We start from the raw sequence: 48876 nt of genomic DNA on the forward strand, positions 1-48876 counted from the left end.
CATCTGTTCAGATGCCTCAAAATCTGCAATAACTCCGTCTTTTAACGGACGAATTGTTTTAATATTTTCATGGGTTTTTCCTTGCATTAAATTGGCTTCTTTACCAATTGCAATGATTTCTCCAGTAATTCTGTTCCTGGCAACAATAGAAGGACTATCAATAACCACTTTACCGTTGTGAATTATTAAAGTATTTGCGGTACCTAAATCTATCGCAATATCTTCCGTCATAAAATCGAAAAAACCCATAAAATATCTTTGTTGTTTATTTTTGATGTAACTCTACAAACTTACTAAATTTCTGAGTGCAAATTACATATTAAAAATTAATGTTTAAAATGTCTTGTTCCTGTCATTACCATAGATATATTGTGTTCATTACAATAGTCTATACTTAGTTGATCTTTAATAGATCCACCAGGTTGAATAACACTTTTTATACCTGCATTATCTGCAATTTCTACACAATCTGGAAAAGGGAAAAACGCATCACTTGCCATTACACATCCATTTAAATCAAATTTAAAAGAATTTGCTTTTTCAATAGCTTGGTTTAATGCATCAACTCTACTAGTTTGTCCTGTTCCTCCAGCTAATAATTGTTTGTTTTTAACAAGTATTATGGTGTTAGATTTTGTGTTTTTACACAATTTAGAAGCAAATAACAAATCATCTAACTCACTTTGAGTTGGTTTATTGTTGGTTACGTACTTTAAATCTGATAATTGATCTGTAATACTATCTTTATCTTGTACTAAAGAACCATTTAAACAAGTTCTTACAGTTGATGTCGGCAATGCAACATCTTTCTGAATTAAGATAATTCTGTTTTTCTTTCCTTTTAAGATAGCTAATGCTTCATCAGAAAAAGAAGGAGCAATTACAACCTCGCAAAATAAAGTATGAATTTTTTCTGCAGTTTCTTTGTCTATTTCTGTATTAGCAATTAATACACCACCAAAAGCAGATACAGGATCTCCTGCTAAAGCATCTGTATACGCTTCACTAATTGTGTCTCTTTGTGCAAAACCACAAGCATTGTTATGTTTTAAAATAGCAAAAGTTGGTGCTTCTCCTTTAAATTCTTGAATTAAATTTACAGCAGCATCTACATCTAATAAATTATTGTAGCTTAATTCTTTTCCGTGAAGTTTATCAAACATTGCTTCTAAGTCTCCAAAGAAATATCCTTTTTGATGAGGGTTTTCTCCGTAACGTAAAACGTTTGCATTTTGTTCACTTGCTTTATAAACTATTTCATCTTCATTAAAATAGTTAAAAATAGCAGTATCGTAATGAGAAGAAATATTAAATGCTTTTGCAGCTAATTTTTTTCTTTCAGCAATTGTAGTTTCTCCATTCCCTTCAGAAAGTGTATTTAAGAAGCCTTCATACTGGTCCATAGAAGAAACAATAACCGTGTCTTTAAAATTCTTTGCAGCAGCTCTAATTAAAGAGATTCCTCCAATATCAATTTTTTCTACAATATCTTGTTCTGGTGCTCCAGAAGCAACTGTTTTTTCAAACGGATATAAATCTACAATTACTAAATCTATTTGCGGAATATTAAATTCTGCCAATTCAGCAACATCGCTTTCATTGTCTTGTCTGTTAAGAATACCTCCAAAAACTTTAGGGTGTAGTGTTTTAACTCTTCCACCAAGAATAGATGGGTAAGAAGTAACCTCGTCTACCGGAATTACATTGATTCCTAAATCTTTAATGAATTTTTCTGTACCACCTGTAGAGTAGATAGTTACATTTAATTCATTTAATTTTTTTACAACTGGTTCTAGACCATCTTTGTGAAATACCGAAATTAATGCGGATTTAATTGTTTTTGAAGTGCTCATTTAGTGTTGTGTTGTTTAAGCGTGCAAATTTAGGTAAAGCAATCTTCTAAGGCAATAAAAGATAGTAACAAAAATAGCAAGTAATTAACAACAAATATTAAATGAAATATTTAGGATAAGAAACACAAGAATCGACTACTCTGCATTTTCTAAAAAATCTCGAAACCAAACAATAAAATGATCTAAAATAGATTCGTTTTTTGTGTTATGGTTAGATGATGAGTTTCTAGAGGTAAATGTAGCAGTCGATTCGTGTTTTCTCATTGTTTTTAAATTTGATAAATATAAATTACATTATATTTATCAAAAATAAGAATAAATTAAATATAAATCAATAAAATTAAAGGATACTTGATAATTCTTTGCAAATATACTCTAAAAGTGCTTCGTCTTTTGCGGAAAATGTATTTGCTGTATGAGAATCTATATCAATCTGGCCGATGTTCTCGCCAGCAACAAAAATTGGTATTACAATTTCAGATTTTACTTTCCATCCACAAGAAATATAATTGTCTTGAGCAGAAACATCTTGTACAACAAAGTTTTCATTGCTAACAGCAACTTGCCCACAAATACCTTTTCCAAACGGAATAATAGTGTGTTCTGTTTCTTCTCCTGTATACTGAGCTAGTTTTAGCTCGTCTTTATCTCCGTTTTTAAAATAAAAACCAACCCAATCATAGTAAGAAATTTCTTTTTCTAAATAATCGCATATAGCTTGTAATTTCTCATCTTTAGATGTGTTAGATGAAATAATTTTGTCGATCTGTTGTTGTAAAATATCTATATTCATTTTGTATATTCGTTCTGTAAATAAGTCGCAAAATTAAATAAAATTTATTGTGAAGAAACATAAAAGCATCATCATTTTTCTAATTAAGTTTTTTGTAACTTATTTTTTATTAGTTACAATTTATAACAGTTACTTACAGCATTCTCAAGAAAAGGAAGGGATTTATAAAACAGCATCCATAACAACACTTGTGGCAGACCAAACGGTAAAAGTGCTTACTTTTTTCGATTATAATGTAGAAGCTATTCAGCATGATAAAGAAGTTTCTGTAAAACTAATCATAGAAGGTAAATATACCGCTAGGGTTATAGAAGGGTGTAATTCTGTTAGTTTAATTATTTTATTTATATCTTTTATTATTGCTTTTTCAGGGTCTTTAAAAGCTACTTTCTTATACTCTCTGTTTGGTAGTTTGTTTATTTATACAATTAATGTATTAAGAATTGCATTTCTAACAGTAATGATTTATAAATATCCAGAAAATCAAGAACTCTTACATGGTTTGGTATTTCCAGCTATTATTTATGGTGCTATTTTTATGCTTTGGGTTATTTGGGTTAATCAATTTTCTAAGTTTAAAAAATGAGTAAATACCTAAAAATAGTATTAATATTCTTGCTTTTTGTGTTGTTAATTGCTGTAAGAGCTTTTCAAACGAATTTGTTTTATGACCCTTTAATCATGTATTTTAAAAATGATTATTTGTACACAGGTATTCAGAATATAGTTGCTTGGAAGCTGGTAATAAATATGTTATTTAGGTATATTATAAATTCTGTAATTTCATTAGGTATAATTTGGGTGTTGTTTGAGCGTAAAGATTATTTAAAATTTGCTAGTTATTTTTTAATGATAGCATTTGTAATTCTTATTATTCTGTTTGTTTTTTTACTAAAGGATAATTTTAAAAGTGGCTATTTGCTGCCGTTTTACATTCGTAGATTTTTAATACATCCACTATTTTTACTAATATTGCTTCCTGCTTTCTATTATCAAAAAATGAGTAATAAGTAATTTAATAACCAATTTGATTTTGTTGTTGTAAATTTGCAAAAGCGATGAAACAGTTTTTTTCTAAAATAGCGTCTTTTCTGTTAGCACTTCTAGTGTTGTTTTCTACGTTTTCTTTTACGATAGAAAAGCATTATTGTGGAGATTCTTTAATAGATATCTCATATATAGGTGCTGCTAATGATTGTAGTTTAGAAATGCAAAAAATTACAGCTAATGAAAACTGTTGTAAAAATGAGGTTCATCAAATTAAAGGGCAAGATCAATTAAGACAAACTCAAGTTGATGATTTTGATTTTTCAAAACAACAATTTCTAGCATCGTTTTATATTTCTTTTAATGATTTATTTCTAGAACAAGATTCTAAAGAGATAAACTACAACAACATTTCACCACCTGGTATTCTTCTAAATTATCAGATTCTTTACCAATCTTTTTTAATTTGATTTTAATTTTTAAATCTATAAATATTGCCTAAAGGCGATAAAAATTAGCTTTATAAATTAAAATTAAAACATACAATGAAAAAATATATACTTAGTAGTTTTCTACTATTTATTCCTGTCATACTCTTTTCTCAAACTACATTTAAAGGGATGATTATGGACAAAAATAATCCTAAAGATAATTTAGGAGTTGCCAATGTAACTGTACATTGGTTAAACACAAACGTAAGTGCAATTACAAACAATAAAGGTTGGTTTATTATAGATTACAAACCTGAATATAAAAAATTAGTCGTTAATTATTTAGGGTATAAAACCGATACTTTAACTATTGAAAACTTAGATCCTATTCATCATTATATTACTCAAGAAGGTAATTTAGATGAAGTTATTATTAAAAGTAAACGAAATGCAATTCAGAAATCTTTTTTGTCTACCGCCAATATGTTTACGGTAAATTCAGAAGAATTATTAAAAGCAGCTTGTTGTAACCTAGCAGAAAGTTTTGAAACCAACCCATCTATAGATGTTAGCTTTTCTGATGCTTTAACAGGTACAAAGCAAATACAAATGTTGGGTTTAACGAGCCCGTATTTGTCAATTACACAAGAAAACATTCCCTCTGTAAGAGGTGCAAGTCAGGTTTTTGGAATGACTTTTACACCAGGTACTTGGGTAGAAAGTATTCAGATTACAAAAGGAGCTGGTTCTGTTGTTAATGGTTACGAGAGTATATCCGGACAAATAAATGCAGAATTGGTAAAACCTTTTTCGGATAATAAATTCTTTGTAAATGCCTATTCTTCTTTAAATGGAAGATTGGAGTTAAATACACATTTTAACCAAAAAGTATCAGACAAATGGTCTACAGGTGTCTATTTACACGGGAATTATAGAGGTGAAAAATTTGATAAAAACAATGATAATTTTTTAGACAGTCCTTTAGCGAGTCAAATAAATGTAATGAACCGTTGGCAATATGTCGATGCAGAAAAAGGTTGGGTAAGTTTTATTAATATACGTTTTTTAAACGATGAAAAACAAACAGGAGAGATTGATTTTAATCCATCTTTAGATAAAGGAACAATTAATACTTGGGGAAGTGAAATAGATACCAAACGTTTTGAGACTTCTGCTAAATTAGGATATGTTTTTCCAGAATTGCCTTTTCAAAGTGTAAGTCTTCAGTTTGCGTATAGCAACCATCAACAAGATTCTTATTTTGGACAAAAAATTTACAATATAGAACATCAAAGTATCTTTTCTAATATTATTTTCAATTCTATAATAGGAGATACTAGAAATAAGTTTAAAACAGGACTTAGTTTTACGCATGATAATTATGAAGAATTGGTAAATATTACCAATTACGATAGAAAAGAAACTTCTGCGGGAGCCTTTTTTGAATATGCGTTCGATAATTTGAATGATTTTAGCTTAACGGCAGGTTTGCGTATAGATACTCATAATTTATTAGGAACTTTTGTAACCCCTAGAATTCATGCAAGATATGTACCTTGGGAAAACAGTGTTTTTAGAGCATCTGCAGGAAGAGGAAAAAGAAGTGCTAATATTTTTGCAGAAAATCAACAATTGTTTGCAAGTTCAAGAGTTATTAATATTGATGATGTTGGCGGTAATATCTACGGATTAAATCCGGAAGTTGCTTGGAATTATGGAGTTTCTTATATGCAAAGATTTAACTTATTCAATAAAAAGGGAGATGTTACTTTCGATTTTTATCAGACAGATTTTACAAACCAAGTAGTGGTAGATTGGGAAAATCCACAAGAAATAGCATTCTATAATTTAAACGGAAAAAGTATCGCAAATAGTTTTCAGGTTGAATTGAATTATAACATTGCACCGTATTTTAATTTTAGAACAGCGTATAAGTATTTTGATATTTCTACGGATTATACTTCGGGGAATTTGCAAAAACCGATTCAACCTAAAAATAGATTTTTTGCAAACCTTTCTTATGAAACACCTGTAAAAGAAAATAATGCACACTGGAAATTTGATGTTACTTTTAATAACATAGGGGAGCAGCGTTTACCAAATACTGCGCCTAACCCAGCACAGTATCAGTTGGCAACATATTCAGATTCTTATCAATTGTTAAATTCACAAATAACTAAAGTGTTTTCAGACAAGTTTGAAGTGTATGTTGGTGCAGAGAACTTGACAAATGTTCAGCAGAAAAATCCTATTTTAGGTAGTGACAATCCTTTTGGGTCCTATTTTGATAGTACCATTGTGTATTCTCCAATTTTTGGAAGAGCATTTTATACAGGATTAAGATTTAAGATTAAATAACCCACGCAGTGGAAATAAGTAACATAATATAAAATTAGAAAAAAGATGAAAAAATTACTATTCGTATTCAGTTTATGTTTGATTGGTTTCTCTACACAATCACAAGAAGTTAAAAAGAATAAAAGTGCAAAAGTATCTATAGAAGTAGATGGTATTTGTGGTATGTGTAAAAAACGTATAGAAACAGCTGCTTTAAAAACAAAAGGTGTAAAGTTTGCAATTTGGAGTGTAGAAACGCATCAGTTAAATGTAATTTTAGACGAACGTAAAACCGATGTTGAAATGATTCAGCAAAGTGTTTTGGCTGTAGGTCATGATATTGTTTTAGATAAAGAAAATACATTAATTGCAACAGATGAAGCGTATGGTTCTGTACATGGTTGTTGTAAGTACAGAGAAGAAGAAATAATTAAAGACCATAATGGAGAATTGAAAAAGCAAAAGAAGAATTAAATTTAAAACCCTTCAGGTTTTTAAAACCTAAAGGGTCTGTTTATGTCAAAAAAATCCGTTAGAAAATTTTCTAACGGATTTTTTTATTTAAGATTTCTCCATAAAGTCGAAATGACAAAAAGTGGAGAAAAAATGTTTATCTATAGCGATTCGCTATTACATCATTCCTGGCATTCCACCACCCATTGGAGGCATTGCAGGAGCATCTTCTTTAATATCTACTAAAGCACACTCTGTAGTTAAGATCATACCAGCAACAGATGCAGCATTTTCTAATGCAACACGCGTTACTTTTTTAGGGTCTATAATTCCAGCTTCTAGCATATCTACATACACATCATTCTTAGCATCATAACCAAAGTCTTTTTTACCTTCTAAAACTTTGTTTAAAACAACAGAACCTTCACCACCAGCATTCTCTACAATAATTCTTAGAGGAGCTTCAATAGCTTTGTTAATAATTTGCACACCAGTAGTTTCGTCTAAATTATCTGTAGTAATTTTTTCTAAAACTCTTTTAGCACGTACTAAAGCAACACCACCACCGGCAACAATACCTTCTTCTACTGCAGCTCTTGTAGCATGTAAAGCATCATCAACTCTATCTTTCTTTTCTTTCATTTCTACTTCAGAAGCAGCACCAACATATAAAACAGCAACACCACCAGCTAATTTAGCCAAACGTTCTTGAAGTTTTTCTTTGTCATAATCAGAAGTTGTAGTTTCAATCTGAGCTTTAATCTGGTTTACTCTTGCTTTAATAGCATCTGCATTACCAGCACCATTTACAATTGTAGTATTGTCTTTATCAATAGTAATACCTTCTGCAGTACCTAAAAGGTCTAAAGTAGCATTTTCTAAAGAGAATCCTCTTTCTTCAGAAATTACAGTTCCACCAGTTAAAATAGCGATGTCTTCTAACATTGCTTTTCTTCTGTCTCCAAAACCTGGCGCTTTTACAGCAGCAATTTTTAAACCACCACGTAATTTATTTACCACTAAAGTAGCTAGCGCTTGTCCGTCTACATCTTCAGCAATAATTAATAAAGGACGTCCAGATTGAGAAACTGGTTCTAAAATTGGAAGAATTTCTTGTAAGTTAGAAATCTTTTTATCGAACAATAAGATATAAGGATTTTCTAAATCTGCAATCATTTTGTCTGCATCTGTAACAAAATAAGGAGATAAATAACCTCTGTCAAACTGCATACCTTCTACAACATCAACATATGTTTCCATACCTTTTGCCTCTTCAACAGTAATAACTCCTTCTTTACCAACCTTGGCAAAAGCAGTAGCTATTAGGTCTCCAATAACAGCATCGTTATTTGCAGAAATTGCGGCAACTTGTTGAATTTTTTCAGAAGAATTACCAACTTTTTTAGCTTGTTTTTCTAAGTCTTCAATAATGGCAGCAACAGCTTTGTCTATTCCACGTTTTAAATCCATTGGGTTTGCACCTGCAGCAACGTTTTTTAAACCTTCTTTTACAATTGCTTGTGCAAGAACAGTAGCAGTTGTTGTACCATCACCAGCTAAATCGTTGGTTTTAGAAGCAACTTCTTTTACCATTTGAGCTCCCATGTTTTCTAGCTCGTTTTCTAACTCAATTTCTTTTGCTACAGAAACTCCATCTTTAGTAACTGTTGGTGCTCCAAAAGATTTAGAAATAATTACGTTTCTTCCTTTTGGTCCTAAAGTTACTTTTACTGCATTTGCTAAAGCATCAACACCACGTTTTAATCCGTCTCTTGCTTCAATATCAAATTTTATATGTTTTGCCATTGTTTTTAATTTTTCTTTTAGCCGTTAGCTAAAATAAGTTACTATGAATTTTATTTTTTGATTTTGCTAAAGGCAAATAGCCAAAAGCAAATAGCGTTTTAAATAATCGCTAAAATATCAGACTCACGCATCATTAAATAATCTTTACCTTCTAACTTTAAATCTGTACCACCGTATTTGCTATATAAAACAGTGTCTCCAATTTTTACAGTTAAAGGCTCGTCTACCTTTCCGTTTCCAACAGCAACAACAGTTCCTTGTTGTGGTTTTTCTTTTGCGTTATCAGGTATAATTAATCCTGACGCTGTTTTTGTTTCTGCTGGAGCAGGCTCTACAAGAACTCTGTCTGCTAAAGGTTTAATGTTTAATCCCATTGTTATATTTTTAGATAATTAATTTATATGTTACTAACAGTAAATTGTCAGAAATTGTGCCATTACACTAAAACTGACAATTTTTCTTTGATTGATTTTATTGTTAAATTTTAGGCGCAAAAAAAATGCCAACGTGTCATTTACGTTGGCATTTTAAATTATCTCTAACGGATAGTTAATTTAAACTATCGTTAGTTATAGGAGTTGTGTTTTCAACAGGTGTAGAAGTTTCAATACCATCTAAAGTATCGTTTAACTGAAAGTTGTTGTCTCCACTTCTTGGAATTGCAAAGTTTGCTAATAAAATTAATGCAAACATAGCAATAGCTAAAGTCCAAGTTGTTCTGTCTAAGAAATTGTTAGTGTTTTGTACACCACCCAAAGATTGTGCTCCACTACCTCCAAAAGAAGAAGTTAATCCTCCACCTTTAGGATTTTGAACCATCACAATTAAGATTAATGCAACGGCTACAATCAAAATTAGAATTAAAAATGCTGTGTAACTCATGATTTATTTTTTTGTAAAATTTGTATTCTTTTAATTTGGTCTGCAAAGAAACCACTTTTTTCTGGATATTTCAAACTTAAAATTCTATAAGCTTGCATTGCATTTTCATACTTTTTCTGTTCTAAATAAACTTTAGCTAATGTTTCTGTCATTAAAGATGAATCTTGGCTGTTTTTAGCAACCGGTACAGCTACTATTTTATCTTTGGCTAAAGGCTTAATTTTAGGATTATTTTCAATAAAAGTATTTATTAAGTTCTCTTTTTCTGTAGGTTTTTCTACAGCGGTTTTTTCTATGAGCTTTTTTTCTTCTCTAACAATAGGCTTTCTAGATGATAGTTGTAGCCATTCTCCAAAAGAGTGATTCTCTGCAGAAGAAAAAGAAATAGGCTTACCAATTTCTAATGTCGTTTCTATTTCAACAATATTTTCTGAAACTATTATTGCTTTCTTTATTGGAGTTTCAATAATTTTAGTAGGAGTTGCAACTGTTTTTTCTGCGGATATTTTTTCAAATATTTGTTGATGAATATTTTCTTTCTGATTATTAAAATTGGTTGTAGTAATATAATTGAACAATAAAGTTCTGTCTGTGGTGTAAGCAGCGGTTACTTTTAATTCGTTATTATATTTAAAACTATCCTGATTTTTCAAACCTTTTAAATACAAAACCCTAGCTGCTTGAAAATACGGATATTCTTCAACAATAGTTTTTAATTCAGCAGTTTCCACTTCCTGAATTTGAGTTTTATTTTTTATTAAATTGATGAAAATATTTGATTTCAAACCTTAGTTATTTTTATCTCTTTTTTACTGAATACTGCAACTGAACACTGTATACTTATAATATTACCATTTTGCAACGGAAGCATTAAAAATATCTTGTGTTAATCTCTCCATAATTTCATCTAATGCAGCTTCTAAAACACCACCTGTAAGTTGTGCATCTGCAGCAAAGTCTGAGTAAAATGAGAATTGTTTTTCAAAATCATCTTTTTCTATCAATTTGTTTACAAAACGAACATTTACTGTTATTGTAAGTCTATTTTGAGCAGCAGTTTGGTCTGCAGTAGCACTCATAGGGGTAATTCTATAACCCGTAATTTCTCCGCTAAAATATAAATCTCCATTAGAGGTTACTGTGGTTAAGTTGGTTTGTCTTGTAAATAAATCTAGCATGTCTTGGGTAAAACGCTGACTTAAAGTTGGCTCTACTAAAGATGCTTGATTCGGAAAAAAATCTATTTGTAAGGTTTTTGCATCACCGGTACTTCCTCCCGTAAAAGAGTATGCACCACAAGCAACAAAAAATAAAGTGCTTAATGAGAATAATGTTATGTAGAGTATTTTTTTCATTGATTTTGTCTGGTCGAGCGCAGTCGAGACCTAAAAGATTTACTTATTAATACCTCTCGACGGCGCTCGAGGGGACAGTTTTTAGAGATTAAACAATTCAACTTTTAAACAATTACACATTCTTTTACAAATCGTATTGTTTAATTTTTCTGTACAAAGTTCTTTCAGATATCCCTAGTTCTTTAGCGGCCAACTTACGTTTATTGCTGTTTTTCTCTAAAGATTTTTTAATCATTTCTACTTCCTTGTCTTGTAAAGATAAAGATTCGTCTTCTTCAATCGTCTCAATAAAATCATAATCTTTTTCTGTAGATGAGTTTTGCGGAATATTCATTACTTCTACATTAGATTTATGAGCATCTTTGTTTTCATACATCTTTTCAATTAATTGATGATGTTCTTCTTGCACTTCCTCTACATTACCACTTTTCATTAAATCGAGCGTCAACTTTTTTAAATCGTTGATGTCATTACGCATATCAAATAAAATTTTGTACATAATATCTCGTTCGGTAGAAAAGTCATTTTCCTTTTTACCACCAATTACAGCAGGTAAATTACCATTGTTATTAGGTAGGTATTGCTGTAGTTTAAGACCGGAAATAACTCTTTCTTCTTCAATAACCGAAATTTGTTCTGCTAAGTTTTTTAACTGACGAATGTTTCCTGGAAAACGATAGTTTAATAACATTTTTACCGCATTATCATCTAAACGAATAGAAGGCATTCTGTATTTCTGTGCAAAATCTGCCGCAAATTTCCGAAACAATAAATGAATATCTTCACTACGTTCTCTTAAAGCAGGTAAATGAATCTCTACAGTACTTAATCTATAATATAAGTCTTCTCTAAATTTTTCATTATGAATAGCAGATTGCATGTTTACGTTGGTTGCCGCTACAATTCTAACATTTGTTTTTATTACTTTAGAAGAACCAACTTTTATAAATTCGCCATTTTCTAATACCCGTAATAAACGTACTTGCGTTGTAAGTGGTAATTCACCAACTTCATCTAAAAAAATAGTACCTCCATCGGCAACTTCAAAATATCCTTTACGGTCTTGCGTTGCTCCGGTAAAAGATCCTTTTTCATGACCAAATAATTCACTGTCTATTGTTCCTTCTGGTATTGCACCACAGTTTACTGCAATGTATTTTGCATGTTTTCTGTGTGATAATTGATGTACAATTCTGGGTATATTTTCTTTACCAACACCACTTTCTCCAGTAACTAAAACAGAAATATCTGTAGGCGCAACTCTAAGAGCTTTTTCTAAAGCTCTATTTAAGTGAATATCATTACCGATAATTCCAAAACGTTGTTTTAATGCTTGTAAGTTTTCCATATAGCCCCTTTTAATTTCCCCGAAGGGGAAAACACTTATTTCTTTTTACTTTTTTAAAGTCAAGAATCTTTTTATTCAAGAAACATTATGTCTTGGTTCTTGTCTCTATCAGTCTTATCTCTCTTTTTTTACCCACAACAGTTTCCTTCCCTTTAGGAAGGATTAAGGATGGCCTGTTTTAATTATTATCAGAATAGCCAACAACAGTTCCTTTTAAGGTGGCAGAAGTACAATCTTCTACCTTTACCATTACAAAATCGCCTAATTTATAATCGCCTTTATCAAAAACAGCTACGGTATTTTGGGTGTTTCTACCTTTCCATTCATTTGGGTTTTTCTTAGAAGTACCTTCAATTAAAAATTCTTCTGTCTTCCCTAAATGTTGTTGCGTTCTGTATAAAGCGTGTTCTTGTTGTAAGTCGATAATTTCTTGTAAACGACGTTTTTTTGTAGCAAAAGGTACATCATCTACCATTTTCTTAGCGGCTAAAGTTCCGGGTCTTTCAGAATAGGTAAACATAAAACCGAAATCGTATTTTACATATTTCATTAAATCTAAAGTATCTTGATGATCTTCTTCTGTTTCTCCACAAAAACCAACAATCATATCTTGACTTAAAGACATTTCCGGAACAATCTTAAAAATATTATCAATTAACTCGATATATTCTTCACGAGTATGTTGTCTGTTCATTGCTTTTAGCATGTTATTACTACCGCTTTGTACAGGTAAATGTAAATATTTACAAATATTTTTGTGTTTTGCTATTGCGTGAATTACATCTAAACTAATATCCTGCGGATTAGAAGTTGCAAAACGAAAACGTGTTTTTGGAAATTCTGTAGCACACATATCTAATAATTGCGCAAAATTTACAGCAGTTGCTTGTGCCATTTCAGATGCTTTGCTAAAGTCTTTCTTTAAGCCTCCACCATACCATAAGAAACTATCTACATTCTGACCTAAAAGTGTAATTTCTTTAAAGTTTCTATCTACCATAGATTGAATTTCTTCAAGAATACTCTTCGGGTCACGGCTTCTTTCTCTTCCTCTTGTAAAAGGAACTACACAGAAAGTACACATATTGTCACAGCCTCTGGTTATAGATACAAATGCAGTAACTCCGTTAGAATTTAAACGCACCGGAGAAATATCACCGTAGGTTTCTTCTTTAGATAAAATTACATTTACGGCATCTCTACCAGCATTTACTTCTTCTAGTAAATTAGGTAAATCTTTATAAGCATCTGGACCAACAACTAAGTCTACAATTTTTTCTTCTTCTAAAAACTTTTCTTTTAAGCGTTCGGCCATACAACCTAAAACACCAACTTTCATGTTTTTGTTTACTTGTTTTACAGCATTATATTTCTGTAATCTTTTACGAACAGTAGTTTCTGCTTTTTCTCTAATAGAGCAGGTGTTTACTAAAACTAAATCTGCTTCTTCAAGAATTTGAGTTGTATTGTAGCCTTCTTTATCTAAAATAGCAGCTACAATTTCACTATCATTCATATTCATTTGACAGCCGTAGCTTTCTATGAATAATTTTTTAGTGTTGTTTTTTTTATTTTCGGTAACAAGGGCTTTCCCTTGTATTTTCTCGTCTATGATTTTTTCTACGTGTTCCATCTTTCAATTTATCATTTAAAGGTGAGCAAAGATACAACCAAATTTAATTTATTGTGACAAATTGGCAGAAAAAATATTGATGCATTTCTGTATTTATTTAGCGAAAATTGGCAAAATAATTTTTTTTTACAAAAAACTAACTACTTTTGCAACCAAAATAGTGCGTTTTTAACGTGTTTTAGCGACAAAAGAGAGATAAATGGCAAAGAATTTAGTAATTGTAGAGTCACCAGCAAAGGCAAAAACCATCGAGAAATTTCTTGGAAAAGATTTTCAAGTAGAATCTAGTTATGGGCATATTGCAGACTTACCATCCAAAGAATTGGGTATTGATGTAGAAGGAGATTTTAGTCCGAAATATATTATTTCTGATGATAAAAAGCCAGTTGTTAAAAAACTAAAAGCTTTAGCAAAGAAAGCAGATATTGTATGGTTAGCAAGTGATGAGGATAGAGAGGGTGAGGCAATTGCTTGGCATTTAAAAGAACAATTAGGTTTAAAGGATGAGAATACAAAACGTATTGTTTTTCATGAAATAACAAAAAATGCCATTTTAAAAGCAGTCGATAATCCAAGAGATATAGACTATAATATGGTAAATGCACAACAAGCACGTAGAGTTTTAGACAGACTTGTTGGGTATGAGTTATCGCCAGTTTTATGGCGTAAAGTTAAAGGAGGTTTGTCTGCAGGTAGAGTACAATCTGTAGCGGTTCGTTTAATTGTAGAAAAAGAAAGAAGCATTCATGAATTTAATGCGGAAACACATTATAAGGTAGTTGCAGAATTTTCTAATGTTGAAGGTAAAACTTTTAAAGCAACGATTCCAAAGAATTTTGATACTAAAAAAACAGCAGAAAATTTCTTAAAATCGTGTGCAAATGCAGATTTTTCGATCGCAGAGTTAACAAAGAAACCTGCAAAGAAATCTCCAGCAGCACCTTTTACAACGTCTACACTACAACAAGAAGCATCTAGAAAATTAGGTTTTCCGGTAGCAAAGACCATGCAAGTTGCACAACGTTTGTATGAAGCCGGTTTAATTACCTATATGAGAACAGATAGTTTAAATTTATCTGTTGATGCAAGAAACGCTGCCGAAGAAGAAATTACTAATTATTACGGAGCAGAATATAGTAAACAACGTGTTTTTAAAACGAAGTCTAAAGGTGCACAAGAGGCGCATGAGGCTATTCGTCCTACCAACATGAAGATGCATGCTATAGATACAGAATATGACCAAACGAGATTGTATGATTTAATTTGGAAAAGAACATTGGCTTCTCAAATGAGTGATGCTCAGTTAGAAAGAACCAATTTTAAGATAGAAAATTCTGAAAATTCAAAAATATTCACTGCAAATGGTGAAATGATAAAGTTTGATGGTTTCTTAAAAGTATACTTAGAAGGAAAAGATGATGATGAAGAAGAACAAGCAGGAATGCTTCCGAATTTAAAAGTTGGTGAAGCATTAGAGTATTCTTTTATAAACGCAACACAGCGTTTTACGAGTCCGCCTTACAGATTTACAGAAGCTTCTTTGGTAAAACAATTAGAAGAGTTAGGTATTGGTAGACCATCTACATACGCGCCAACAATTTCTACAGTACAGAGAAGAGGTTATGTAGAGAAAGGAGAAGATGAAGGTGTAGAAAGAAATTACGAACAAATGATTTTAGTTGATGGAGCTGTAAAAAGTGAAGCATTGACTGAAAAAACGGGTTCTAATAAAAATAAATTAATTCCTACCGATATTGGTAATATTGTGAACGACTTTTTAGTTGCTAACTTTTCTAATGTTTTAGATTTTGGATTTACAGCTAAAGTTGAATCTTCTTTTGATGATATCTCTGAAGGAAATGAAGATTGGATAGAAATGATTAAAGGTTTCTATAGCAAGTTTCACGTTACTGTAGAAGATGTAAAGGAAAATGCAGAAAGAGAAAGTGGAGAACGTATTTTAGGAAAGCATCCAGAAACTGGTAAAACAGTTTTAGTTCGTTTAGGTAAATTTGGACCAATTGCACAAATTGGAGCGCCAGAAGACGAAGAAAAAGTGTTTGCTAGCTTAAATAAAGATCAGAATTTAGGAACCATCACTATGGAAGAAGCTTTAGAGTTATTCTTGCTTCCAAAAACATTGGGTGGTTATGAAGATGAAGAGGTTATTGTTTCTAACGGTCGTTTTGGTCCTTATATTCGTTTCGGAACCATGTTTGTTTCTTTAGATAAAGGAGAAAACCCAATGGAAGTAGATTTGCCAAGAGCGATAGAATTAATTGTTGCAAAACAAAAAGCAGATGCACCAATTTACCATTATGAAGATTTACCTGTGCAAAAGGGAGTTGGTCGTTTTGGACCTTTCTTAAAATGGAATAATATATTTATCAACGTTAATAAAAAATACGATTTTGATAACCTTACAGATGATGATATTGTTGAGTTAATAGAGGTAAAGAAACAAAAAGAGATCGATAAGGTAATACATAATTGGGAAGATGTAGAAATTCGTGTAGAAAAAGCACGTTGGGGACGTTTTAATGTGATAAAAGGTAAGATTAAGATTGAATTACCTAAAACTACAGAAATAGAAAAATTATCTAAAGAGGAAGCTGTTAAGATGATTGAAGCTAAAACTCCAAAGAAAAAAGTAGCGAAGAAAAAAGCTGTTAAGAAAAAGGTAGTAAAGAAGAAAGTAGCTAAAAAGAAATAATATTTTTCATAAATTATATTTGATTTTAAAAATTTGATGAACCAAGACTTTTTAACACCTGTAAAAGAATCGATTGTAAAATCTTTAGAAGAGCAATCTAATTTGTGCTTAGGTAAAACCTTTAGAATACATACTCAAGAAGATGGTTTGCCTGATTTAGAAAACGTGCAAATTGCTATTTTAGGGGTTCAAGAAGATAGAAACTCAGAAAATAATTTTGGTTGTGGAGAAGATTTGCATTTTATCCGAAAAAAATTATACAATTTGTTTCCTGGCAATTGGAACACTCAAATAGCAGATTTAGGAAATGTTTTAAAAGGAAACTCAGTTACAGATACTTATTATGCAGTTTCAGAAATTATTACGGAATTACTTAAGAAAAATATAATTCCTGTAATTATTGGTGGGGGGCAAGATCTTACTTATGTAAATTACAGAGCTTATGATTCTTTAGAACAAACGGTTAATATTGCTGCTGTAGATAGTCGTTTCGATTTAGGTCATTTAGATGATCCGTTAACTTCTCAATCTTATTTGAGTAAAATAATTATGCAAGAACCTAATAACTTGTTTAATTATAGTAATGTAGGTTATCAGACATATTTTAATTCGCAAGATGAAATACAGTTGTTAGATAACTTATTTTTTGATGCTTATAGATTAGGAAATGCAAAAGAATTAAAAAATATTGAACCTGTTTTTAGAAATGCTGATATTGTTTCTATAGATTTGGGTTCTGTAAGACAAAGTGAAGCACCAGCAAACAATAATGCTTCTCCTAATGGGTTTTATGGAGAAGAAATTTGTGCTATTGCTAGGTATGCAGGTCTAAGTGATAAGGTTACATCATTTGGTATTTATGAGTATAATTCTAAGTTAGATAACAACCATCAGACAGCACATTTAATTGCTCAGATGATTTGGTATTTTATTGAGGGTGTTAACTTTAGAGTAAAAGATTACCCTTTTTCTGGTAAAGAAAATTATCAGAAATTTACCGTTTTATTAGATGATGATGACCCATTAACATTTTATAAAAGTAATAAATCTGGAAGATGGTGGATAGAGATAAAAATTTTATCAGATAATAAATACAAAAGACATGCGTTAATACCATGTACATATAATGATTATACTGAAGCCACTAAGCAAAATATTCCTGAAAAATGGTATAAAGCGATGCGGAAATTGGTGTAATAAATAAAGATTAAAAGATTAGAACGTTAAAAAGCAATTTGATTATTGTTTTTTAACAAAAAAAATAATAGGTTTACGGACTTTATAGTAAAGACATTTTTAAATATGAAGAAAGCAGCAATATTTGCACTTTTAATAGTAGTTTTTTACAGTTGTGGCTCTAATGATAGAGGAGAATTGGTCGGAGTTAAATCGAATAAAAAGTGGTTTTCAGAAAAACCATTTGGTATGGCGTTAATTCCTGGAGGTGCTTTTACAATGGGTAAACAAGACGAGGACCTTATTGGTACAATGAATTCACCTACTAAAACAGTTACTTTAAGACCATATTACATGGACGAAACAGAGATAACTAATAACGAATATAAAGAATTTGTTGAGTGGGTTAGAGATTCTGTTGTAAGAACTAGATTAGGGTATCAGCAAGAATTTGCAGGTATGATGGGGACACCAGATCCAAATGGTGAGCTTCCTACTGGAGGTATTAATGATTATGCATTTGCTGTATTAAAAGATACTACAGGAGCTAATGCTTATGAAAAATACATGTATGAAAATTACACGAGTTTAGAGTTAGATTCAGATTCTGTAAGACCCTTAAACTGGGAAAATGATATTATTTGGGAAAAAGAAGATTTTCCGGATGCAGATTACGTAGAGGTTATGGATACTTTATTTGTGGCTAGAGATGAAGCGGTAGATGGTGTTAGAACTTTTAACGTAAAATACTTAAAATATAAATACACTTGGTTCGATAGAGACAATGCTGCAAGACAAGGTGGTAATAGAAAAGACTTTGTAAAACACGAAAAATTAAACATTTATCCAGATACTACTGTTTGGGTAAAAGATTTTAGTTATTCTTATAACGATCCAATGCACCAAGATTACTTTTATCACCAATCTTATGGAGATTATCCTGTTGTTGGGGTAAACTGGGGGCAAGCAACTGCTTTTTGTAACTGGAGAACTAAGAAGAAAAATAATTATTTAAAAAGTAAAAAAAATTCAATTGGTGTTCCTGATTTTAGATTACCAACAGAAGCAGAATGGGAGTATGCTGCTAGAGGAGGTTTAGAATTTGCTACGTATCCTTGGGGTACAGGTAATACTACTACAGATAGAGGTTGTTTCTTAGCAAACTTTAAACCAGTAAGGGGCGATTATGCTGTAGATGGAGCGCTTTATACTATGGAAGCGAAGTCTTTTAATGCAAATGATTACGGTTTGTATAACATGGCTGGTAATGTTTCTGAATGGACAAATACTGCTTACAACCTATCTTCTTATTATATGGCTTCTACAATGAACCCGAATGTTGAGGATAGAAAAAATAAAAGAAAAATAATTCGTGGAGGTTCTTGGAAAGATGTTGCATACTTTTTAGAGGTGAGTTCTAGAGATTATGAATATGCTGATACTGCAAGAAGTTACATCGGTTTTAGAACCGTACAGAATTACATTGGTACAACTAACAAATAATTAAAAAAAAATAAAAAGAAAAGAAATTATGGCACAGTCAAAATCTTACAAAAAAATAATGAATTTCGTTTACGGAATGGGAGCAGCAGTTGTAATTGTTGGAGCATTATTCAAAATTCAGCACATGAGTTTAGGTCCTATTACTGGAGGTATGATGTTAACAATTGGTTTATTAGTAGAGGCTGCCGTTTTTGCTGTTTCAGCTTTTGATACACCAGAAGATGATTTTGATTGGTCTAAAGTATATCCTGAGTTGGGTGATGAGAGTTTTAAAGCTGTAAAAGTAGAAAAAGAAGAAGTTGGTGCTCAAGGTTTATTATCTCAAAAATTAGATACTTTATTACAAGAAGCTAAAATTGATGCTAGATTAATGACAAGCTTAGGTACTAGTATGAAAAACTTTCAAGGAGCTGCAGAAGGTTTATCTGCTGCATCAGAATCTATTTCATCTACTAACAAATACAACGAGCAAATGTCTATGGCTGCTATTCAAATGGAGTCTTTAAACAATTTGTACAAAGTACAAGTAGAAAATGTAAGCAAACAGTCTGCATTAAATGGAGCTGTTGTAGAAAATACAGAAAAATTAAAAGATCAAATGGAGTCTTTAGCAAAAAACCTATCTTCTTTAAACGGAGTTTATGGAAATATGCTTTCTGCAATGTCTAAATAATAATTAGTTAACAAATACAAATATTAATTTAAAAAACTAATTATAATGGCAGGAGGAAAATTGTCCGCAAGGCAGAAAATGATAAACTTAATGTACCTTGTATTTATTGCAATGTTAGCAATGAACATGAGTAAAGAAGTTTTATCTGCTTTTGGTTTTATGAACGAAAAGTTAAGTGAAAATAATGTTTCAACAACCGCAAAAAATAATGAAGCGTATGCTAATTTAGCAACTAAAGCTTCAGAACAAGCTGCAAAATTTGCAACATTAAATCAAGAAGCAATAAAAATTAAAGGCTATTCTGCAGATTTTTATACTTATTTAGAGGAGTTAAAAGCTAAAATGACATCTGATATAGAGGATAAAAATGATTATGAATCTATGGATAAAACCGCTTTTTTAGATGAACATTTCTTTAAAGGTGATAAATTTACAGCAGAAGGTCAAGAGTTTTTAGATAAAATAAATAGCTATAGAACAAGTGTAACTGGCGCCTTAGGAAAAGACAGTAAGTTTGCACCAATTGTTGCCAATAGATTTTCTACAAGTGATGTTACAAATAAAGATGGTAAAACCATCAAATGGTTAGATTATAGATACAAAGGATTTCCTTTAGTAGCTTCTTTAACAAGTTTAACTCAAATGCAAGCAGATATTAAAAACACAGAAAGTGATATTGTATCTGACTTATTAGGAGGTAAAATGGAAGAAGCATTGTCTTTAAATAATTATAAAGGTATTGTTGCTTTAGACAAGAACGCTTATTTTGCTGGAGAAAAAGTTACAGGAAAAATTGTTTTGGGTCGTTATGATGCTACTATGATTCCAGATAATGTTACTTTAAATGGTAAAAACTATAAAAACATTCAATCGGGTCAAGTAATTATAGACATGCCTGCCGGTAATGTAGGTAGTCATGATATTAAAGGTAAAATAGCTTTTACACAAAATGGAGAAGTGGTAGAAGTACCTTTCGAAAGTACGTATTCTGTAATACCACAACCAGGTGATGCTGTTGTTTCTGCAGATAAAATGAATGTTGTGTATAGAGGTTTAAGCAATCCTATTTCTGTTTCATTACCAGGTGTTAGCGATAACAATTTAAGAGTTTCTGCATCAGGAGGTTCTTTATCTGGTGGTAACGGTAAATATATTTTAAAACCAAGCGGTGGCAACACGGCAGTTATTAATGTAAGTGCAACTTTAAGTAATGGTAAATCTGTAAATTCTAAAGCCACCTTTAGAATTAAAGACATACCTGCAGCTATGGGATCTGTAAGAGGACAATACGGAACCGTAAGAATGCCAAAATCTGGTTTAGCTAATGCACCAATTGCAGCAGGATTACCAGATTTCGAATTCGATTTAAGTATTAGAGTTCAAAGTTTTAAAATTAAAGTACCAGGAGAGTTAACTATTATTGTAAATGGTTCTTCTTTAAATGCAGCAGCAAAACAAAAATTGGCTAAAGCAAAAAGAGGAGATCAAATTAATATTTTTGATATTAAGGCAACTGCTAATGGAGTAAACCTTAAACAAGTATTACCTGTTAGTATAGAATTAACAAACTAGAAGTTAAAAAATAAAATATGTTTAAAAATTGTTTACTATTATTTTTCGGTTTGATGATTAGTGGTTCAATAAACGCACAGATAGGTTTATTGAACGCTAAAACAGTAGATCAAATAGGAAAGAAAAATGAAGAACAAATTGCAGCTGACAATGATGCTCCATTATCTTACGGATATGTAGATGATAGAGATATATTATGGTCTAAAGTAGTTTGGGAATTTGTAGATCTAAATCAAAAAATAAATTTACCGTATTATTTTCCAATAGATAACTCAAATGTTTCTTCTAACAGAAGATCTTTATTTGATACTTTAATTAAAGGAATCAAAGAAGGTAATATAGAAGAAGTATATTCAGACTCTTTCTTTACCTCTAAGATTACTCAGAATGAAATAGATTCTAGAATGTCTAGTGTAAGAGAATCAAATGGATATAGCGATACTATTAGACTTCAATCTCAGGATGTAGAAGGGTATATGATGAAAGGAATGTGGTATTTTGATAAACGCCAAGGAGAATTAAAATACAGATTGTTAGCAATAGCACCAATGGGTAAAGATGTACAAACTTTAGGATTGGGATTAGATGGCGGTAATGAAGAGGAATTATATGAGTTATTTTGGGTTTTCTATCCATCTGCAAGAGATGTTTTACATGATGCAAAAGTATTCAATCCAAAAAATGCATCACAACCAATTTCTTTTGATCACATGCTAAATGCAAGACGATTTAGTAGTACTATTGTTAGGGAAGAAAATATTTATGGTGATAGAGCAATATCAGATTACGTTAAAGGTAATTCTTTATTCCAGTTATTAGAAGCTAATAAAATTAAAGAAGGTATTAGAGATAGAGAAATGGATATGTGGAATTACTAAATACCACCATTTTTTTAAAATATTATAACGTTCCAAATCTTTGGGACGTTTTTTTTTGAAGCTATTTCCCGCTATCACTACTCGCTTTTTTTATCTTAAAGAGGAATAAAAAAGAGCTCAAACATACCGTTCAATCGGGGCTATACAATTTAATAAAGTTCAGTAATAATATTATAATTATTACAAATTCACGTATTTTTATCATATGAAAGTAGATTATATAATAGTTGGTTTAGGATTAGCAGGTTTGGCTTTTGCAGAAGAATTAATTGCTGCAAAAAAAACGTTTATCGTTTTTGAAGATGACTCCCAAACTTCATCATTAGTTGCCGGAGGCGTTTACAATCCCGTAATTTTAAAACGTTTTACACCTGTTTGGAATGCAAAAGAGCAATTAGACGTTGCGCTTCCTTTTTATAAAAAGTTAGAAGAAAAACTAAACATAATTATAGATCAAAAATTTGTTATTAAAAAATCTTTTAAATCTGTAGAAGATCAAAATAATTGGTTTGGTGCTTTAGACAAACCTAAGTTAACAGATTATTTAGACCCTAAGTTAGATACCAATTCTTATCACGGAGTTTTAGCCGATTTTAGTTTCGGAAACGTAAACGAAACAGGTAGAATAGACACAGAAAAATTAATAAATGCTTACCGAGCATATTTAGAATCTGAAAACTTAATTCGTTTTGAACAATTTAAACATAACGAATTAAACATTGAACAAGAATCCATTTCTTATAAAGATATTGAAGCTTCTAGAATTGTTTTTTGTGAAGGTTTTGGAGTGGTAGAAAACCCTTATTTTAATTATTTACCAATAAATGAAGCAAAAGGAGAGTTGTTAACTATTCATGCTCCGGAACTAAATATAGATTTTTTATTAAAGTCCACACTTTTTGTAATGCCTTTGGGCAACAATAACTATAAAGTAGGAGCAACGTTTAATTGGACAGACAAAACATCTGATCCTTCTGAAGAAGGAAAAGAAGAGTTGGTAGAAAAATTAAAGAAAGTATTGAATGTTCCTTATACAATTGTTTCTCAATCTGCAGGAATAAGACCAACGGTTTCTGGTAGAAGACCTTTGGTGGGTATGCATCCAGATTATGCACAATTAATTGTTTTAAATGGATTAGGAACGCGTGGAGTAATGATTGCACCAACGGTTGCTAAAAACCTGTTTAATCATATTTATAATGCTGAATCTTTAGATGAAGAAATAGATATTGTTCGTTTTAAGCATTTGAAGGATAAAAAGTAGTTGTAATTTATTTAGGAGCATAAAACTATCAAATTTTAAATTGTATGAACATTTCTATTTTATAAGTAATAATAAGATGACAGTAAAAAAACTTGTTGAAACTCAAATTTCTGAAATAATAAACTCTCAAAAATTTAAGAACAAGTTGATTTTTTTAAATCATAATTATTCAAATCAAAAGCAAGAATTACTGATTAGAAATATATTACTAGAAGAATTAAATGAATATTTTAATTCTAATAATTTTACAGATTTAAAGGCTTTTGCGGAAATTAGAGTTGGCAAAGTACGTATTGATTTAACTGTTATTGATATAAAAAACATTGATAACCCTGTTCGTATTGAATTAAAATATCAATTCACTAATGATTTTAAGCAATTTTTAAATTACAAAGGAGTTATTTATAATGATTTTGAAAATCGAAAAAGTGATATGTTTATTCTAATTATTTCAAACTGGAAAAAAGAAGATAAAAAGGTGTTTGATAACAAATGGAAAATCTCTCCTGACTTATCAAAGTATATAACAAGCTCTGACAATTGGAAAGTTAATATAGAAAGTATACTGAAATCTTTTAAACAAGCAGAATTAGAAATTTTTAATAAATTAACAATCAATAAACCTTATCGAACAGAATATTATTTTTATAATTTAAAACGTAAATAAAAAATATTTAAACACTTATTATTCAGTTTGCACTATGCGCTAAGGATAGAGCCTTTCGACAAGCTCAAGACAAGCTATATGTTTGAGCTCTTTTTGTTTTTACAAAAAAGCGAGTAGCGAAAGCCTGTTAAAGCGCCCAAAAAAGGTTTATGATTCTTTTTTTTTGAACTTTTTATCAAAATGGACAAACATATTTATCCAAATTATTCTAGATAAGCGCAAGTTTAAAGGTGCTAATATTAACAATGCTATTACGATTGCTGCAAAACATTGTAATAGACTTAAACCAAAAATTAAACTACTTATTACAAATATAGCAACAGAAAGTGCCACTGTTAAACCATAGTTAACATACATAGCTCCGTAAAAGAAGGAAGGTTCCATCATGTATTTTAAATTACAATTCGGACAGTTGTCATGTAATTTGGTTACTTTATTGGGGTTAAAAGTAAATTTATGAGCAAAGAATTCGCCTTCTTGACATCTAGGACATTTGGCTTTAAAAATACTATATAACTTGGTACCCTTTTTCAACATAATAGACCTTAAATTTGTATACTTTTGCAAATATAGAGTTTTAAACTTTTTTTAAGTAACAATTATTACATTAGATGCTAAACGTACACAACTTATCGGTTTCTTTTATGGGAACGGATTTATTTTCAGGAATTACTTTCAAATTAAATAAAGGAGATAGAATTGGTCTTATCGGAAAAAATGGAGCAGGGAAATCTACGCTTTTAAAAGTTCTTTCTAAAGATATAGAAACAAGTGGTGGTACCATGGCTTTTGATAAAGATATTAGAATGGGGTTTTTAAGACAAGATATAGATTTTGTTGAAGGAAGAACTATTTTAGAAGAAGCGTACCAGGCGTTTGTTGAAATTAAAGAAATTGAGATAAAACTTGATGAAATTAATGAGCAACTTGCTACTAGAACCGATTACGAAAGTGAAGGGTATACAGAATTAATACATGATTTAACGGACAATACAGAACGTTATGAGTTGCTTGGTGGGTATAATTACCAAGGTGATACCGAAAAGATTTTACAGGGTTTAGGTTTTCAACGTGAAGATTTTGATAAAAAGACAGATACTTTTTCTGGAGGTTGGAGAATGCGTATAGAATTGGCAAAATTATTGTTACAAAATAATGATATTTTGTTATTGGATGAGCCAACGAATCACTTAGATATTGAGTCTATTATTTGGTTAGAGAATTTCTTAAAAGGATATTCTGGAGCTATTGTTTTAGTATCGCATGATAAAATGTTTTTAGATAATGTAACGAATAGAACTATTGAGATTTCTTTAGGTCAAATTTACGATTATAAAAAACCATATTCTGAATTCTTAGTTTTAAGAGCAGAAATTAAAGAAAAGCAGTTACAGGCGCAGAAAAATCAAGAGAAAGAAATAAAGCAAAAACAACACTTAATTAATAAGTTTAAGGCAAAAGCAAGTAAAGCATCTATGGCGCAATCTTTAATGAAACAACTTGATAAAGTTGAATTGATTGAGGTTGACCAAGATGATAACCAAGCAATGAATGTTAAGTTTGCCATCTCTAAAGAACCTGGTAAAATTATTGTTGAAGCAGAAAAACTTTGTAAAAGTTATGGTGATAAACATGTTTTAGAAGATGTAGATTTATTAATTGAGAAAAACAGTAAAATAGCTTTTGTTGGTCAGAACGGACAAGGAAAATCTACTTTGGCAAAAATGATGGTTGGAGAGATTCCTTTTGAAGGAATTTTAAAACTTGGGCATAATGTAGAAGTTGGTTATTTTGCTCAGAATCAATCTGAAGAATTACCGCCGGAAAAAACAGTGTTGGAAATTATGGAAGATGCTGCCACAGACGGAAATAGAGTGCGTGTTAGAGACATGTTAGGTTCTTTCTTATTTGGTGGAGATGCTGTAGATAAAAAAGCAAAAGTACTTTCTGGAGGGGAAAGAAATAGATTGGCATTGTGTAAATTATTATTACAACCATTTAATGTTTTAATAATGGATGAGCCAACCAATCACTTAGATATTGCCTCTAAAACCGTATTAAAAGAAGCCTTAAAGAATTTTAATGGAACCTTAATTGTAGTGTCTCATGATAGAGATTTCTTACAAGGTTTAACGGAAACTGTTTATGGTTTTAAAGACAAAGAAATTAAAGAATATTTAGGAGATATTGACTATTTCTTAGAACAACATAAAATAGAGAATTTAAGAGAAGCAGAAAAAAGAACGGTTGTTAAAGTAGAGAAAGATACTTCTAAAAAAGATGCACATCAATTATCTAGAGATGAAGAAAAGCAATTAAAGAAGTTAAAGAATAAGCTTTCTAATATTGAAACTGAAATAGCAGATTTAGAAAAAGAAATTGCAAAGATCGATTTGGAGTTAGCTCAGAATTATGATGAAGTTTCTGCAAGACCAAATTTTTTCGAAAAATACAAAGCTAAAAAAGCAAAATTAGATACTAAAATGGAAGAATGGGAAAAGGTAGAAGCACAAGTTTCTAATTTCTAATTTTTTTATAAAAATATAAAAGCTCATTATTTTATAATGGGCTTTTTTTATGTTTTAAAGTGAGGTGAAAAAGACTAAACTTTTATCAGAATTTGGTGTTATACCTTTTAAAAATAAAATCAATTTTAAAATCATTTACAGAAACGATTGCTTTTAAACGTTTAAATTATTGTTTTATTATTGTATTCTTAAAAAACTAAATTATAGCTTTGTAAGACGTGTAATTGTCTTTAAATTTGCTTAATACTATTGTATAATTATTGGTGTAATAGCATATGAATAAGATAAAATTATTATTTTTAATTTCCTTTTTTACACTTTTAAGTAATAACATATCGGCTCAAGAAATTGTTAGTTCAGTAGTATTTAATATCGAGAAGAATATACCTATTAATGATGTTTCTGTTCAGGTTTTAAATACAGAATTAGGTACTTACACAGATACAAAAGGTTTCTTTTCTTTTGATAATTTACCAGAAGGAAGCATATTAGTCTTTTCTAAAATAGGGTTTACTACTTTAAGGTTAAGTATTAATTCTGTAACAAGAACTGTTTATCTATCTCCAAAGGTTAGTATGCTAAAGGAAATAATAATTAGAAGTTTCTCTAGTAGTCAATTAAATAAAATAGTACCAGATCAAATTTACTTTTCTAAAAAAGATATAGAAAGGCTTCCCTTTATATTAGGAGAAAAAGATGTAATTAAATTAATACAATATACGCCAGGTGTTCAACAAGCTGCTGAAGGTCAATCTGGTTTTCTAGTGAGAGGAGGTAATGGAAGTATGAATTTAACTTTGTTAGATAATATGTATTTACATAATACATCTCATTTAGGAGGCTTGTTTTCTACCATAAATTCAGACTTTGTCCATTCATTAGAGTTTTCTAAAGCAGGTTTTGATGCAGGTTATGGTGGGCGATTATCTTCTGTTACAGATATAAAAACTTTAAAACAACCAGATAGCACTCACTTTGAAGGAAGTTTAGGATTGTTGTCTACAAAACTAACAGGTAACATTAAGATTAATAAAAAACATAGTTTGTTAATTTCTGGAAGAAGAACCTATCTAGAAGTTTTTAAACCTTTCTTTGGTGATGATACTTCTATTCTTGGTAAAAAGAAAAATTATTTTTTATATGATTTTTTAACAAAGCACAGTTTTAAACTATCAGATAAAAGTGAGATAGAAACTACACTTTATATAACGAGTGATAATTTTAGAGATCAAACCAAAGGTAGAAATAGAAAATTACAATGGGGCAATTCTTTATTAGGCACAACTTTTAAACATCAGTTTTCGTCTAGTTTAAGTTCTCAAACCACAGTATCTAATAGTTTTTATAAGTTTTCTTTTGGAGACAATGATTTTCCTTTTGATTATAGTGCAGAAAGTACTTTTAATGTATTTAGCTTAAAACATTATTTTTTGTTAGACAAACCATCGTATTTATTAAAATTAGGAACAGAGTACAATAAGAATAACATATTACCTAAAGATGTAAAAGCACGTATAGATGATTCTCCTTTAGAAATTTTAAATCAAGAAAAATATAAGTATGATGATGTGAGTTTATATGGGGATTTGGCATTTTCTGTATCCTCAAAATTAAAAGCTAAAACAGGGCTAAGGTTAACTTCTTTTTTTACTTATAAAAATGCTTTAGTTGGTAAAGAAACCTTTTTTAGTATTGAGCCAAGGGCAAGTTTAAAATATGAGTATAAAGAAAACCAAGCTTTTAAATTAAGCTACCAAAGGTTAAGTCAGTTTGTGCACCAAGCATCTATAAACTTTAGTTTGCCAGCAGATTTTTTTGTGGTAAGTACTAAAAATATAAAACCACAGGTAGTAAATCAATTTAGCTTAGGATATGCTTACGAAACAAATGGATTGCAATTAAACAGTGCTGTTTATTTTAAAAACGTTTCTAACTATACTGAGTTTAGAAATGGCTCTGTAAATAATCTATTTTCTAATGATATTTATAGAGATATACTTGTTGGTAAATTTAATTCTTACGGTTTTGAAGTTAGTCTAAATAAAAAAATAAATAATTTTATAGCGCAAACATCACTTACCTTATCTAAAACGTTAGCTAAATTTGAAGATATAAATCAAGGGAATTATTTTCCTACAACTTTTGATAGACCTATAAATATAAATACCATTATGCATTATAGGTTAAATAATAAGTTTGAATTTGGTGCTTTATTCTTACTTACTAGTGGACAAAACTATACAAGACCTAGAGATATAAGAATTATAAACGAAAGACCGATACTTAATTTTGAGTCTAAAAATGCATCTCGATTTCCTAGTTATCATAGGTTAGATTTATCTTGTACCTATTCTTTTAAAAATAAAGGAAAATGGAAATCTAAATTAAATTTAACGTTGTATAACGTGTATAATAATAGTAATCCTTTTCAGATTTCTTATAATACAGAAGGGAATGTAGATGATTCATTTATAGAAATTACAGAAAAAAGAGATAATTTGTTTCCTTTTTTACCAACTCTAAATTGGTTGTTTTCATTTTAAATAAAGTGCGTTATGAAAAAAATAATATTTTTATCCTTTTTACTATGTAGCTGTTTAAATACTGAAACAGACATTTTGTCTTCGGATAAACTTACAGTAGAAGGACAAATAGAAGAAGGCAAATTTGCCAGAATAAGTTTAACAAATAGTTTACAATTTAAAGGTATTATTGATTCTGTAGAAGTAGCGAAATCTATTGAATCTAAAGCAAAAGTGGTGCTGTCTAACGGAGAAGTATCAGAAATATTAACTTTAAAGAAAGATGAATCTCGTTTCCCTTTTTTATATTATAGAAGTAATTTAATAAAAGGAGAAATAGGTAAAACGTATGATCTATCTATACAGATTAGAGGTAAGGAATTTGTATCTAAAACAAGTGTGCCTAAAAAAGCCGCGGTATTAAATGTTGAGTTTTTAGACTGGAAAGAAGATGGAATTGTATATCCAGATTTTAAAGACATAAAATTAACTATTAATAACAGTAATTTAGAGCAGAAATATTTTAAGATTTTTATTAAGAATGAAAAAGAAGAAAAGTTTGAACTGGCAATACCTTTTATTTTTAGCACAGAAAACATTGCAACAGAAACGTTTCCTTTAATTGTAAGTTATATAAAAACAGATAAAGAAGGAGAAAATGAAAATAAGATTAGAATAAATGATGTAATTGAAATACAGCTTATTTCTATTACAAAAGACCAATTTTATTTTTGGAAATCTGTAGAAGGAGATCAAACAAGTATTTTAGAAAATGCGTCTTATGCTAATGAAGTGGTTACTAATATTAGTAATGGTGCTTTTGGTTATTGGTCTGGGGAAAATATATCAAGTTTTAAATTTAAGGTTCCTGAATAAAAAAAGGCCACCTTTATAGGTGACCTTTTAAATTTATATTTATTTTTTCGTTTAGATGTCTCCTAAAAGGCTCTCGTATGCATCAAATACAGCATCAAACTTGTCTTCTATACTTGTAAAAGACCCATCAAAATAAGTATCAAAGTCATTTGTTGTACCGTCTTCAAATAAGAATCTTGCATTTACAATATCCTCATCTTTGTAAAATTGACTTTTAGCAACATATTTATTATTAATACTCAATTCTGCACTTGTATTGCTATTTAATAATACAAGTTGTTGGTCTACACTTAATTCGCTATCAGAATCAAAACCAGCATCATTTGCTTTTAGAGTTAATGCAGCATTTAAAAATTGAAAAGAATATGTTACATTATCAACAATATCTTCAATGTTACCATCTAGCTCATCGTTAAAGTTACCATTCGTCGTTAAATCATATCCCAATATAACATCATCACCAAGCTTAAAACTTAATGCTTGTTTTATCGATTTATTATTAGAGTTAGTATAAGTTGTTACAAATGAAAAAGCTCCAATACTAGTTGTATTGTTAATTGCAGTTGGTATTAATTGACCATTCTTAAAAGTAGCTGTGTAATTCTGAGAGAATACTGTAGTACCATTTAATTTAAGATTTGCTTTAGCCAAAGTAGGTAATTCTTCGTCGTTATTGCTTCCTACAAAAGTAGTCGTAAAGTCCGTAAAACTAAATTCCGCATTTTCCCCATCATTATATGCTACATTATAGATAATATCATCACTATTTCCTGTTTTATCAAAATCTTCAGTTTCTGCATTCCAAGTATAGATTCCCTTTTCATTATTAAAGTCATCAATAAGTGATGTTTCAGCAATAATTGCTACTGCTTGTTTTGCGTTAAAAGCTGTAAGTCCGTTTGTTGTAGTTTCTATGTTTGCTATATTAGAGATTGTTTTTAATGCGGTATTTTTAAAACTTTTATTTTTTACACTATTGTCTGCATTTAAATACTCAGCTAATTCAATGATATCGTTTAAAGCATTGTCGTTTTTAAAACTCTCTACTTTATTTAATAATTCTATAGTATTATCTTCTAATTGTGTTTTTCCTTCTTCAACACTTAGAGAACCAGAAATCTTTATAGAATCATCATTGTCATTGCTTTCACAAGATGTATTAATAAATAATGTAGCACATAGTACTGTTAATAGATAAATTTTTTTCATATTATTTTTTTTAAAATTTAGCCGCTAAATTAATACTTTTATTATAATTTATAATAGAAGCATCATTGTTATTCTTTTATTTTTTCTGAATAATACCTCTCAAAAATAAAATTAATTTTAAAATCATTTTTAGATATAATTGCTTTTAAATGCCATTTTTCTATAATATATTTTATGGTTTTTGGAAATTCGTTTTTAGGATTGTTCGCAAACAAAAGAAGAGTCCGTTTGTTGTGTTAATTTGAAAAATGTAGCAATGTCATTTATGCCTTCCTCTTTTAAAAATAATGTATCTTTTAGCTTAATAAAACTTAAGTTTTCTTTAAAAATAGTATCGTTATCTTTTAAAGTATAACTTAAATCCTTAAGGTTTGTATTCCAAGATTCATAAGTAGTATTGCTTTCTTTTTCGTTTATACGAATCCAATCTCCAATTAGAAAATTTGGGCTAAGCGTAGTAGGTTTTTCTTACTGACAAGAAGTGATTCATAAAAAAGAAAAGGCTATAAAGAGTAATTTTATAAAAATAGTTTGCTTTGTTTAAATATACCTATAAAAATTGTAAATTCGCATTCCAAGAAAAGACAGAAGATGTTAGATAAATTAAGAATTGTTAAGCAGCGTTATGATGAAGTTTCTGATTTAATTATTCAGCCAGAAATCATCATGGATCAAAAGCGTTATGCGCAATTGATGAAAGAATATAAAGATTTAGGTGATGTTGTAAAAAAAGGAGATGAATATCAAACCTTAACAAACAATATAGAGGAAGCAAAAGAAATACTTTCTGATGGTTCTGATGCCGAAATGAATGAAATGGCGAAGATGGAAATCGAAGAAGCCAATATTAGAATTCCGCAATTAGAAGATGAAATAAAAGTTTTATTAATACCTAAAGATCCAGAAGACTCTAAGAATGCAGTTGTAGAATTACGTGCAGGTGCAGGTGGAGATGAAGCAAGTATTTTTGCTGGAGATTTATTTAGAATGTACACAAAATATTGTGAAAGTAGAGGCTGGAAAGTTTCTACCGTAGATTATTCTGAAGGTACCAATGGTGGTTTTAAAGAAATTCAGTTTGAAGTTACAGGAAATGATGTTTATGGAATCTTAAAGTTTGAAGCTGGTGTGCATCGTGTACAAAGAGTTCCACAAACAGAAACACAAGGTCGTGTACATACTTCTGCAGCTACTTGTATGGTTTTTCCGGAAGCAGAAGAATTTGATGTTGAAATTAACCCCAAAGAAGTTCGTATAGATTTTTTCTGTTCTTCTGGTCCTGGTGGTCAATCTGTAAATACTACGTATTCTGCAGTTCGTTTAACACACCTTCCAACTGGTTTAGTTGCACAATGTCAAGATCAAAAATCGCAACATAAAAACAAAGAAAAAGCATTTAAAGTGTTACGTTCTCGTTTGTATGATATGGAATTGGCTAAGAAGAATGCAGAAGACGCTTTAAAACGTGGTTCTATGGTTTCTTCTGGAGATAGAAGTGCTAAGATTAGAACTTATAACTATGCACAAGGTAGAGTTACAGACCATAGAATTGGTTTGTCTTTATATGATTTACCAAATATTGTAAATGGAGATATTCAGAAAATTATTGATGAATTGATGTTAGCTGAAAATACTCAAAAATTAAAAGGATTAAGTGACGGAATATAGTTTTCCTAATATTTATAATAAAAACCTTAAAACATTGTTTTGAGGTTTTTTTTTGTTCAAAAAAGAAAAGCGATTATAGTTTAGATAAACTATAAATCGCTTTTTTTTCATTCAAATAATTAAGAAATCTTAAGCAACTTTTATTTAGCTTAGGGGGAAGATTACTTATGCTACAAATATATACGGATAACAGAAACCCCACAATACCCATTTATGGGGTAATTTCACTTCACCGTTTTCGGTGAGTTAGTTCACCAGAAATGGTGATGATAAATTTACTGGTAAAGAGATATTACTGATAATAGTTTATTGCTTTTATTATAGAATATCCGTTTGTTGGGAACAATTATTTTATTTGTGAAATATGATATTATTTATATGGCACAAAAAAAAGCGATCATAGTTTAGAAAAACTATATATCGCTTCTTTTTCATTCAATTACTTAAGAAATCTTAAACAATTTTTATTTTGTTTAGGGGGAAGATTACTAATACTTCAAATATACACTTGTAATTTAGACTTTACAATACCCATTTATGGGGTATTTTTATCTCACTGTTTTCAGGTAGTGATCTCACTGAAAACAGTGAGATGAAATTTTTAGTCGTAAATAAATGTGGCAGATAATTTTTTTTTACATGAATATTTATATAAAATTCTAAAAAATAGCACTGCTTTAGTTTTTTTAGAATATCCTTTTAAAGGGTGAATTCATGAAATCTAAAATATTGGTAAGATTATTATAATAAAAAAAGCGATTATAGTTTAGATAAACTATTAATCGCTTTTTGTGTAATTTAAATACTAAAGAAATCTTAAACAAATTATATCTTGCTTGGGGAAAAGATTACTTACGTTACAAATTTACACTAGTAATTTAGACTTTACAATACCCATTTATGGGGTATTTTCATCTCACTGTTTTCAGGTAGTTACCTCACTAAAAACAGTGCTATAAAATTTATTTTCCTAATAAATGTAATTCTGTAAATTCTTTATCTAAAAGTATAGATTGAGTATTTCCAGAGATTACTCGATCTATATTTGTTTCAACATTATCTATTTGAATAGAAGTAATTTTAAAAGGTAAATTATGGAATACAATATTAAACTTGCTATAACCTGCGTTAAAATCACCACGTTTATGTTGTTGTATAATTAATTCTTCTTTTTTTCCTGTTACTTTAAAAGTACGTAGACTAAACCTTCCTTTTTTATAATCATAGCCATCATGAGCATCATCGTATAATTGTGAAGATTCTTTACCTTCCTTATAATAAAGATCTAAAGTAATTTCATCAAATTCTATCTCATCAACATATTGTTGTACAGGGTATTTTGGTATTACTGCACCCTCTTTAATAAAAATAGGCATGCTATCTATGTCTGCATCTACCCAAATTTCCTTACCACCAACTATAAGTTCATTTGTCCAGAAGTTATACCATTTACCTCTAGGTATGTACATTCTTCTACCTTTAGCGTTTGGTTCTTGTATTGGGCAAACTAAAATTTGTTCACCATAAACAAATTCATCACTTCTATGATGTGTAGCGGTATCTTCTTGGTCGTATAAAACTAACGATTTTAAAATAGGTGTTCCGTCATTAATATAATTCCAGAAACAAGTATATAAATAAGGTAATAATTGGTATCTAAGTTCCACAAATTTTCTTACGATATCTGTAACTTCATCTCCAAATACCCAAGGTTCTTGATCTCCATGATCTCCAGAAGAGTGTACTCTACAAAAAGCATGAAATACACCTAATTGAATCCAACGGGCAAAAAGTTCTCCTTGTGGCTGTTCTGCAAATCCACCAATATCAGATCCTGCAAAAGAAAAACCAGACATAGACATTCTCTGTGCTTGATTGTTTGCAATTGCTAAATGCTCCCAAGTTGCAACGTTATCTCCCATCCAAGTAGAAGTATATCTTTGCGCACCAGAATATGCAGATCTTGTAATTACAAAAGGTCTTTTCGGATATGCGTATTTCTTTAAACCGTGGTAGGTTGCACGTGCCATTTGGGTTCCATAAATATTATGTGCTTTTCTATGAGAACAAGGATTTCCATCATAATCATGACGAACATCATCTGGAAAAGATTTGTTAGGAACATCCATTACAGCTGGCTCATTCATATCATTCCAAACTCCTTTAACACCAAAGTCTTCAATTAGTTCTTTAAATAAACCAGACCACCATTCTCTTACTTCTGGTTTTGTATAATCTGGAAAATAACATTCACCAGGCCATACCTTACCTTTCATATAAGGACCATCGGCACGTTTACAGAAATAATCTTTATCTAATGCCTCTTTAAAAACATCGTATTCTAAATCTATTTTAATTCCTGGATCTATAATTACTACGGTTTTAAAACCGTCTTCTTCTAATTCTCTAACCATTCTTTTAGGATCTGGAAAATGGTTTTTATCCCAAGTAAAACAACGGAAACCATCCATATAATCAATGTCTAAATAAATAGCATCACATGGTATTTTTAAATCTCTAAAAGTATTTGTAACTTCTTTTACGTTACTTTCTGGAAAATAACTCCATTTACATTGATGAAATCCTAAAGCCCATAATGGAGGTAAAGCATGAGGTTTACCTGTTAAGTCTGTGTAGTTTTTAACTACATCTTCCATTTTAGGTCCGTAGATAAAATAATAATTCATTTCACCACCTTGTGCCCAAAAACTTGCTACATTTCTTCTTTCATGTGCAAAATCGAAATGTGATTTAAAAGTATTGTCAAAGAAAATTCCATAAGATTTATCACCTTGTATAGCGGTATAAAAAGGAATTGCTTTATAAATAGGATCTGTATCTTTACCAAAAGCATATGAATCTGTTGCGTAGTTTTCAAAACGTTTTCCTTTTAAGTTAACGTCTACTGGTTTATCACCTAAACCATAGAAACTTTCTGATCTTTGGCAAGTCTTACTCATTTTTACAATGTCTCCACCATATTCATAACTTTCTTCCCAATGAAAACCAATTTCATCTTCGTTTATTAACTTTAGATCTACAGCATCAAAAAGTTTAACTTGTAAACTGCTTTTTTCTATTTTACAGATTAATTTGGAAGTTGTTACAACATAGTGAGTTTCATCTTCCGTTACGTCTAAAAAGTCATACCCTCTAGATGCGTGAATTGTAACTCCGTAAGAAAAATCGTTTTCAAATTTACCTGTTGTAGAGTATCTAAATCTTATTACACTGTCTCTTACTACAGTAAGTTGTAAAATTACATTGTTCTTTGTAGTAAAATATAATGTGTCTACATCTTTCTTGTAGCTCACTATTTCTGTTGGAAATAAGTTTCCTTTTTGTTCTAACTCTGTATTAACAATCATAATTTTGGTTGTTTATTGTGCTTATAAAAATCGTAATTATTTGTAAAAGAGCATTATGGAATACTTTTTTTCTACGATAATGGATTGGTTTAATTAAGACGCAAAAATATTGCTTATTTAATTAAATATAATTAGATTATATTTTCTTTTTAAAAATGATGGTATTTTTCTTAATGTCTTAAAAATCAGGTTTTTTATTATGAAGTTAAAAAAAATATTCCTCTTTTTTTATCAGAATAATAGAATGATAATAAAAGAGGATTTACATTTTAAATTTATTTGTACTTGTAAGCAATCATTCCTAACGGAGGTAAATTTAATTCTATAGAATTGTTTCTATTATTCCATACTTTTTCTTCTGAAGTTAACTTTTTGTTCGTAAAGTTTCCAGTACCGTTATATTTGGTCTCATCACTATTAAAAATTGGTTTTAAAGTTCCAGATTTTGGTAACCCTATTCTATAGTTTTCTCTAGGAACTGGAGTTAAGTTTAAGATAACAATTATATTATCTTTTTCATTTTCTCCTTTTCTTATATAAGACATAACAGAATTTTCATGATCTCCGTGATCTATCCATTCAAAACCCTCAGGAGAAAATTGTTTTTCATGTAAAGCAGGTTCTTTTTTGTATAATTTATTTAAGTCTTTTACTAAATTCTGTGCGCCTTTATGCACACCATATTCTAATAAGTGCCAATCTAAACTTCCGTCAAAATCCCATTCGCTTGTTTGTCCAAATTCTGCACCTTGAAACAATAATTTTGTTCCTGGGTGTGTGTACATCAAACTATATAACATTCTTAAGTTTGCGAATTTTTGCCATTCATCACCAGGCATTTTATCTACCAAAGCTTTTTTACCATATACTACTTCGTCATGAGATAGAGGTAACATAAAGTTTTCTGTAAATGCATAATTTAAACTGAATGTTAATTCGTTTTGATGATGCTTTCTGTAAATAGGTTCTTTTGCAAAATAATCTAAGGTATCATGCATCCAACCCATCATCCATTTCATACCAAAACCTAAACCTCCATCATAAATGGGTTTAGATACTTTAGGGAATGATGTAGACTCTTCTGCAATAGTTTGTACATCTGGGAAAGACTCATAGACAGCTGCATTCATCTCTTTAATAAAGTTGATTGCATCTAAATTTTCTCTTCCACCAAATTCATTTGGTTCCCATTCTCCTTCTTCTCTAGAGTAATCTAAGAATAACATAGAGGCAACTGCATCTACTCTTAAACCATCTGCATGGTATTGGTCTAACCAGAAAATAGCATTACTAATTAGAAATGATTTTATTTCGTTTCTTCCGTAGTTAAAAATTAAACTTTTCCAATCTTGGTGATATCCTTTTCTTCTATCTGGGTGCTCATATAAATGAGAGCCATCAAAGAAACCTAATCCGTGGTCGTCTGAAGGAAAGTGAGAAGGAACCCAGTCTAATAAAACTCCAATTCCTTTTTCGTGGAATTTATCTACTAAATATTTAAATTCATCTGGATAGCCAAAACGAGATGTTGGTGCAAAATAACCGGTTAATTGATACCCCCAACTTGGATCATACGGAAATTCCATAATTGGCATAAATTCTACATGTGTAAAATTCATTTCTGCAACATAATTAACTAATTCTTCTGCTAATTCATTATAACTTAAAAAGCGTCCTTCCTCAATTTGCTTTTTCCAAGAACCTAAATGGACTTCATAAACAGAAAAAGGTGCATCTAATGCATTATTTTTCTTTCTATTTTTCATCCATTTTTTATCATTCCAAGCATAGTCATCTTCCCAAACTTCTGAAGCTGTTTTTGGTGGATGCTCGCATCTTCTTGCAAAAGGATCCGCTTTTTCTGTAGTTATATCGTTATTAGTACTTCTAATTTTATATTTATAAATTGTTCCTTTACCAATATTGGGAATAAAACCTTCCCAGATACCACTTCCGTCCCAACGTACATTTAAGTGATGCTCTCCTTCTAACCAAAAATTAAAATCTCCAATTACTGAGACTGATTTTGCGCTTGGAGCCCAAACGGCAAAATAAGTTCCTATTACACCATCTACAGTAATAATGTGCGAACCAAATTTTTCGTATAAACGATAATGTTTACCCGCCTGAAAAAGATTAATATCAAATTCTGTAAAAAGACTGTGTACTTTTGTTTGTGCCATAGTTTTATGAGTTCAAGAAAGACCTTTAAAAAAAGGTGCTTTTTGTTTACTTATTAATTTTAAAGATATGAAATGGAAGCGTGGCATGTAATTCTACATAATTCCACTCATTATACCAATTGTAGCAATTTTTAGTTACTAAATCTTCTACCTCAATTTTCTGACCATGATTTATTTTTAAGGCTTGCAGTGGTAATTGAATAGAACCAGATTGTGAATTATAAGCATCTAAACTAATCACTGTTATTGTTTCATTAGTTCTTTGATCATTCCATTTATAAAAAGCTATAATTTGATCATTACCAGTTTCTAAAAATTGAATATTATTTGTTTGTTGATAAGATTCTTGTTCTTTTCTAATATGATTAATTTTAGAAATTAAAGTAGTTACTTTATTTTCTTTAAACCAATCATAATTACAAAGTTGAAATTTTTCTGACATATAATACTCTTCCTTACCAGGAATCGGATCACTGATCATTTGTTCAAAAACGGGTCCGTAAATACCAACATTAGAACTTAAAGTTGCAGCTAAAGCATAACGCTGTAGGTACTTACTTTCTGGAGCTCCTTGTAAATGATAAGGATTAATATCTGGTGTGTTTGGCCAGAAATTAGGTCTCATATATTCCTTTTGTTCCGTTTTAGTTAATTCATTCATATACTCGATTAATTCGTGTTTAGAATTTCGCCAAGTAAAATAAGTATAAGATTGTGTATAACCTTGCTTTGCTAGTTGTTGCATTACCTTTGGTCTAGTAAATGCTTCTGCTAAAAATAGCACATCTGGATGTTGTTTTTTTACTTCAGCAATAATCCAACCCCAAAAGAAGTATGGTTTTGTATGTGGGTTATCTACTCTAAAAACATTAATTCCACAGTCTATCCAATATAATAAGGTGTCTAAACATTCTTTCCAAAGATTTTTAAAGTCTTTACTTTCCCAATAAATTGGAAGAATATCTTGGTATTTTTTAGGTGGATTTTCAGCATACTGTACAGTTCCGTCTGGTCTCCATTTAAACCAATCTGGATGCTCCTTTACCCATGGGTGATCTGGTGCTGCCTGCAAAGCATAATCCATTGCCACTTCAATACCTAATTCTTTGGCCTTAGCAACTAAGTTTTTAAAGTCTTCTAAAGAACCTAATTCTGGGTGTAAGTCTTTATGTCCACCATGTTTAGAACCAATTCCCCAAGTAGAACCAACATCGCCATCTTGTGCAACAGTAGTATTGTTTTTACCTTTTCTATTTACCTCTCCAATTGGGTGAACAGGAGGGAAGTATAAAGTATCAAACCCCATTTGGGCAACTTTAGGTAATAATCTGTGGCAATCATTAAAAGTACCATGTTTACCTTCTTGCTCAGAAGCAGAACGTGGAAAGAATTCATACCAAGTACTAAATCTTGCTTTTAGTCTATCTACATATACTTTATATTCAGGAGAAGTCTCTATTAAAAGTTTCTCTGGATATTTTTTAAAAATTTCAGTTAATCTTTTAGAGACAGCTTCTTTTACAGCTTCAGTATAGTTTTCATTATTTTTAAAAATGAATATAAGGTGCAGTAAGTAATTTTTATCTTCAGAAGAAACTTTGTATAGAATTGTAGCTAAAAGTTCTGCTCCTTCTAAAAGCTCTGAACTTACATGTTGAGAATCATCTATTTTTCTTCCTAAACCATGTTGCCAATTTAAGGCATAATCTACCCAACCTTCAATTTTATATGAATAATAACCTTGTTTTGATGTTTGAAAAATTGCTAAATATTCATCATTAAATGTTGGTGTCATTCTAATTTGAGACCATTTATTATCTTTTTCATGTTTGAATAATAAATTAGCCTGAAGTACATCATGACCATCAACTAAAACATCTGCAGTTACATTTACAATTTCATCTACAACACGTTTAATATCTACTGTTCCTTGGTTTATTTGTGGAGCAATATTTTCTATTACAATTCTACTTTGATTTTGCATTAATTTTGTTAAGTTTAAATAATAAAAAAGTAAAAGTTTTTCTTATCCTATAATGGTTCCTTTAGCTATGGTAGCTTCTTTTTTAATTACTACAATTCCTTCTTTAACCATGTAGGTGTCGGTTTCTATGTTAGCAATATGTTTACCTCCATTAATTCTAACATCATCACCAATTCTACAGTTTTTATCTATAATACAGTTATGAATATAGCATCTGTCTCCGATACCCATCATAATATCAATATTGTTTTCTGCTATTTCTTCTAAAGTTTCATAAGAATCATTACCCATCATGTAGGTATTGGATATTAGAGAATTTTTTCCAATTCTAGAACGAATACCAATAACAGATCTTTCTATTTTTTCTGCGTGAATTAAGCAACCATCTCCAATTACAGCTTTATTTAAAATAGAACCAGCAATTTTAGAAGTTGGTAATATTCTTGGTCTTGTATAAATACCTTTATTATCGTATAAATTAAATTTAGGAACATCATCTGTTAACCCTAAATTAGCCTCAAAGAAAGAGTCTATATTACCAATATCTGTCCAATATCCTTCATATTGATAACTTAATGTTTTATGTTTATCAATTGCTTGAGGAATGATTTCCTTACCAAAATCATTGGTATCTGGATTACTCATTAATTCTATTAATAATTCTCTATTAAAAATATAGATCCCCATAGAAGCTAAGTAGTCTCTACCTTGTGCTTTCATTTCATCACCAACATCAGATGTCCAGTCTGGTAATAATTCAGCAGCTGGTTTTTCTATGAATGAAGTAATTATATTTTCTTCGTTCGTTTTTAAAAGTCCAAATTCTGTAGCATCTTTAGCATTAACAGGGTAAGTAGCAATAGAAATTTTTGCACCACTTTCTTCATGTTTTTTAATCATATCATTAAAATCCATCTGATACAATTGATCTCCAGAAAGTATTAAAGCGTACTCAAAGTCATTTGCTAAGAAATGTAGCATACTTTGTCTTACCGCATCTGCAGTTCCTTGAAACCATTTATCGCTAAGAATAGTTTGTTCTGCCGCAAGTACATCTACAAAAGCTTCACTAAAAAAGCTAAAATGATAAGTGTTTTTAATATGTTTATTTAAAGAAGCAGAATTAAATTGAGTTAGTACGTACATTCTTTTAATATCAGAATTGATACAGTTAGAAATAGGTATATCAACCAATCTATATTTACCCGCAATTGGTACTGCTGGTTTAGATCTATCCTTTGTTAGTGGGTATAATCTAGATCCTTGTCCTCCTCCTAAAATAATTCCTAATACTTTGTCATTTATCATTACGTTATTTTTTTAGTGTTTTATATAATTCTTCTACTTGCTTAGCTATTGATATCCAATCAAAATGTTCTTCTACTCTTTTTCGTCCTTTTTGAGCCATTTGTTCTCTTAATTCAGGATTGCTAATAACCTTATTAACTCCATCTGCTAAGTCTCTAGCAAATTTATCTGGGTTTATGGGTTCAAAAGGAGCAGCATCTTGCTGTTCTACTGGTATTAGAAAACCTGTTTCTCCATGAACAACAACTTCTTTAATGCCACCAACAGCACTAGCTACAACGGCTGTATTACAAGCCATCGCTTCTATATTTATAATACCAAAAGGTTCGTAAATAGATGGACAACAAAATACGTCTGCATGAGAATATAATTGAATAATTTCTTCTTTGGTTACCATTTTATCAATCCAGATTACATTTTTACGGGTTTTTTTAACCTCGTTAACAGCATCTTTCATTTCCGTACCAATTTCTGGAGTATCTGGTGCACCAGCACAAAGTACTATTTGAGTATCTGGATCTATATATTTTATAGCATTTACTAGATGAATAATTCCTTTTTGTCTGGTTATTCTCCCTACAAAAAGTACATAAGGTTTGCTTTTATCTACTCCATATTCATATAGAGTATCGGTTTTGGTAGTAGTAATGTATTGTTGTAAGTTAATACCATTGTAGATAACCTTTATTTTAGATTCATCTACATTAAAATGTTTTAAGACATCTTGTTTTGTTTCTTCAGAAACCGCAATTAAAGCATCTGCCATTTCAATGGCTGTTTTTTCTATCCAAGAAGAAGCATCGTAACCACGACCTAATTGTTCCCTTTTCCAGGGTCTTAATGGCTCTAAAGAGTGTGTAGTAATTACTAAAGGGATACCGTAGCAAAGTTTAGCTACAATCCCTGCAAAGTGTGAATACCAAGTATGGCAATGTACAATATCTGCATCTATAGGGTCTGCATTCATATGCAGCCCTGTACTTAAAGTTTTAAAGATCGCTTTAAGCTTATCGTCTGAATTGTCGAAAATTGGGTTTTCATACGGAAAACCCTTTACAGTTGGGTTGTTGGTACTGTCGTCCTGATCTCCAAAACACCTAACTTCTACAGGCATTAGCTTGGCTAATTCTGCTGCAAGATATTCCACATGAACACCAGCACCACCATATACATAAGGAGGATATTCTCTAGTATAAAAAAGGGCTTTCATAAAATTTTAGTAATTAAGTTTGTTTAGTTTTTTTTAGAAATCCTAAGTTAACAAAATACTATTTAATGGACTAAATAATTGAGTGGATTTTTATTTCAGTCGCAAATATTATGAAAATGATAATTTTAAGGTATTAATTAAGTAGCTTTCTATAAAATTATCATAGATTTTATAGTTTATGTTTAATTAATGAGTTTTTTTACATATAAATTAACTATTTCTCTGTTTGTTTATTTCATCTTGTAATTGTCTTCTAAGTTTTTGCTCCTTGTCTAATGTGTTTTTTCTGTGTTTTTCAAACTCCTCTTCTATCTCAGCTAAATTATCTTTAGCCTCTTTTGTTAGTACATTACTTTTAGAAAATTTAAAAATAAAATAAGATAGTGCCAAAAGTAATCCAATTACAATACTCCAAAGGATAAGATTATAAGTTACTTTACTTAATTGAAGACCTGCAACAGAAATAGAATTTTCTTTAATTAAAGCAGCCTCTAAGTCTAATTGTGTTTTAGAAAGAAGAATCTTATTTTTTTCAATATTCTCTTTTTCTGCTTTTAATAATACATCTTTCTCAGAAATTATCTTTTTAGAAGATTTAAGAGAGTCTAAAACATTAGACTTTAAGTTTACATAGCTGTCTTTGCTTATTACTTTATATACCTGGTATGTGGTAGATACTCTATAGATATTATCAAATTGGTTTTCAATAGAGTTTGTTCCTTCTTCTGTTTCTTGTGCAAAAGAAATAGTAGCAGTAAGTAATAGTAAGGTAATTAATAATGATTTCATTGGTTGGTTTTTAATATCTGTAAATTTATAAAAAAAACCCAAACGTTATTGTTTGGGTTTTTATTATAAGCAAGTATTATTATTTATTTTATTTTTTCTACAACTGCCTTAAAAGCGTCTGGGTTGTTAACAGCTAAATCGGCTAAAACCTTACGGTTTAATTCGATTTGGTTAGCTTTCACTTTCCCCATAAACTGAGAGTAAGACATTCCGTGTAAACGAGCTGCAGCGTTAATACGCACAATCCATAAAGAACGGAAGTTTCTCTTATTGTTTTTACGGTCTCTGTATGCATAAAGCATACCTTTTTCAACTGCATTTTTTGCTACTGTGTAAACGTTTTTTCTACGTCCGAAGTAACCTTTTGCAGCCTTCAAGATTTTTTTTCTTCTTTTTCTTGAGGCTACTGAATTTACTGATCTTGGCATAATTTCAATGTGTTTTGTAGTAGGCGATTCAATTAAGAATACTTTTTATTTTTGGCCTAGCTCCATGGTTAATAATTAAATTCCCTAGTTAAACTTATTTCAAGTTTAACATTTGCTTAATGTTAGACTCATCGGCTTTATGAACTAAACCGTCATGAGTTAACCTTAATTTACGTTTTTTAGACTTCTTTGTTAAGATGTGACTTTTAAACGCGTGCTTTCTTTTGATTTTCCCAGTACCAGTAACTTTAAATCGTTTTTTGGCGCTAGATTTGGTTTTCATTTTAGGCATCTCTCCTTCGTTTTTAACTTGCTTATTATCTTTAGTATTAAAGTTATTAGTCCAAAAAGTTTTAAAGTTAAGTAATACCTAACTTTAAAATCTCTAAGAAGCTTTAAACTTTAAAAACTCTTTTTATTTTAGTTTTTTAGGAGCAATAAACATAATCATACGTTTACCTTCTAATTTTGGTAACTGTTCTACTTTACCATACTCTTCTAACTCTTGGGCTAATTTTAATAATAAAATTTGACCTTGTTCTTTAAATATAATAGAACGCCCTTTAAAGAATACAAATGCTTTTAATTTAGCACCTTCTTGTAAGAACTTAAGAGCATGTTTCTTTTTAAATTCATAATCATGCTCATCAGTTTGAGGTCCAAAACGTATTTCTTTAATCGTCACTTTTGTAGCTTTCGATTTTAAAACTTTTTCACGTTTTTTCTGCTCATACAAGTACTTCTTGTAATCAATAATTTTACAAACAGGTGGCTTAGCTTTTGGTGATATTTCAACCAAATCCAATTCCTGTTCTCTGGCTAATTCTTTAGCTTTATCTAAAGGATATACACCAACTTCTATATTATCGCCCACAAGACGAACTTCGTCAACATATCTTATTTTCTCATTAATTCTATGTTGATCTTCTTTGATTACTCTTAACGGTCTTCTTGACCTGCTTCTACGAATTGCTATGACTTATAAATTTTAAATTTAACTAATGGTTGTTTTCCAACCTTTTTATTTTCTAGATGAATTTCAAAATTAATTAAAATTTCCTCAATGTTTTACTTTCTTCTGCTTTAATTAAAGAAATAAATTCTTCAATTGTAAATGTACCAAGATCACCTTCACCATGTCTTCTTACAGAAACGGTGCCATCTTGTTCTTCTTTTTCACCAACAATTACCATAAATGGTACTTTGCTAACTTCTGCATCTCTAATCTTACGACCAGTTTTCTCACTTCGGTTATCTACCAGGGCGCGAATTTCGGAATTTTCTAACGATTTTAAAACTTTTTCTGAATATTTTTCATATTTATCACTGATTGGCAATAAGATAACCTGATCCGGAGTTAACCAAAGAGGGAAGTTACCACCCGTATGCTCTAGCAATACCGCAATAAAGCGCTCCATAGAACCAAACGGGGCTCTGTGAATCATCACTGGTCTGTGTAGTTGGTTATCGGCTCCTTTATAGGTTAAATCAAAACGTTTTGGTAAATTATAGTCAACTTGTATCGTTCCAAGTTGCCAACTTCTGCCTAAAGCGTCCTTCACCATAAAGTCTAATTTAGGTCCATAAAAGGCAGCTTCACCTTCTTCAATCACAAAATCTAAACCTTTATCTGTAGCAGCGTTAATAATTGCTTGTTCTGCAGCATCCCAAGTTTCAGTATCTCCTATATACTTGTCAGGGTTACTTTTATCTCTAATAGAAACCTGAGCAGTAAAATCTTCAAAACCTAAAGAACCAAAAACATATAAAACTAAATCTATAACATCTTTAAATTCTTGATCTAATTGTTCTGGTGTGCAAAAAATATGCGCATCATCTTGCGTAAAACCTCTAACTCGTGTTAAGCCGTGTAATTCACCACTTTGTTCATATCTGTATACGGTACCAAATTCAGCAAAACGCTTAGGTAAATCTTTATAAGAATAAGGTTTAAAGTTATAAATTTCACAGTGATGTGGGCAATTCATTGGTTTTAATAAAAACTCCTCATCCATTTTAGGTGTTTTTATCGGCTGAAAACTATCCGCACCATATTTTTCATAATGACCAGATGTAACATATAGTTCTTTTTGGCCAATATGTGGAGTCATTACTTCTTCGTAACCAGCTTTTTTTTGTGCAATTTTCAAGAAATCTTGTAAACGATTACGTAAAGCAGTACCATTTGGTAACCATAAAGGTAAACCAGCACCAACTTTCTGAGAAAAAGTAAACAATTCTAATTCCTTTCCTAATTTTCTATGGTCACGTTTTTTAGCCTCTTCTAATAACTCTAAATACTCAGTTAATAACTTTTGTTTCGGGAAACTAATTCCGTAAACACGTGTTAATTGATTATTTTTCTCGTCACCACGCCAATAAGCACCAGCAACACTCATTATTTTAATCGCTTTTATAATCCCTGTATTCGGTATATGACCTCCTCTACATAAATCTGTAAAGTTACTATGGTCACAAAAAGTAATTTCTCCGTCTGTTAAGTTTTCAATCAACTCAACTTTATATTCATTGTTTTCTGCTTTATATAAAGACAAAGCATCTGCTTTAGAAACAGAACGTAAAGAGAATTCATGTTTACCACGAGCAATCTCTAAAAATTTCTTTTCTATGCTAGAAAAATCTTTATCAGAAATAACATCATCACCTAAATCAATATCATAATAGAAACCATTATCAATTGCAGGACCAATAGTTAACTTCGCTTTTGGATAAAAACTTAAAATAGCTTCTGCTAATACGTGCGCAGATGAATGCCAAAAAGCTTTCTTTCCGCCATTGTCATTAAATGTGTATAAAATTAAAGAACCATCCGTGGTTAATGGGGTAGAGGTTTCAATGGTTACGTCGTTAAAATTTGCAGAGATTACATTTCTAGCAAACCCTTCACTAATGCTTTTTGCAACATCCATCGGAGTGCTATTCTTAGCAAACTCCTTAATAGTTCCGTCAGGTAAAGTTATTTTAATCATTTAATGTCTAATATTTGAGAATGCAAAGATATTAGAAAACAATTTTTCACACAATATATATATGTACTTATTAAAGACTAGTTTTTTTTACGGGTGTTCCTGCGCTGAAAAAGCGCAGTCGGGCTTTACACTATATCTTTTTTGGATGTTATTTTCGCTTACGCTTCAATAACATCCAAAAAAGGATGTCGCTTCAATCCCTAACACGAGTATTTGTCAACTTAATTCCCATTTTAGAATTGGTGCCTTATATATAGATGATAAGTAGGTGTATATAAATGCAAATTTTGAAGTAACTTATTATATTGTCAGTTCGAGTGGAGTGGTGAACGATTAAACTCTAAAATAAGGTTATATTTCTCTCAACTAGATATATTGGTTGTTTTTAAGCTATTCCTATATATTTAAAAGAAACCTAACAATTTCGACTTTCGATAAACATGATTTTTGCATTCTTAAAATATATCCACAACTGCTAGATTTACCTGGTTGGGAGGAGCGAAGCAAAACCAACCCTTTCTTCATCTTAATGCTTAATAATCTTTCTTTTTAAAAACACTCTCTTATATATAAGATACAATAGTATTCATATTCAAAGAGTCTCTTGGTAAAAAAAAAATATTTAGCCATTTTTAATATTGTAAATTGTATCAACTATTAGCAAAAGAATGGAACGGTTAGAATGTATAGTGCTTAAAAAGACTTTCTCATAACCAGTGAAGTCTACTTTAATCACACTATTTCTAAGATTCATTCACATTTTATCAAACCTCAAACAACCAAAAGACCTTTTTGAACTAAAATTACCCCTCCAACCAACCTATGATTTCTATGTTTCTATGTGTTAAAAACAAGCATGCACCTCCAAAACCACGACAATTACTAAACCCCAAAAAAAAACCTCAAAAAAACTTCCTTTATAACCCCTTAAGAACAAGCTCGTTAAAACGAGATGTAAAATTAAATTAAAATAAAGGTAAAAAAATAGTTGTTAGATTAAAAATGAGTTGTAAGTTTGCACCCGCTAACAGTAATATCACACAGTTAGCAACGTTCATTGAGGAGTTGTAAGTAAGGTGAGGATTAGTCTTTTATCTAAATAAAATGTCAAAATTTTATTAAAAATAAAATAACAATTTCCTTAGGTTTATAATTAAAAAGAGTTGTATGTTTGCAGTCCGAAATTTTCGGCAAAAACGTTCAGGGTTTTTAGTTTTACAGCAAACAAAAAGAAATAAAAAAAAGTTTATTTTTTTATTGTCAGATTAGAAATAGTTTGTATGTTTGCAGCCGCTAAGAATTACAGCAAAAAACGATCAAAGAAAATTTGGAATGACTCTTAAGAAAGTCAGTTAGTTCGAGTCTAACATTTCTACAAAGTTTTATTTAGGAAGTAACTTTTTAAGTTGCAGATTAAGATTAAAACAAAGTTCATTGAAAATATTGAAATTGACAGCGTAATTAAAGAGTAGAATAACCATGTTTAGAT

40 protein-coding genes (1 of these 40 running past the window's edge) are annotated in these 48876 nt (G+C 30.4%); 17 read left to right on the plus strand and 23 right to left on the minus strand.

All coding sequences use genetic code 11. The features are described from left to right. From GQS58_RS07425 to GQS58_RS07440, 4 genes are all read right to left on the minus strand, one after another. Positions 1–249, minus strand: the 5' portion of a protein-coding gene (locus tag GQS58_RS07425; RefSeq protein WP_068449442.1) for a rod shape-determining protein. Its footprint begins 780 nt before the window's first position; 249 of the gene's 1029 nt are visible here — the first part of the coding sequence; it begins with the start codon at positions 247–249; the stop codon falls past the left edge of the window. Between the two features lie 77 nt (positions 250–326). Continuing rightward, on the minus strand, positions 327–1853 hold the full coding sequence (gene purH, locus GQS58_RS07430; RefSeq protein WP_166384421.1) for a bifunctional phosphoribosylaminoimidazolecarboxamide formyltransferase/IMP cyclohydrolase: 1527 nt from the start codon (positions 1851–1853) through the stop codon (positions 327–329). Positions 1854–1988: 135 nt separating this feature from the next. Further along, on the minus strand, positions 1989–2117 hold the full coding sequence (locus GQS58_RS07435; RefSeq protein ID WP_166384423.1) for a phosphoribosylaminoimidazolecarboxamide formyltransferase: 129 nt from the start codon (positions 2115–2117) through the stop codon (positions 1989–1991). A gap of 76 nt (positions 2118–2193) precedes the next feature. Next, a complete protein-coding gene (locus GQS58_RS07440; RefSeq protein WP_166384425.1) occupies positions 2194–2646 on the minus strand; it encodes a GAF domain-containing protein in 453 nt (150 codons plus the stop codon). Between the two features lie 49 nt (positions 2647–2695). Here GQS58_RS07440 and xrtF point away from each other — a divergent pair, with 49 nt between their 5' ends. From xrtF to GQS58_RS07465, 5 genes are all read left to right on the plus strand, one after another. Then, the gene (gene xrtF / locus GQS58_RS07445) at positions 2696–3232 is read left to right on the plus strand and encodes an exosortase family protein XrtF (protein ID WP_166384427.1); all 537 of its coding nucleotides are present in this window, start codon (positions 2696–2698) and stop codon (positions 3230–3232) included. Then, complete coding sequence (locus tag GQS58_RS07450) at positions 3229–3660, plus strand: exosortase F system-associated membrane protein (protein ID WP_166384429.1); 432 nt, start codon at positions 3229–3231, stop codon at positions 3658–3660. Before xrtF ends, GQS58_RS07450 begins: the two co-directional genes overlap by 4 nt. 44 nt (positions 3661–3704) lie before the next feature. Further along, on the plus strand, positions 3705–4103 hold the full coding sequence (locus tag GQS58_RS07455; protein WP_166384431.1) for an HYC_CC_PP family protein: 399 nt from the start codon (positions 3705–3707) through the stop codon (positions 4101–4103). Positions 4104–4178: 75 nt separating this feature from the next. Next, entirely contained in the window at positions 4179–6422 is a 2244-nt protein-coding gene (locus tag GQS58_RS07460) for a TonB-dependent receptor domain-containing protein (RefSeq protein ID WP_166384433.1), read from the plus strand. Positions 6423–6467: 45 nt separating this feature from the next. Further along, positions 6468–6875, plus strand: coding sequence for a heavy-metal-associated domain-containing protein (locus GQS58_RS07465; protein ID WP_166384435.1), 408 nt, complete (start codon positions 6468–6470; stop codon positions 6873–6875). A gap of 156 nt (positions 6876–7031) precedes the next feature. Here GQS58_RS07465 and groL read toward each other — a convergent pair whose 3' ends face one another. The 7 genes from groL to miaB all read right to left on the minus strand — a co-directional run bounded on the left by groL (position 7032) and on the right by miaB (position 13878). Continuing rightward, complete coding sequence (groL, locus tag GQS58_RS07470) at positions 7032–8660, minus strand: chaperonin GroEL (RefSeq protein ID WP_166384437.1); 1629 nt, start codon at positions 8658–8660, stop codon at positions 7032–7034. A 98-nt stretch (positions 8661–8758) separates the two neighbouring features. After that, positions 8759–9034: a co-chaperone GroES gene (gene groES / locus GQS58_RS07475; protein WP_068449432.1), complete on the minus strand. Its 276-nt coding sequence runs from the start codon at positions 9032–9034 to the stop codon at positions 8759–8761. Positions 9035–9209: 175 nt separating this feature from the next. After that, positions 9210–9542: a preprotein translocase subunit SecG gene (gene secG / locus GQS58_RS07480; RefSeq protein ID WP_166384439.1), complete on the minus strand. Its 333-nt coding sequence runs from the start codon at positions 9540–9542 to the stop codon at positions 9210–9212. Continuing rightward, on the minus strand, positions 9539–10327 hold the full coding sequence (locus GQS58_RS07485; RefSeq protein ID WP_166384441.1) for a hypothetical protein: 789 nt from the start codon (positions 10325–10327) through the stop codon (positions 9539–9541). The genes secG and GQS58_RS07485 overlap by 4 nt, the downstream gene beginning before the upstream one ends. A gap of 63 nt (positions 10328–10390) precedes the next feature. After that, positions 10391–10897 carry an LptE family protein gene (gene lptE, locus GQS58_RS07490; protein ID WP_166384443.1) on the minus strand — a complete coding sequence of 169 codons (507 nt, stop codon included), beginning with the start codon at positions 10895–10897 and terminating at the stop codon, positions 10391–10393. Positions 10898–11021: 124 nt separating this feature from the next. Beyond that, complete coding sequence (locus GQS58_RS07495; protein ID WP_166384445.1) at positions 11022–12245, minus strand: sigma 54-interacting transcriptional regulator; 1224 nt, start codon at positions 12243–12245, stop codon at positions 11022–11024. A gap of 178 nt (positions 12246–12423) precedes the next feature. Continuing rightward, positions 12424–13878, minus strand: coding sequence for a tRNA (N6-isopentenyl adenosine(37)-C2)-methylthiotransferase MiaB (miaB, locus tag GQS58_RS07500; RefSeq protein ID WP_166384447.1), 1455 nt, complete (start codon positions 13876–13878; stop codon positions 12424–12426). 199 nt (positions 13879–14077) lie between these two features. Here miaB and topA point away from each other — a divergent pair, with 199 nt between their 5' ends. From topA to GQS58_RS07540, 8 genes are all read left to right on the plus strand, one after another. Continuing rightward, complete coding sequence (gene topA, locus GQS58_RS07505; protein ID WP_166384449.1) at positions 14078–16591, plus strand: type I DNA topoisomerase; 2514 nt, start codon at positions 14078–14080, stop codon at positions 16589–16591. A 36-nt stretch (positions 16592–16627) separates the two neighbouring features. Further along, the gene (locus GQS58_RS07510; protein ID WP_166384451.1) at positions 16628–17788 is read left to right on the plus strand and encodes a formimidoylglutamase; all 1161 of its coding nucleotides are present in this window, start codon (positions 16628–16630) and stop codon (positions 17786–17788) included. Positions 17789–17893: 105 nt separating this feature from the next. Then, entirely contained in the window at positions 17894–19270 is a 1377-nt protein-coding gene (gene gldK / locus GQS58_RS07515; RefSeq protein WP_166384453.1) for a gliding motility lipoprotein GldK, read from the plus strand. A gap of 28 nt (positions 19271–19298) precedes the next feature. Continuing rightward, positions 19299–19943 (plus strand): gliding motility protein GldL, encoded by a 645-nt coding sequence (gene gldL / locus GQS58_RS07520; protein WP_166384455.1) that lies wholly within the window; start codon positions 19299–19301, stop codon positions 19941–19943. A 45-nt stretch (positions 19944–19988) separates the two neighbouring features. Then, on the plus strand, positions 19989–21515 hold the full coding sequence (gldM, locus tag GQS58_RS07525; RefSeq protein ID WP_166384457.1) for a gliding motility protein GldM: 1527 nt from the start codon (positions 19989–19991) through the stop codon (positions 21513–21515). Positions 21516–21532: 17 nt separating this feature from the next. Further along, positions 21533–22393: a gliding motility protein GldN gene (gene gldN / locus GQS58_RS07530; protein ID WP_166384459.1), complete on the plus strand. Its 861-nt coding sequence runs from the start codon at positions 21533–21535 to the stop codon at positions 22391–22393. Between the two features lie 205 nt (positions 22394–22598). Then, positions 22599–23657 carry an NAD(P)/FAD-dependent oxidoreductase gene (locus tag GQS58_RS07535; RefSeq protein WP_166384461.1) on the plus strand — a complete coding sequence of 353 codons (1059 nt, stop codon included), beginning with the start codon at positions 22599–22601 and terminating at the stop codon, positions 23655–23657. 145 nt (positions 23658–23802) lie between these two features. Continuing rightward, positions 23803–24324, plus strand: a complete 522-nt coding sequence (locus GQS58_RS07540; RefSeq protein ID WP_166384463.1) for a hypothetical protein — start codon at positions 23803–23805, stop codon at positions 24322–24324. Positions 24325–24471: 147 nt separating this feature from the next. On the opposite strand, the gene GQS58_RS07545 is transcribed toward GQS58_RS07540, so the two are convergent. Further along, positions 24472–24891 carry a DUF983 domain-containing protein gene (locus GQS58_RS07545; protein ID WP_317168367.1) on the minus strand — a complete coding sequence of 140 codons (420 nt, stop codon included), beginning with the start codon at positions 24889–24891 and terminating at the stop codon, positions 24472–24474. A 44-nt stretch (positions 24892–24935) separates the two neighbouring features. Here GQS58_RS07545 and GQS58_RS07550 point away from each other — a divergent pair, with 44 nt between their 5' ends. From GQS58_RS07550 to GQS58_RS07560, 3 genes are all read left to right on the plus strand, one after another. Continuing rightward, entirely contained in the window at positions 24936–26852 is a 1917-nt protein-coding gene (locus GQS58_RS07550) for an ABC-F family ATP-binding cassette domain-containing protein (protein ID WP_166384465.1), read from the plus strand. Between the two features lie 275 nt (positions 26853–27127). Continuing rightward, positions 27128–29395: a TonB-dependent receptor gene (locus GQS58_RS07555; protein WP_166384467.1), complete on the plus strand. Its 2268-nt coding sequence runs from the start codon at positions 27128–27130 to the stop codon at positions 29393–29395. Positions 29396–29407: 12 nt separating this feature from the next. Continuing rightward, the gene (locus GQS58_RS07560) at positions 29408–30250 is read left to right on the plus strand and encodes a DUF4249 family protein (RefSeq protein WP_166384469.1); all 843 of its coding nucleotides are present in this window, start codon (positions 29408–29410) and stop codon (positions 30248–30250) included. Between the two features lie 51 nt (positions 30251–30301). Here the strand turns inward: GQS58_RS07560 and GQS58_RS07565 are convergent, their stop codons facing one another. Then, positions 30302–31459, minus strand: coding sequence for a hypothetical protein (locus GQS58_RS07565; RefSeq protein WP_166384471.1), 1158 nt, complete (start codon positions 31457–31459; stop codon positions 30302–30304). A 591-nt stretch (positions 31460–32050) separates the two neighbouring features. Here GQS58_RS07565 and prfA point away from each other — a divergent pair. Then, positions 32051–33127 carry a peptide chain release factor 1 gene (prfA, locus tag GQS58_RS07570; protein WP_166384473.1) on the plus strand — a complete coding sequence of 359 codons (1077 nt, stop codon included), beginning with the start codon at positions 32051–32053 and terminating at the stop codon, positions 33125–33127. 962 nt (positions 33128–34089) lie between these two features. On the opposite strand, the gene GQS58_RS07575 is transcribed toward prfA, so the two are convergent. From GQS58_RS07575 to thrS, 10 genes are all read right to left on the minus strand, one after another. Next, positions 34090–36495 carry a glycoside hydrolase family 31 protein gene (locus GQS58_RS07575; RefSeq protein WP_166384475.1) on the minus strand — a complete coding sequence of 802 codons (2406 nt, stop codon included), beginning with the start codon at positions 36493–36495 and terminating at the stop codon, positions 34090–34092. Positions 36496–36770: 275 nt separating this feature from the next. After that, positions 36771–38678: a 1,4-alpha-glucan branching protein GlgB gene (glgB, locus tag GQS58_RS07580; RefSeq protein WP_166384477.1), complete on the minus strand. Its 1908-nt coding sequence runs from the start codon at positions 38676–38678 to the stop codon at positions 36771–36773. A 46-nt stretch (positions 38679–38724) separates the two neighbouring features. Beyond that, positions 38725–40662, minus strand: coding sequence for an alpha-1,4-glucan--maltose-1-phosphate maltosyltransferase (locus GQS58_RS07585; protein WP_166384479.1), 1938 nt, complete (start codon positions 40660–40662; stop codon positions 38725–38727). A 42-nt stretch (positions 40663–40704) separates the two neighbouring features. Continuing rightward, on the minus strand, positions 40705–41970 hold the full coding sequence (locus GQS58_RS07590; RefSeq protein ID WP_166384481.1) for a glucose-1-phosphate adenylyltransferase: 1266 nt from the start codon (positions 41968–41970) through the stop codon (positions 40705–40707). 4 nt (positions 41971–41974) lie between these two features. After that, positions 41975–43180: a glycogen synthase gene (gene glgA / locus GQS58_RS07595; RefSeq protein WP_166384484.1), complete on the minus strand. Its 1206-nt coding sequence runs from the start codon at positions 43178–43180 to the stop codon at positions 41975–41977. Positions 43181–43390: 210 nt separating this feature from the next. Beyond that, positions 43391–43969, minus strand: a complete 579-nt coding sequence (locus tag GQS58_RS07600; RefSeq protein ID WP_166384486.1) for a hypothetical protein — start codon at positions 43967–43969, stop codon at positions 43391–43393. A gap of 83 nt (positions 43970–44052) precedes the next feature. Beyond that, a complete protein-coding gene (rplT, locus tag GQS58_RS07605) occupies positions 44053–44397 on the minus strand; it encodes a 50S ribosomal protein L20 (protein WP_068450935.1) in 345 nt (114 codons plus the stop codon). Positions 44398–44491: 94 nt separating this feature from the next. Continuing rightward, positions 44492–44689 carry a 50S ribosomal protein L35 gene (gene rpmI / locus GQS58_RS07610; protein ID WP_166384488.1) on the minus strand — a complete coding sequence of 66 codons (198 nt, stop codon included), beginning with the start codon at positions 44687–44689 and terminating at the stop codon, positions 44492–44494. Positions 44690–44812: 123 nt separating this feature from the next. Further along, the gene (infC, locus tag GQS58_RS07615; RefSeq protein WP_166384504.1) at positions 44813–45331 is read right to left on the minus strand and encodes a translation initiation factor IF-3; all 519 of its coding nucleotides are present in this window, start codon (positions 45329–45331) and stop codon (positions 44813–44815) included. Positions 45332–45446: 115 nt separating this feature from the next. Next, positions 45447–47387 carry a threonine--tRNA ligase gene (gene thrS, locus GQS58_RS07620; RefSeq protein WP_166384490.1) on the minus strand — a complete coding sequence of 647 codons (1941 nt, stop codon included), beginning with the start codon at positions 47385–47387 and terminating at the stop codon, positions 45447–45449. Positions 47388–48876: the final 1489 nt, after the last annotated feature.

The organism is Polaribacter sp. 11A2H (assembly GCF_011379025.1).
Classification (GTDB): domain Bacteria; phylum Bacteroidota; class Bacteroidia; order Flavobacteriales; family Flavobacteriaceae; genus Polaribacter.

Excerpts from the sequence above, each read along its gene's own strand:
- GQS58_RS07555 (WP_166384467.1), top strand. The coding sequence starts at position 27,128 with ATGAATAAGATAAAATTATTATTTTTAATTTCCTTTTTTACACTTTTA.
- GQS58_RS07535 (WP_166384461.1), top strand. The coding sequence starts at position 22,599 with ATGAAAGTAGATTATATAATAGTTGGTTTAGGATTAGCAGGTTTGGCT.
- gldM (WP_166384457.1), top strand. The coding sequence starts at position 19,989 with ATGGCAGGAGGAAAATTGTCCGCAAGGCAGAAAATGATAAACTTAATG.
- GQS58_RS07450 (WP_166384429.1), top strand. The coding sequence starts at position 3,229 with ATGAGTAAATACCTAAAAATAGTATTAATATTCTTGCTTTTTGTGTTG.
- thrS (WP_166384490.1), bottom strand. The coding sequence starts at position 47,387 with ATGATTAAAATAACTTTACCTGACGGAACTATTAAGGAGTTTGCTAAG.
- GQS58_RS07440 (WP_166384425.1), bottom strand. The coding sequence starts at position 2,646 with ATGAATATAGATATTTTACAACAACAGATCGACAAAATTATTTCATCT.
- miaB (WP_166384447.1), bottom strand. The coding sequence starts at position 13,878 with ATGGAACACGTAGAAAAAATCATAGACGAGAAAATACAAGGGAAAGCC.
- lptE (WP_166384443.1), bottom strand. The coding sequence starts at position 10,897 with ATGAAAAAAATACTCTACATAACATTATTCTCATTAAGCACTTTATTT.
- GQS58_RS07560 (WP_166384469.1), top strand. The coding sequence starts at position 29,408 with ATGAAAAAAATAATATTTTTATCCTTTTTACTATGTAGCTGTTTAAAT.
- GQS58_RS07590 (WP_166384481.1), bottom strand. The coding sequence starts at position 41,970 with ATGATAAATGACAAAGTATTAGGAATTATTTTAGGAGGAGGACAAGGA.
- GQS58_RS07565 (WP_166384471.1), bottom strand. The coding sequence starts at position 31,459 with ATGAAAAAAATTTATCTATTAACAGTACTATGTGCTACATTATTTATT.
- GQS58_RS07465 (WP_166384435.1), top strand. The coding sequence starts at position 6,468 with ATGAAAAAATTACTATTCGTATTCAGTTTATGTTTGATTGGTTTCTCT.
- groL (WP_166384437.1), bottom strand. The coding sequence starts at position 8,660 with ATGGCAAAACATATAAAATTTGATATTGAAGCAAGAGACGGATTAAAA.
- GQS58_RS07455 (WP_166384431.1), top strand. The coding sequence starts at position 3,705 with ATGAAACAGTTTTTTTCTAAAATAGCGTCTTTTCTGTTAGCACTTCTA.
- GQS58_RS07435 (WP_166384423.1), bottom strand. The coding sequence starts at position 2,117 with ATGAGAAAACACGAATCGACTGCTACATTTACCTCTAGAAACTCATCA.
- gldL (WP_166384455.1), top strand. The coding sequence starts at position 19,299 with ATGGCACAGTCAAAATCTTACAAAAAAATAATGAATTTCGTTTACGGA.
- glgB (WP_166384477.1), bottom strand. The coding sequence starts at position 38,678 with ATGGCACAAACAAAAGTACACAGTCTTTTTACAGAATTTGATATTAAT.
- GQS58_RS07510 (WP_166384451.1), top strand. The coding sequence starts at position 16,628 with ATGAACCAAGACTTTTTAACACCTGTAAAAGAATCGATTGTAAAATCT.
- rpmI (WP_166384488.1), bottom strand. The coding sequence starts at position 44,689 with ATGCCTAAAATGAAAACCAAATCTAGCGCCAAAAAACGATTTAAAGTT.
- gldK (WP_166384453.1), top strand. The coding sequence starts at position 17,894 with ATGAAGAAAGCAGCAATATTTGCACTTTTAATAGTAGTTTTTTACAGT.
- GQS58_RS07495 (WP_166384445.1), bottom strand. The coding sequence starts at position 12,245 with ATGGAAAACTTACAAGCATTAAAACAACGTTTTGGAATTATCGGTAAT.
- groES (WP_068449432.1), bottom strand. The coding sequence starts at position 9,034 with ATGGGATTAAACATTAAACCTTTAGCAGACAGAGTTCTTGTAGAGCCT.
- gldN (WP_166384459.1), top strand. The coding sequence starts at position 21,533 with ATGTTTAAAAATTGTTTACTATTATTTTTCGGTTTGATGATTAGTGGT.
- topA (WP_166384449.1), top strand. The coding sequence starts at position 14,078 with ATGGCAAAGAATTTAGTAATTGTAGAGTCACCAGCAAAGGCAAAAACC.
- GQS58_RS07460 (WP_166384433.1), top strand. The coding sequence starts at position 4,179 with ATGAAAAAATATATACTTAGTAGTTTTCTACTATTTATTCCTGTCATA.
- GQS58_RS07550 (WP_166384465.1), top strand. The coding sequence starts at position 24,936 with ATGCTAAACGTACACAACTTATCGGTTTCTTTTATGGGAACGGATTTA.
- rplT (WP_068450935.1), bottom strand. The coding sequence starts at position 44,397 with ATGCCAAGATCAGTAAATTCAGTAGCCTCAAGAAAAAGAAGAAAAAAA.
- prfA (WP_166384473.1), top strand. The coding sequence starts at position 32,051 with ATGTTAGATAAATTAAGAATTGTTAAGCAGCGTTATGATGAAGTTTCT.
- purH (WP_166384421.1), bottom strand. The coding sequence starts at position 1,853 with ATGAGCACTTCAAAAACAATTAAATCCGCATTAATTTCGGTATTTCAC.
- secG (WP_166384439.1), bottom strand. The coding sequence starts at position 9,542 with ATGAGTTACACAGCATTTTTAATTCTAATTTTGATTGTAGCCGTTGCA.
- glgA (WP_166384484.1), bottom strand. The coding sequence starts at position 43,180 with ATGAAAGCCCTTTTTTATACTAGAGAATATCCTCCTTATGTATATGGT.
- GQS58_RS07575 (WP_166384475.1), bottom strand. The coding sequence starts at position 36,495 with ATGATTGTTAATACAGAGTTAGAACAAAAAGGAAACTTATTTCCAACA.
- GQS58_RS07585 (WP_166384479.1), bottom strand. The coding sequence starts at position 40,662 with ATGCAAAATCAAAGTAGAATTGTAATAGAAAATATTGCTCCACAAATA.
- GQS58_RS07600 (WP_166384486.1), bottom strand. The coding sequence starts at position 43,969 with ATGAAATCATTATTAATTACCTTACTATTACTTACTGCTACTATTTCT.